The organism is Pseudomonas sp. PDM24, assembly GCF_019218905.1.
Classification (GTDB): Bacteria; Pseudomonadota; Gammaproteobacteria; order Pseudomonadales; family Pseudomonadaceae; genus Aquipseudomonas.
On record NZ_JAHUWR010000005.1, the window covers coordinates 1 to 57,671 of the forward strand.

48 protein-coding genes (1 of these 48 running past the window's edge) are annotated in these 57,671 nt (G+C 60.0%); 31 read left to right on the forward strand and 17 right to left on the reverse strand.

The genetic code is table 11. From position 1 onward, the window contains the following. On the forward strand, positions 1-192 hold a 192-nt coding region (locus KW837_RS17060), incomplete at its 5' end, for a hypothetical protein (protein WP_218397413.1). Here the strand turns inward: KW837_RS17060 and KW837_RS17065 are convergent. Then, positions 189-368, reverse strand: coding sequence for a hypothetical protein (locus KW837_RS17065; RefSeq protein ID WP_218397415.1), 180 nt, complete (start codon positions 366-368; stop codon positions 189-191). The genes KW837_RS17060 and KW837_RS17065 overlap by 4 nt on opposite strands. A 198-nt stretch (positions 369-566) precedes the next feature. Between KW837_RS17065 and rhtA the strand changes: the two genes are divergently transcribed. The 4 genes from rhtA to KW837_RS17085 all read left to right on the forward strand — a co-directional run bounded on the left by rhtA (position 567) and on the right by KW837_RS17085 (position 3,376). After that, entirely contained in the window at positions 567-1,454 is an 888-nt protein-coding gene (gene rhtA, locus KW837_RS17070; RefSeq protein WP_218397417.1) for a threonine/homoserine exporter RhtA, read from the forward strand. Between the two features lie 168 nt (positions 1,455-1,622). Beyond that, positions 1,623-1,904, forward strand: coding sequence for a hypothetical protein (locus KW837_RS17075; protein ID WP_192344142.1), 282 nt, complete (start codon positions 1,623-1,625; stop codon positions 1,902-1,904). Between the two features lie 98 nt (positions 1,905-2,002). Continuing rightward, entirely contained in the window at positions 2,003-2,743 is a 741-nt protein-coding gene (locus KW837_RS17080) for an SDR family oxidoreductase (RefSeq protein WP_123497452.1), read from the forward strand. A 36-nt stretch (positions 2,744-2,779) separates the two neighbouring features. Continuing rightward, positions 2,780-3,376, forward strand: a complete 597-nt coding sequence (locus KW837_RS17085; protein ID WP_218397419.1) for a 2-hydroxychromene-2-carboxylate isomerase — start codon at positions 2,780-2,782, stop codon at positions 3,374-3,376. Between the two features lie 58 nt (positions 3,377-3,434). Here the strand turns inward: KW837_RS17085 and KW837_RS17090 are convergent, their stop codons facing one another. The 4 genes from KW837_RS17090 to KW837_RS17105 form a co-directional block, all read right to left on the reverse strand. Continuing rightward, positions 3,435-5,243 (reverse strand): aminopeptidase P family protein, encoded by a 1,809-nt coding sequence (locus tag KW837_RS17090; RefSeq protein WP_218397420.1) that lies wholly within the window; start codon positions 5,241-5,243, stop codon positions 3,435-3,437. A gap of 55 nt (positions 5,244-5,298) precedes the next feature. Further along, positions 5,299-6,465, reverse strand: a complete 1,167-nt coding sequence (locus tag KW837_RS17095) for a cysteine desulfurase family protein (protein WP_218397422.1) — start codon at positions 6,463-6,465, stop codon at positions 5,299-5,301. Between the two features lie 205 nt (positions 6,466-6,670). Beyond that, complete coding sequence (locus tag KW837_RS17100) at positions 6,671-7,285, reverse strand: LysE family translocator (protein WP_218397424.1); 615 nt, start codon at positions 7,283-7,285, stop codon at positions 6,671-6,673. Positions 7,286-7,382: 97 nt separating this feature from the next. Continuing rightward, positions 7,383-7,652: a hypothetical protein gene (locus KW837_RS17105; RefSeq protein ID WP_008075566.1), complete on the reverse strand. Its 270-nt coding sequence runs from the start codon at positions 7,650-7,652 to the stop codon at positions 7,383-7,385. Positions 7,653-7,875: 223 nt separating this feature from the next. On the opposite strand from KW837_RS17105, the gene KW837_RS17110 reads away from it, so the two are divergent. From KW837_RS17110 to KW837_RS17150, 9 genes are all read left to right on the forward strand, one after another. Beyond that, complete coding sequence (locus KW837_RS17110) at positions 7,876-8,334, forward strand: VOC family protein (RefSeq protein WP_192344136.1); 459 nt, start codon at positions 7,876-7,878, stop codon at positions 8,332-8,334. A gap of 359 nt (positions 8,335-8,693) precedes the next feature. Further along, positions 8,694-9,899: a PepSY domain-containing protein gene (locus KW837_RS17115; protein WP_192344135.1), complete on the forward strand. Its 1,206-nt coding sequence runs from the start codon at positions 8,694-8,696 to the stop codon at positions 9,897-9,899. After that, a complete protein-coding gene (locus KW837_RS17120; protein WP_218397426.1) occupies positions 9,896-10,438 on the forward strand; it encodes a thiamine pyrophosphate-binding protein in 543 nt (180 codons plus the stop codon). The genes KW837_RS17115 and KW837_RS17120 overlap by 4 nt, the downstream gene beginning before the upstream one ends. Continuing rightward, positions 10,435-10,764: a hypothetical protein gene (locus KW837_RS17125; RefSeq protein WP_218397428.1), complete on the forward strand. Its 330-nt coding sequence runs from the start codon at positions 10,435-10,437 to the stop codon at positions 10,762-10,764. Before KW837_RS17120 ends, KW837_RS17125 begins: the two co-directional genes overlap by 4 nt. Next, entirely contained in the window at positions 10,761-11,336 is a 576-nt protein-coding gene (locus tag KW837_RS17130; RefSeq protein ID WP_218397429.1) for a DUF6162 family protein, read from the forward strand. The genes KW837_RS17125 and KW837_RS17130 overlap by 4 nt, the downstream gene beginning before the upstream one ends. Before the next feature lie 35 nt (positions 11,337-11,371). Next, entirely contained in the window at positions 11,372-12,301 is a 930-nt protein-coding gene (locus tag KW837_RS17135) for a metal ABC transporter substrate-binding protein (RefSeq protein ID WP_218397432.1), read from the forward strand. Between the two features lie 74 nt (positions 12,302-12,375). Then, on the forward strand, positions 12,376-13,134 hold the full coding sequence (locus KW837_RS17140) for a metal ABC transporter ATP-binding protein (RefSeq protein ID WP_218398027.1): 759 nt from the start codon (positions 12,376-12,378) through the stop codon (positions 13,132-13,134). After that, entirely contained in the window at positions 13,134-14,033 is a 900-nt protein-coding gene (locus KW837_RS17145) for a metal ABC transporter permease (RefSeq protein ID WP_218397434.1), read from the forward strand. Before KW837_RS17140 ends, KW837_RS17145 begins: the two co-directional genes overlap by 1 nt. After that, positions 14,034-15,005, forward strand: a complete 972-nt coding sequence (locus KW837_RS17150) for a metal ABC transporter solute-binding protein, Zn/Mn family (protein WP_218397436.1) — start codon at positions 14,034-14,036, stop codon at positions 15,003-15,005. Positions 15,006-15,209: 204 nt separating this feature from the next. On the opposite strand, the gene KW837_RS17155 is transcribed toward KW837_RS17150, so the two are convergent. The 5 genes from KW837_RS17155 to KW837_RS17175 form a co-directional block, all read right to left on the reverse strand. After that, positions 15,210-15,437 (reverse strand): MbtH family protein, encoded by a 228-nt coding sequence (locus KW837_RS17155; protein ID WP_007934245.1) that lies wholly within the window; start codon positions 15,435-15,437, stop codon positions 15,210-15,212. An 81-nt stretch (positions 15,438-15,518) separates the two neighbouring features. Further along, positions 15,519-16,931: an aspartate aminotransferase family protein gene (locus tag KW837_RS17160; RefSeq protein ID WP_218397438.1), complete on the reverse strand. Its 1,413-nt coding sequence runs from the start codon at positions 16,929-16,931 to the stop codon at positions 15,519-15,521. Between the two features lie 143 nt (positions 16,932-17,074). Next, positions 17,075-17,560, reverse strand: a complete 486-nt coding sequence (locus KW837_RS17165) for a GNAT family N-acetyltransferase (protein ID WP_218397440.1) — start codon at positions 17,558-17,560, stop codon at positions 17,075-17,077. 263 nt (positions 17,561-17,823) lie between these two features. Then, on the reverse strand, positions 17,824-19,149 hold the full coding sequence (locus KW837_RS17170) for an ATP-binding protein (RefSeq protein ID WP_218397442.1): 1,326 nt from the start codon (positions 19,147-19,149) through the stop codon (positions 17,824-17,826). After that, a complete protein-coding gene (locus tag KW837_RS17175; RefSeq protein ID WP_063341057.1) occupies positions 19,146-19,826 on the reverse strand; it encodes a response regulator in 681 nt (226 codons plus the stop codon). Before KW837_RS17175 ends, KW837_RS17170 begins: the two co-directional genes overlap by 4 nt. Before the next feature lie 336 nt (positions 19,827-20,162). On the opposite strand from KW837_RS17175, the gene KW837_RS17180 reads away from it, so the two are divergent. The 5 genes from KW837_RS17180 to dsbG all read left to right on the forward strand — a co-directional run bounded on the left by KW837_RS17180 (position 20,163) and on the right by dsbG (position 25,495). Further along, positions 20,163-20,858, forward strand: a complete 696-nt coding sequence (locus tag KW837_RS17180) for a hypothetical protein (RefSeq protein ID WP_218397444.1) — start codon at positions 20,163-20,165, stop codon at positions 20,856-20,858. 176 nt (positions 20,859-21,034) lie between these two features. After that, the gene (locus KW837_RS17185; protein WP_218397446.1) at positions 21,035-22,003 is read left to right on the forward strand and encodes a tetratricopeptide repeat protein; all 969 of its coding nucleotides are present in this window, start codon (positions 21,035-21,037) and stop codon (positions 22,001-22,003) included. A gap of 140 nt (positions 22,004-22,143) precedes the next feature. Beyond that, positions 22,144-23,886, forward strand: a complete 1,743-nt coding sequence (dsbD, locus tag KW837_RS17190) for a protein-disulfide reductase DsbD (RefSeq protein ID WP_218397448.1) — start codon at positions 22,144-22,146, stop codon at positions 23,884-23,886. Then, the gene (locus KW837_RS17195; protein ID WP_218397450.1) at positions 23,886-24,752 is read left to right on the forward strand and encodes a TlpA disulfide reductase family protein; all 867 of its coding nucleotides are present in this window, start codon (positions 23,886-23,888) and stop codon (positions 24,750-24,752) included. Before dsbD ends, KW837_RS17195 begins: the two co-directional genes overlap by 1 nt. Continuing rightward, the gene (dsbG, locus tag KW837_RS17200) at positions 24,728-25,495 is read left to right on the forward strand and encodes a thiol:disulfide interchange protein DsbG (protein ID WP_218397452.1); all 768 of its coding nucleotides are present in this window, start codon (positions 24,728-24,730) and stop codon (positions 25,493-25,495) included. Before KW837_RS17195 ends, dsbG begins: the two co-directional genes overlap by 25 nt. Before the next feature lie 120 nt (positions 25,496-25,615). Here the strand turns inward: dsbG and KW837_RS17205 are convergent, their stop codons facing one another. Together KW837_RS17205 and KW837_RS17210 are read right to left on the reverse strand one after the other, a co-directional pair. Beyond that, positions 25,616-26,428 (reverse strand): alpha/beta fold hydrolase, encoded by an 813-nt coding sequence (locus KW837_RS17205; RefSeq protein WP_218397455.1) that lies wholly within the window; start codon positions 26,426-26,428, stop codon positions 25,616-25,618. A 194-nt stretch (positions 26,429-26,622) separates the two neighbouring features. Next, positions 26,623-39,606, reverse strand: a complete 12,984-nt coding sequence (locus KW837_RS17210; protein ID WP_218397457.1) for a non-ribosomal peptide synthetase — start codon at positions 39,604-39,606, stop codon at positions 26,623-26,625. Positions 39,607-39,987: 381 nt separating this feature from the next. Between KW837_RS17210 and KW837_RS17215 the strand changes: the two genes are divergently transcribed. Then, positions 39,988-40,536, forward strand: coding sequence for an RNA polymerase factor sigma-70 (locus tag KW837_RS17215; protein WP_007894994.1), 549 nt, complete (start codon positions 39,988-39,990; stop codon positions 40,534-40,536). A 132-nt stretch (positions 40,537-40,668) separates the two neighbouring features. On the opposite strand, the gene KW837_RS17220 is transcribed toward KW837_RS17215, so the two are convergent. From KW837_RS17220 to KW837_RS17230, 3 genes are all read right to left on the reverse strand, one after another. Continuing rightward, entirely contained in the window at positions 40,669-41,682 is a 1,014-nt protein-coding gene (locus KW837_RS17220) for a GNAT family N-acetyltransferase (protein WP_218397459.1), read from the reverse strand. Positions 41,683-41,794: 112 nt separating this feature from the next. Then, entirely contained in the window at positions 41,795-42,589 is a 795-nt protein-coding gene (locus KW837_RS17225) for an ABC transporter substrate-binding protein (protein ID WP_218397462.1), read from the reverse strand. A 93-nt stretch (positions 42,590-42,682) separates the two neighbouring features. Beyond that, complete coding sequence (locus KW837_RS17230) at positions 42,683-43,309, reverse strand: TetR/AcrR family transcriptional regulator (protein ID WP_008015249.1); 627 nt, start codon at positions 43,307-43,309, stop codon at positions 42,683-42,685. Positions 43,310-43,487: 178 nt separating this feature from the next. On the opposite strand from KW837_RS17230, the gene KW837_RS17235 reads away from it, so the two are divergent. From KW837_RS17235 to KW837_RS17270, 8 genes are all read left to right on the forward strand, one after another. Beyond that, the gene (locus KW837_RS17235; RefSeq protein ID WP_218397464.1) at positions 43,488-45,290 is read left to right on the forward strand and encodes an acyclic terpene utilization AtuA family protein; all 1,803 of its coding nucleotides are present in this window, start codon (positions 43,488-43,490) and stop codon (positions 45,288-45,290) included. Between the two features lie 13 nt (positions 45,291-45,303). Further along, positions 45,304-46,233, forward strand: coding sequence for an SDR family oxidoreductase (locus KW837_RS17240; protein WP_218397466.1), 930 nt, complete (start codon positions 45,304-45,306; stop codon positions 46,231-46,233). 2 nt (positions 46,234-46,235) lie between these two features. Next, positions 46,236-47,852, forward strand: a complete 1,617-nt coding sequence (gene atuC / locus KW837_RS17245; protein WP_218397467.1) for a geranyl-CoA carboxylase subunit beta — start codon at positions 46,236-46,238, stop codon at positions 47,850-47,852. A gap of 68 nt (positions 47,853-47,920) precedes the next feature. Then, positions 47,921-49,078 carry a citronellyl-CoA dehydrogenase gene (atuD, locus tag KW837_RS17250; protein WP_008075606.1) on the forward strand — a complete coding sequence of 386 codons (1,158 nt, stop codon included), beginning with the start codon at positions 47,921-47,923 and terminating at the stop codon, positions 49,076-49,078. Beyond that, a complete protein-coding gene (locus KW837_RS17255; protein WP_218397469.1) occupies positions 49,075-49,872 on the forward strand; it encodes an enoyl-CoA hydratase/isomerase family protein in 798 nt (265 codons plus the stop codon). The genes atuD and KW837_RS17255 overlap by 4 nt, the downstream gene beginning before the upstream one ends. 110 nt (positions 49,873-49,982) lie before the next feature. Continuing rightward, entirely contained in the window at positions 49,983-51,944 is a 1,962-nt protein-coding gene (locus KW837_RS17260) for an acetyl/propionyl/methylcrotonyl-CoA carboxylase subunit alpha (protein ID WP_218397471.1), read from the forward strand. A gap of 71 nt (positions 51,945-52,015) precedes the next feature. After that, a complete protein-coding gene (locus KW837_RS17265) occupies positions 52,016-52,564 on the forward strand; it encodes an exonuclease domain-containing protein (protein WP_192344109.1) in 549 nt (182 codons plus the stop codon). A 74-nt stretch (positions 52,565-52,638) separates the two neighbouring features. Further along, positions 52,639-52,923, forward strand: a complete 285-nt coding sequence (locus KW837_RS17270) for a pyrimidine/purine nucleoside phosphorylase (RefSeq protein WP_007895072.1) — start codon at positions 52,639-52,641, stop codon at positions 52,921-52,923. Positions 52,924-52,996: 73 nt separating this feature from the next. Here KW837_RS17270 and KW837_RS17275 read toward each other — a convergent pair whose 3' ends face one another. Both KW837_RS17275 and KW837_RS17280 read right to left on the reverse strand, forming a co-directional pair. Next, entirely contained in the window at positions 52,997-53,800 is an 804-nt protein-coding gene (locus tag KW837_RS17275) for an MOSC domain-containing protein (protein WP_218397473.1), read from the reverse strand. Positions 53,801-53,961: 161 nt separating this feature from the next. Further along, complete coding sequence (locus KW837_RS17280; RefSeq protein ID WP_063341073.1) at positions 53,962-54,897, reverse strand: chemotaxis protein CheV; 936 nt, start codon at positions 54,895-54,897, stop codon at positions 53,962-53,964. Positions 54,898-55,360: 463 nt separating this feature from the next. Between KW837_RS17280 and KW837_RS17285 the strand changes: the two genes are divergently transcribed. The 3 genes from KW837_RS17285 to KW837_RS17295 form a co-directional block, all read left to right on the forward strand. Continuing rightward, a complete protein-coding gene (locus tag KW837_RS17285; RefSeq protein WP_123497547.1) occupies positions 55,361-55,831 on the forward strand; it encodes a hypothetical protein in 471 nt (156 codons plus the stop codon). A gap of 467 nt (positions 55,832-56,298) precedes the next feature. Beyond that, positions 56,299-57,192, forward strand: a complete 894-nt coding sequence (locus KW837_RS17290; protein ID WP_218398029.1) for a sensor histidine kinase — start codon at positions 56,299-56,301, stop codon at positions 57,190-57,192. Next, positions 57,189-57,671, forward strand: partial view of a response regulator transcription factor gene (locus tag KW837_RS17295; RefSeq protein ID WP_123497551.1) — the 5' portion only. It continues 177 nt past the right edge of the window; the window shows 483 of its 660 coding nt (coding positions 1-483); its start codon is at positions 57,189-57,191; the stop codon falls past the right edge of the window. Before KW837_RS17290 ends, KW837_RS17295 begins: the two co-directional genes overlap by 4 nt.

The window sequence follows — 57,671 nt, forward strand, 5'->3', positions numbered from 1 at the left end:
CTCCACAAGCACCCACACGAATTGCTTGATTCAGTTGTTAAAGAGCGGTTGGTTAAGATCTTTCGTCTCAACCGAGGCGCGCATTCTACAGCAGCCTCTGTTACTGTCAAGCGGTTATTTTCAGAAGCTTTCAAAGTTTCGCTTGGGAATCTTCAACAACTTCAACCACTTGCGCTTCCGATCTCTCGTTAGCGGGAGGCGAATTCTACAGCGTTACTCGCTGCTGTCAACACCTCTTTTTCTCCACTTTCGACCGAGATGATCGAACCGCCAAAAGAGCCAAACAACACCGCTCTTTCAACTCCTTCTGGCTTCGATGAACTGAAGCGCAACCGCTGCCGAAAACTGCGTAACTCTTTGTTTGCCAAGGAGTTTTCCGTTTCGACTGCGCCGGAAGTGGGGCGAATTATAGACCTCCAGAATCTGCCGTCAAGCCCTGATTTGGTTTTTCTATCAGGATGTTCAAAAACCCTGCTTATATATAGACGCGCCCGCAACGAATGCGCAGTATATTGCCCAACACATACAACAATACTCTCGCTTGCCACTTCGGACGATGCCACGCAATGAATGACCACCCCCGCAGCCTTGCCTCGACCCTGTTCTCGGTTGGCCTGCTCTTGATAGCCATGGCATCAATCCAGTCCGGAGCCTCCCTGGCCAAAAGCATGTTCCCGGTTATCGGTGCTCAAGGAACGACCACCCTGCGACTGATCTTTGCCAGTGTGATCATGCTGCTGATATTGCGCCCATGGCGAGCGAAGCTCACTGCGAAATCCCTGCGCACCGTTATCGTCTACGGGATGGCGTTGGGCGGCATGAACTTCCTCTTCTATATGTCCTTGCGCACTGTCCCCCTGGGTATCGCCGTAGCCCTGGAGTTCACCGGCCCATTGGCAGTCGCTATTTACGCCTCACGTCGAGCGATCGACTTTTTATGGATCGCTCTGGCAGCCCTGGGTTTACTGTTATTGATTCCGACAGGCGCCACGAGCGCGGGCATCGATCTGGTCGGCGCAGGTTATGCCCTCGGTGCTGGTGTCTGCTGGGCGCTGTACATTCTGTTCGGCCAGAAGGCTGGCGCTGATAATGGGGTGCAGACCGCTGCGTTGGGCGTGATGATTGCCGCCCTGTTCGTAGCGCCCATCGGCATTGTCCACGCTGGCGCTGCGCTACTGACACCCTCGTTGATTCCCGTGGCCATCGGGGTCGCCATTTTGTCCACCGCCCTGCCCTACACCCTGGAGATGGTCGCCCTCACACGGATACCAGCCCGGACCTTCGGTACATTGATGAGCATCGAACCCGCGATCGGTGCGCTGTCCGGCCTGTTGTTTCTCCAGGAATACCTTTCCCTGTCACAGTGGTTGGCTATCCTGTGCATCATTCTGGCTTCCGTCGGCGCGACCATGACCATGGGGAGTAGCGCCAAGCCTGTGGTCGCAGCAGATTGAAACAAGATTGACGAAGGTCTGGTATTTGCCGCTCAATTAGGCCATGTTTGGGCTACGTAACTCAGTGTCAGACATGGATTTTTTCAGATAGGGACATCAGAACGCTTCAAGCAAAAGCGAATGCAGGCAGACCCAGGCACAGATCCGGGGCCGCTATTAAGGACAGCAATGAAACGAATTTTGATACTGATCGCCGTACTTGCAATTGCGGGCTGCGCAGCGACCTCGAAACCCCAGACGAAACACGGCAAGAAAGGACTGCATATCAATTGTTCGGGGCTCTCGTCCTCGTGGGACAAGTGCTACACCAGCGCCGCCAATTCGTGCGCGCCCAAGGGTTACAAGGTCATCGCCAAGTCAGGGGATGCGGTGGAAGAACCCGGTGACTATCCCTTTGGCCTCAATCCTGCCGGCTATACCAGCCGCAGCATGATCGTCATCTGCAAGTAACCCTCCCCGCCTATCGGGCTTGCATAGCCCGATAGGCGCTTCGCTCCGATGCTGCTAACGTTTGTCAGTCAATGACCGTTCAGCAAAGGGCGATATCCATGACCACCGCTATCAATAACAAGAAGATCGTACTGGTCGTCGGCGCGGGCGATGCCACCGGCGGCGCCATCGCCAAACGTTTTGCCCGTGAAGGGTATATCGCCTGCGTCACACGTCGCAGCGCAGACAAACTCCAGCCATTGGTAGAGTCCATCACCGCCAGTGGCGGCGAGGCCCACGGTTTTGCCTGTGATGCGCGTAATGAAGAAGACGTGATAGCGCTCATCGAGCAGATCGAAACCGAGCTCGGCCCCATCGAAGCGTTCGTCTTCAATATCGGCGCCAATGTGCCGTGCAGCATCCTCGAAGAAACCGCCCGCAAGTATTTCAAGATTTGGGAAATGGCCTGTTTCTCAGGGTTTCTCAACGCCCGTGAAGTGGCCAAGCGCATGGTCACCCGCCAACGGGGCACGATCCTGTTCACCGGCGCCACTGCTGGCTTGCGCGGCGCCGCGGGTTTCGCCGCCTTCGCCGGGGCGAAGCACGGGATTCGCGCCTTGGCGCAAAGCATGGCCCGCGAACTGGGACCGATGAACATCCACGTCGCCCACGTCGTAGTGGATGGCGCCATCGATACCGATTTTATCCGCGATAACTTTCCGGAAAAATACGCGACCAAGGATCAGGACGGCATCCTCAATCCCGAGCACATCGCCGACAACTATTGGTACCTGCACAGCCAGCCACGGGACGCCTGGACCTTCGAGCTGGATCTGCGCCCCTGGAACGAACGCTGGTAAGCCCTCCCCTACAACAATAAGAAGAGCACATCGACCATGAGCAAAACCGTGGAGTTCTTTTTCGACCTCGGCAGCCCCGCCACTTACCTGGCCCATACCCAACTGCCAAAGATCTGCAAACAGACCGATAGTCAGCTGATCTACAGACCGATGCTGCTGGGTGGCGTCTTCAAAGCTACTGGCAATGCTTCCCCCATCAACGTACCGGCCAAGGGTCGCTACATGTTTCAGGACCTGGACCGCTATGCCAAACGTTATGGCGTACAGCTGAAGTTCAACCCGAACTTCCCGATCAATACCCTGATGCTGATGCGCGCTGTCACAGGTATGCAACTACGCCACCCCGAACGCTTTCAGGCATTTATCGATTGCCTGTTTCACGCCCTTTGGGTTGAGGGATGCAGCCTCGATGATCCTGCGACTGTTGCCGCCGTGCTGACGCAAAACGGTTTCGATCCAAACGAGGTGCTGGCAATGACCGCCGATGAAACCGTCAAAGCCGCCCTCAAGGAAAACACTGAGGAAGCGGTGCAACGCGGTGTATTCGGTGCACCGAGCATGTTTATAGGTGATCAGTTGTTCTTCGGCCAGGATCGGCTGGACTTCGTCCTTGAAGCCCTACTTAAGCAATAACAAGCGCCTGCCTATGACCTGAGCCAGGCGCTGGAAACAGCGCCTGGACTCAAACCGCTCAAATAGCCGCGGTTCGGGTGTTCAACCATTCGAGGGCCGCACCGTTGAGCAACGGGCTCAGGCGTTCACGCACCTCGGCGTGATAACCGTTGAACCACTGCTTTTCGTCTTCAGTCAGCAGCGACGGTTCCAGGCAACGGGTGTCGATCGGGCACAGAGTCAGGGTTTCGAATTTCAGGAACTCCCCGAATTCGCTCTTGCCTGCTTCACGATTCAATACCAGGTTCTCGATCCGCACACCCCAGCGGCCCGGACGGTAAGTGCCCGGTTCGATGGAGGTGATCATGCCTGGCTGCATCGCTGTTTGCGGTGCCGCCGCGGCCTGATAGGCGATGACTTGCGGACCTTCGTGAACATTGAGGAAATAGCCGACGCCGTGACCGGTGCCGTGGCCGTAGTCGACGCTTTCCGCCCAGATCGGCGCGCGGGCAATAGCGTCCAGCAACGGCGACAGAATACCTCGTGGAAACTGTGCACGGGAGAGCGCAATCACGCCTTTGAGTACGCGGGTGCAATCGCGCTTCTGCTCGTCAGTCGGCGTACCCACCGGCACCATTCGGGTGATGTCGGTGGTACCGCCCAGGTATTGGCCGCCGGAGTCGATCAGCAACAGGCCGTCACCCTCGATCACCGCGTGTTCTTCTTCGGTGGCGTGGTAGTGCGGCATCGCTCCGTTGGCGTTAAACGCGGCAATGGTGTTGAAGCTCAGCGAGACATAATCCGGACGTCGGGTACGCGCCGCGGTCAGGTGTTCGTCGATGGTCAGTTCGGTGATGCGCTCACGCCCCCAAGCCGCTTCCAGCCAGGCGAAGAATTCGCACAGCGCCGCGCCATCCTGCTCCATGGCTCGACGAATGTGTTCGGCATCGGCCAGGCTTTTCTGCGACTTGGCCAGAGTGGTCGGGTTCAGGCCTTCGAGCAGTTTCACGCCGCTGTTCAGGTTATCCAGCAGACCGGCCGTGACCCGCGCCGGATCGACTTGCAGGCTCTCGCCGCTCGGCACGGCGCGCAAGGCGTCGGTTACTTCGCTGTAATCGCGCAGGGTCACGCCGTCCTGTTCGAGAATGGCGCGCAGCTCGGCGCTCACTTTGCTCAGGGCGACGAACAAGGTGGCCTGCCGCTGGCTGATCAGGGCGAAGGACACGAACACCGGATTGAACGACACGTCGCCGCCGCGCAGGTTGAACAACCAGGCGATGTCATCGAGGGTGGCGATGAAGTGCCAGTCGGCACCGCGCTCTTTCAGCACCTCACGCAGTTTGGCGAGTTTTTCGCCACGGCTGACCGTTGCCTGAGGCGGCAAGTGTTGATAGATCGGCTCATTCGGCAGACTTGGACGATCACTCCAGACTTCATTCAGCAGATCGATGTCGGTGCGCAGACGTGCGCCGCGTTCTTCGAGTTTGCTGCTCAAAGTACGCGCGGAGGCCATGGCCATCACCGCGCCATCGACTGCAACGACACCGCCTTCAGGGGTTTGCTCGGCCAGCCAATCGAGCGGGCCGGGTTGACCCGGTTGCAGCTTGACCAGCTCGATGCCGCTGCCCTTGAGCTCCTTGCTCGCTTGTTCCCAATAGCGGCTGTCGGCCCAGACGCCGGCAAAATCCGGCGTAACGATCAGCGTGCCCACCGAGCCATGAAAACCCGACAACCACTGCCGTCCCTGCCAATAGCCCGGCAGGTATTCCGACAGGTGCGGGTCGGCTGACGGCACCAGCAGCGCATGAATACCCTCCCGGCTCATCAACTCACGGGTTTGCGCCAGGCGCTGGGGTACCAATCCATTGGTCAAAGGCTGTGTACTCATCGTGTCTCCTGCTAACCACTCATCATTATTATTCGGTGCCGATCGGAGCCGGCGCTTAAGGACCTGTCGCCCAGAATGCCGGAGCACTGGCGCAAATTGCTTTAATCAGGTGTACCGCTTGATCGATATCCTGCTCGGTGGTGAAACGCCCCAGGCTCAAGCGAATGGTGCGACTGGCCGAGCGTGCGTCATGCCCCAGGGCCAGAAGCACATGGGACGGCGCATTGCTGGCAGAATTACAGGCCGAGGTCGCGGAAAACGCGATCGAGGTGCTCAACGCCGCGGAACTGAACTCGCCTTCGTTGAAAGTCAGGCTCAAGGTATGGGGAATGCGCTGGGTCGAACTGCCATTGAGACGCACGCCGGGGATGCTCAGCAGCGGTTCAAGCAAGCGTTCACGCAGATGCGCGATGGTGGCTTTCTCTTCATCGAACAATTGCGCCGCCAACGCGAAGGCTGCACCCATTGCGGCAATCTGGTGCGTCGCCAGCGTGCCGGAGCGCAACCCGCCCTCATGACCGCCGCCGTGGATCTGCGCCTGCAGACGCAGCTGCGCACGAGGGCCGACATACAGCGCGCCGATGCCTTTTGGACCGTAGACCTTGTGCGCCGAGAACGACATCAAATCCACCGGCCACCGGGCCAGATCGATCGCCACTTTGCCCGCGCCCTGAGCCGCATCAACGTGGAATAACGCATCGCGATCACGCACCACCTGGCCGATGGCCGGGATGTCATTGACGGTGCCCAGTTCGTTATTGACCAGCATCAACGACACCAGAAAGGTGTCCTCACGCATTGCTTCGCTGACCGCTTGTGGAGTAATCAGGCCATCGGCATCGGGCACCAGATATGTCACCGCAACGCCTGCGTCCTGCAACTGTTTTGCAGTGTCGAGAATCGCTTTGTGTTCGATCTGGCTGGTGATGATGTGGCCGCCGGAAACACCGCGGGCCTGGGCCACGCCCTTGAGGGCAAGGTTGTTGGATTCGGTGGCGCCGGAGGTCCAGACGATCTGTTCCGCCTGGGCGCCCACCAATTCGGCCACCTGGCGCCGTGCTTGCTCGACCGATTGCCGGGCCTGTTGGCCGAAGGCGTGGGAACTGGACGCAGGATTGCCGAAGTTACCGGTGAAACCCAGACACTCGACCATGACCTTGATGACCCGCTCATCCACCGGCGTGGTGGCGGCGTAGTCGAAATACAACGGACGTTTATTCATAAAAGACTCGCAGAGCGTGTTCCGGGATCAGGAAGCTCGTCACTGGAAATGTCAAAGCGCCGCCTCATGAGCGACGCCGAATTTTCAGAACGACAGCAATACCTGATCGGAGGCCATTAAAGAAGAACAACTTCATTTAAAAGTGCGTAGGAACGCTCCTGAAGTCGAGCTTAACAGGCATCGGGCCACCGGATGAAGCAATGCGTCAGCTAAAACTGTCGAGCAATAAAGGATACAGCGAAGCCACCAACAGTAAGGCCATACCCCAGTTGAACAGCCGCAACCAGCGGCGATCGCGCAGCACATTGCGCAGCAGCGTGCCGCAACCGGCCCACACCCCAACGCTTGGCAGGTTGATCAAGGCGAAGACCGCGGCAATCACAATCACATTGGTGAAATAGCCCTGCATCGGCGTGTAGGTGCTGATGGCACCGATGGCCATGATCCAAGCCTTGGGGTTGACCCATTGAAACGCTGCCGCCCCCAAATAACTGATCGGCCTGCCCTCACCCTGTTCACCCTCGGCTACCGGCCCGGAATGAGCAATCTTCCACGCCAGGTACAGCAAATACGCCGCGCCGACATAGCGCAACACGGTGTAAAGCATTGGATAGGTTTGAAACACCGTGCCCAGGCCGAAACCGACAGCGACCACCAGGACGAAGAAGCCACAAGTGATGCCCAGCATGTGGGGAATGGTGCGCTGAAAGCCGAAATTCACGCCAGAGGCCAGCAACATGGTGTTGTTCGGACCGGGGGTGATCGAGGTGACAAGGGCAAACAGGGCAAAGCCCAGCAGCAGGTCGAGCGAGAGTGTCATGGGTGGCAGTCCATCAGGGTCAGGTATTGACCCTATCGCACGCCTTGAGGGAAACCCATGGACAGTTGCGTGAAAGTTCGAGCAGTACAGTTGTCACTCAGCTTTGGCGGCCGTGCAGCTGTACTGCGCGTTCGGCGTTCATCTCGCCTTGTTTGTCGAAACTGAACGATTTTGCCGGCTGGCCGAGCAATTCGGCTTTCTTCGCATGGTACTCGTCGAAGGACAAGCCACGACGATTCAGCGCCTCCAGCGCCAGTTCCCGGGTTTCTTCAGCGGTGTAGGGCCTCAATTCCGGTGAAACATGGCTGGCACATCCGGCGAGAACGGAGATGGCGAGCAGCAAGAAAGTGGCGAGCAGAGATTTCATTTCGGGCGTCCGCAGATCTGTGTTTTGGTCAATGAACACAGGCTACCCGTGCCGCTCGAAGGGTAGAAATCAACGCTCTCGATAGTGGGTATCGGATCAAAAGATCGCAGCCTTCGGCAACTGCTCGTCGGGCACTCGGTTGCGGGAAAAGGGCTGACCTATAGTTATTCGACCGGAAATCGGCGAAGGAACACCTTAACCCCACAACAAAAGGAGAACCGTCATGAGCGTAAAACCTATTCCAGAGGGTTATCACAGCATCACCCCTTATCTAGGCATTCAGAAAGCTGCCGAAGCCATCGACTTCTACAAGAAGGCCTTTGGCGCCACCGAAGTCATGCGCCTGGCCATGCCCGATGGCGGCATCGGGCACGCTGAGCTGCGTATTGGTGACTGCCCGATCATGCTTGGCACACCCTGCGACCAGGGCCCATTGAGCAACCCGGACAAGTCGCCGTCCGTGGGGCTGCATCTGTATGTGAACGATGTGGACAAGTCCTTTAAACAGGCCATCGATGCCGGTGCCACGCAGGTGTCCGAGGTCAAGGATCAGTTTTATGGCGACCGTTCGGGGACTTTGAAAGATCCCTACGGGCATCTATGGTTTCTGGCCACGCGCAAGGAGGATCTGACTCAGGAGCAGATCGAACAGCGGGCGAAGGAGATGTTTAAGCAGGGTTGAGTTTTCCAGTGAATGTTCGGGCCTCTTCGCGAGCAAGCCCGCTCCCACAGTTGATCGGCTGCGTACACATAATGTGTGTTCGACACCAATCCAATGTGGGAGCGGGCTTGCTCGCGAAGAGGCCATCACCTTCAACATCCAATTTGACTGTCAGACCTTTTCGCAAATAAACCCGCCCCCCGTCCAGCCAGCAACACGAAACATTTACTTTCATATCCCCTTTCGGGATTTCCGATGCTCATACGTCTTATTTAGATGCAGTCGGTCGCGTAGGCAAAAGCCACGGCCGGACTTTTCATGGACCGCACCGCTGGGAAGCCCACAGCAGTAGTCCTCTCATCGAAACAAGACCTTTAATCATGTCGAAGAAATCCCGCTCAAAACTCTGGTTTCTGGTCCATAGCTGGCTGGCGCTGCCCATCTGGTTTTTTGTATTGATCGTCTGTGTGACCGGCACGCTGGCGGTGGTCAGTCAGGAAATCGTCTGGCTGGCCAACCCGCAAATGCGCGCCAGCGCGCCTTCAGACGACGCGCCGCTGCTCAACTATGACCAGATTGTCGCCGCCATCAAACAGGCCGAACCCCAGACGCTGGTCCAGGGCATCAGTCGCCCCGACGAGTCGCATTTCGCCCTCGACGTGGACGTCAGTTACCCGGACGGCCGCTCGGTGACGGTCTATGTGAACCCCTATAGCGGGGTGATTCAGGGCACCGCTCCACAATTCAATTTCAAGGCATTCACCCGCGCACTGCATGGCTGGTGGCTGGTGCCGTTCACCAACGGCTACAGCTGGGGCTGGTATCTGGTGTCGTTCCTCGGGCTGCCGATGCTGGCGTCGCTGGTGACCGGGTTGGTGGTCTACAAACGGTTCTGGAAAGGCTTCTTTCGACCGACCCTGCGCATTCGCCATGGCGCGCGGATTTTCTGGGGCGACTTTCATCGGCTCAGCGGCATCTGGTCGATCTGGTTCATTGCGGTGATCTCGATCACCGGTGTCTGGTTCCTGATCAAGGCGATTCTGTTCGACAACCAGATTTCGATTACCACGGAACCGGTGGTGTCGGTCGTCTCGCGTGAAAGCGTGCCGTTGACCACCACCGGCAAGCCGGCCCCGATGATCAGCCTGGAACAGGCGATCAAGGTCGCTCAGGAGCAAATCCCTGGACTTGACGCCAGTTTCGTCACCCTGCCGAGCAACGCTTACAGCCATCTGTCCGTGGGCGGTCGTAGCTGGTATCCCCTGATGTACCAGACGGCCGAGGTCAACCCGTACAACGGCGATATTGCCAGCACACGGCTGCTGTCCGATCGCTCCAGCCTGGAATTCGTGACCGAGTCGATGCGTCCGTTGCACACCGGTGACTTTGGCGGGATCTGGATCAAGCTGATCTGGTTCTTCTTCGGTTTGCTGCTGAGCATGATGGTGCTCAGCGGCTTGCTGATCTGGACCAAACGCACCGCCCTGGCCACCGCCAATGCGTTCAAGCGCAGCAACAAGGCGCCGCGCCCGGTGTCGAGACCGCAAACGGTCATGAACCGCCAGACTCCGGAGGGCAACCTGTGAGCAAGACGATCACTGCACCGCAGCCTTCGCGTGCGAGCCTTCTTTGGCGCAAATGGCGCTTCCACATCAACATTTTCTTGCTGCTGATCCCTTTGGGCTTCATGCCCAAATACTTTGCCGACGCCTCGCTGTTTCGCGGTGACAGCGGACTGGGGGAGCGGGAAATCGGCGAAATCCAGGTCGGCCCCTGGAGCCTGCAACTGGCCGAACTGCGCAACGAAGCGCCCCTGTTGACCGGCCCCGCCGGCTACATGAAAGGCTTCAACGCAGCGCTGTGCGAACGCTGTCGCGATCAGGTCAAGGCGACTTACCTGCGCATCGGCAAACCCCGCAGCCTGCGCGCGGCCGGTGCGATTTTCTTCGGTACGCCGTACCGCATGGGCGCAATGCTGCCGGTACCCGAAAAGACCAAAACCGACGCCGAGCTGTGGATCACCATGGAAGGCTGGGACGGCGCCATGCATCAAGCGTCCATCCCCCTGAGCCAGGCATCCCCGGCCACCCTCGCCTGGCTGAACAAACAAGGAGGCAAACCATGATCAACGCTTTTCGCCCTCTGCACGCCGTTTTACTGGTGCTCTGCGCCGCCTTCAGCACCAGCGCCCAGGCTCACAACCCGATGTGCGAATGCAAGGCCATCGATGCAGAACAGATCCAGTGCACCGGCGGTTTCTCCGACGGCAGCGGCGCGCCGGGCGTGACCCTGGACGTGATCGGCTACGACGAAACCATTCTGGTGCCGGGCAAACTCGGCGCCGATTCGACCCTGACGTTCAAGAAGCCCGGCGCTGAATTCTATGTGCTGTTCGACGCCGGTCCCGGCCATGTCGTCGAGATCGACCAAGCGGACATCCAGGCCCCATGACGACACCAACCACACACATCGTCCGCCCGGCCGGCGCCGGCCATGAAACCCTCTATGTGTTGCTGCTGTGCCTGATGATCCTGGCGGTTGCCGGCTCCGTGGTCGCCTGGCGCGGCGAGGCTCAGGAAGTGAGCAGCGTTGGCAGCCATCAACTGGATGCCCGTCGTGATCTGAGCGCCTCCGAGCAAGGTATTTACGCCGACCTGCGGGTCACGCTGGATGAAATTCATCTGTTGCGTCAGGAACAGCAAACATTGCCCACACCTTCCACCCTCGCCGATGAAGGTTTTGCGCCGTTTGCCCAGGACGCCAGTTCCGTCAGCCGCGGTGGCCATGCCTGGCAGTTGCTGGACACCAAGGCCTACTTCGGCCAGAGCCAGGTCCCAACCGTGGCCGGTTCGTTTCTGATGCGCTTGACCGCTGAAGACGACACCGCGCCGGACATCTGGCTCAACCGCGGCAGCGCCCTCCCCGTTCCGAACGATCTCACCGATGCTGCGCTCAACGGCGCCGGCTGGCAGCAGATCGTCGCGCAATTCGATGCCGGCGTCACCCGCCAGCATCGGCATTGAACCCTAGCCTTCACCCGAGAGAAGACCGCTTTCCCATGCCTAGTTCATCTCAACGTCAGTCCTTTTTTCGTCTGCTGATGGTCGGCCTGTTTGCCTGTTTGCTGACACCTCTGGCCATTGCCGACGAAGCCAAGCGCCTGCGCATCGGTATCACCCTGCACCCTTATTACAGTTACGTGGCCAACATCGTCGGCGACAAGGCCGAAGTGGTGCCGTTGATCCAGGCCGGTTTCAACCCCCATGCCTACGAGCCGCGGGCCGAAGACATCAAACGCATCAGCGGGCTGGACGTGATCGTGCTCAACGGCGTGGGCCATGACGACTTCGCCGACCGCATGATCGCCGCCAGCGAAACCCCGAACATCAAGGTGATCGAAGCCAACGAAAACGTGCCTCTGCTGGCCGCCACCGGCGTTGCTGCCCGGGGTGCCGGCAAGGTGGTCAACCCGCACACATTCCTGTCGATCAGCGCTTCCATTGCCCAGGTCAACAACATCGCCCGGGAACTGGGCAAGCTCGACCCGGCCAATGCCAAAACCTATACACAAAACGCTCGCGCCTACGGCAAACGCCTGCGGCAGATGCGCGCCGACGCCCTGGCAAAACTGACCCAGGCGCCGAACGCCGAGTTGCGCGTGGCCACCGTCCATGCTGCCTACGACTATCTGCTGCGCGAGTTTGGCCTGGAAGTGACCGCCGTGGTCGAGCCGGCCCACGGTATCGAACCGAGCCCCAGCCAGCTGAAAAAGACCATCGATCAGCTGCGGGAGCTGGACGTGAAAGTGATCTTCTCGGAGATGGATTTTCCGTCCACCTACGTCGAGACCATTCAGCGTGAGTCCGGGGTGAAGCTGTATCCGCTGTCGCACATTTCCTATGGCGAATACACCGCCGACAAGTACGAAAAAGAAATGACCGGCAACCTCAATACCGTGGTCCGCGCGATTCAGGAGTCCGGCGCATGACGGCTCAAGAAACCATCACTGAATCCCCTGTGGGAGCGGGCTTGCTCGCGAAGAGGGAGTATCCGTCGACATCAATGTTGACTGACCCAGCGCTTTCGCGAGCAAGCCCGCTCCCACAGGTTTCGGGGCCGACCCTGGATTTCGCCGAGGTCAGCCTCACGCTGGGTCGCACGACGATCCTCGACAAGGTGACCTTTCAAGTCCGGCCCGGCAGCGTGCACGCACTGGTCGGCCCCAACGGTGGCGGCAAGAGCTCGCTGATCAAGACCCTGCTCGGGCAGATGCCGCATCAGGGTCGCTTGAGCCTGCAATGGCCTGGCGAACCGGGGACCATCGGCTACGTGCCCCAGGCGCTGGAATTCGATCGCGGTTTACCGATGACCGTCGATGACTTCATGGCCGCGATGTGCCAGCGGCGCCCGGCGTTTCTCGGGTTGAGTAAACACTACGCAGCGGCCATCGGCGAAGCACTGGAACGGGTCGGCATGCAGGACAAACGCAAGCGGCGCATGGGCGCATTGTCCGGCGGTGAGCGCCAGCGCGTTTTGTTGGCCCAAGGGCTGATTCCGGCGCCGCAATTGCTGGTACTCGATGAGCCAATGTCGGCCCTCGATGAGGCCGGCATTCAGGTGTTCGAACGGTTGCTGGGCGACTGGCGCCAAAGCGGCATCACCGTGCTGTGGATCGAGCATGATCTGGAAGCGGTCGGGCGACTGGCGGACCGGGTCACCGGGCTCAATCGCCGGGTGCTGTTCGATGCCACGCCGAAACAGGCACTGACTCCGGAGCGACTGCTGACCTTGTTCTCGACCCATCCCCGGAGCACTGCCTGATGAGTTACGAAGCCTTTCGTTTGATGGTCCAGGGCTGGGCCTCGTCGGGTTACCTGCCGGAAGCGCTGGCCTATGGATTTGTGGTCAACGCGCTGCTCGCCGGGCTGTTGATCGGCCCGGTGTTGGGTGGCTTGGGTACGCTGGTGGTGGTCAAGCGTTTCGCGTTTTTCTCCGAAGCGGTGGGCCATGCGGCGCTGACCGGTGTGGCCATCGGCATTCTGCTCGGCGAGCCCTACACCGGGCCTTATGGCAGCCTGTTCGGTTACTGCCTGCTGTTCGGCATTTTGCTCAACTATTTACGCAACCGTACGGGGCTGGCGCCGGATACTTTGATCGGTGTGTTCCTTTCTGTGTCGTTGGCGTTGGGCGCCAGCCTGTTATTGATTCTGGCGGGCAAGATCAATGTGCACATCCTGGAAAACGTGCTGTTCGGTTCAGTGCTGACAGTCAACGGCAATGACCTGCTGGTGTTGGCCATTGTTGGTTCGCTGGTGATGGCGCTGGCCCTGCCGTTGTACAACCGCATCATGCTCGCCAGTTTCAATCCGCAACTGGCGGCGGTACGCGGTGTGGCGGTGAAGACTCTGGATTATCTGTTCGTGATTCTGGTGACCCTGATCACGGTGGCGGCGGTGAAAGTCATCGGGGCGATTCTGGTCGGCGCACTGTTGGTGATTCCTGCGGCGGCCGCGCGATTGCTCAGTCAGTCGTTGAAGGGTTTTTTCTGGTGTTCGGTGCTGATCGCCACGGTCAGCACGTTGTGCGGAATTCTCGCGCCGATTGTCTTTGACCTGCCTGTCCCGTCCGGTGCCGCGATCATTCTGGTGGCCGGTATCGCCTTCGCCCTGGCCGCGATTGCTCGTGGCATCGTTCCAAGTCTGAAAGGGAACCTCGGATAAATGTCTTTTTCTCTGCGTCAATTGACCCTGGCGCTGACCTTGTGTGGGCCAGCCTCGTTCAACGCATCCGCCACCGATACCTTCGAACCGATGCGTCTGCTGGCCAATCACGGTGTCGGTAACACCGCGCTCTTCGCCTCGACTTCAACGCACAAAGTGCTGGTGCTGGCGGCGTTGCCTGTGACCTACGGTCTGGGTGCCCTGCTGCTGGAGGGCACCGATGTCAGCCTTGAGCGCGCCGCGCCGGCCAACCTGCCCGGCAGTCGGCAGGCCGCTTATTTCACCGGCCGTGGCGCTCAAGCGCTCAATAAGCTGGCGATCGACGCCGATGCGGTCATCGGCCTGCGTTCGCTATGGCCGGATGATCCGCTGTACCCGAACGCCCGTCGCAGCAATATCCGCATCATTGAAATCGACGCCGCCCGCCCGGTGGATGGCGCCCTGCCCGGCATCGCCGTACAGCCTGGCAGCAAGATCGACGGCTTGAACAGTCAGCCTTGGTTGGCCAGCAACAACATGGGCCGGATGGCGGATGTCATGGCGGCAGACCTGGTGCGCCTGGCGCCAGCGGCCAAACCGAAGATAGACGCCAACCTGGCAGCACTCAAACAGCGCCTGCTCAAGCTCAGCGCTGACAGCGAATCACGCTTGGCCAATGCCGACAACTTGAGTGTGATGAGCCTGAGCGATCATTTCGGCTACCTGATCGGCGGCCTTAACCTGGAGCTGATCGGCCTGGATGCACGGCCGGATGCCGAGTGGACGCCGGAGGCGCTCAAACAACTGGGTGCGACGCTCAAAGACAATGACGTGGCGGTGGTATTGCATCATCGCCAGCCGCCGGACGCGGTGAAAGCGTTGATTGCCGAGACGGGTAGTCGGTTGGTGGTGTTGAGTGTCGATGCGGCGGATCCGGTGGCCGAATTGGAAGGGAATGTGGGTTTGGTGATTAAAGGGTTGGACGGCGCGTAACGTCAGTTGCACCGTGTAATCGTTCTTCGCGAGCAAGCCCGCTCCCACATTTGATCGGTGGTGATCGTAAATTCTGTGATCGACACAAATCCACTGTGGGAGCGGGCTTGCTCGCGAAGGCGGCCTGACAGGCAACACGGAATCCAGACCAAGAAAAAGCCCGCTGAACCGGTAAGATCAGCGGGCTTCTTTTTGCGCGGTGACTCAGTGAGCCACAGCCGCCTGTTCTTCCATTTTCTGGCGCAAGCTCAGTGGACGCATGTCGGTCCAGACCTCTTCGATGTAGGCCAGGCATTCCTTTTTCAGGCCGCTCTTGCCCACGGTGCGCCAGCCTTGTGGCACGGCTTTGTAGTCGGGCCAGATCGAGTATTGCTCTTCGTGGTTGACCACGACCTGAAAGAGGATGTCCTCGCGGTCGAATACTGACGTCATGCTGTCTCTCCATCGCTGTAGGGTGGGCTGCACGCCGTGCGCAGCCGTTATGTAGAAGGAACGTTCAAGGCACCAAAAAATTTAGAGGCTGGCAGTGGCTGCGGCCATGGCCCTGCCGAAAATGTCGGCCACCCGATCGATTTCTGCTGCTGTGATCACCAACGGTGGCAGGAAACGCACGACACCGCCGTGACGCCCGCCCAGCTCGAGGATCAATCCGCGTTTGAGGCATTCGCGCTGCACCAACGGCGCCAGACGAGCGAATATCGGTGGATGGCCTTGAGCGTCCGGCGCGCCGGTCGGGTCGACCAGCTCAACGCCCAGCATCAAGCCCCGTCCACGGATATCGCCCAGTTGCGGGAAGTCCCGTTGCAGGATGTGCAGGTGTTCACTCAAGCGTTCGCCCATGGCAGAGGCGTGCTCGCAAACCTTGTGCTCTGTCAGGTAGCGCATCACCGCAGAGCCTGCGGCCATTGCCATCTGATTACCGCGGAAGGTCCCGGCATGGGCGCCCGGCAGCCAGGTGTCGAGCCAGTCGCGATAGACCACCACCGCCAGCGGCAGGCTGCCGCCGATGGCCTTGGACATCACCACCACGTCCGGAATAATCCCGGCGTGCTCGAAGGCGAACATCTTGCCGGTGCGGGCAAAACCGCTCTGGATCTCATCGACGATCAGCGCTACGCCGGCCTTCTCGGTGATGCGTCGCACGCCGCGCAGCCAGTCGAGATCGGCCGGAATCACCCCGCCCTCGCCCTGTACCGCTTCGACGATCACCGCAGCGGGCAATTGCACGCCGGCCTCTGGATCATTCAGCAGGTTTTCCAGGTAACTCAGGTTGACCTGCACCCCCTGCGCACCGCCGAGCCCGAACGGGCAACGGTAATCGTAGGGATACGGCATGAACTGCACGCCACTGCTGAGCAACGCACCCAACGGCTTTTTCGGCCCCAGACTGCCCATCAGGCTCAGCGCGCCCTGGCTCATGCCGTGGTAACCGCCCTGGAACGACAAAACCGTGCTGCGCCCGGTGGCGGTGCGCACCAATTTCAGCGCGGCTTCTACCGCATCGGTACCGGTGGGGCCGCAGAACTGAATCTTCGCTTCAGCGGCCAATGCCGGCGGCAACAGACCGAACAGGTCCTGAACAAACTGATCCTTCACCGGCGTGGTCAGGTCGAGTGTGTGCAGCGGCAGTTCATCGGTCAGCACTTGCTGGATCGCTTCGATCACCACCGGGTGGTTGTGTCCCAAAGCCAGAGTCCCCGCACCGGCCAGGCAATCAATGAAACTGCGGCCTTCGACATCCTCGACATAAATGCCCTTGGCTCGCTTGAGTGCCAGGGGAATGCGCCGCGGATAGCTGCGAGCGTTCGACTCCTGCTGGCTTTGACGAGCCAGCAATGGCGATTCGTTGAACTGATAAAGCGTCTCGGCAGGCGTCGGAACGATCCGGGCAGGCTGATCTTCGATAAGGCTGATAGCGACTGACATCTCTCGATCCCTCAATACGCTGTTGATAGTGACCAAAACTGCACACCGGGCAGGTGCGCGTTCCGGTCACGGGGCGCACTTGCAGGTTTTCCTGTTCTGGAAACGCATCAGGACCTCAAGGATTTAGACCCTCGATCAGCTTTCTATGAAGGTGGTGACAGCGCCTTGTGCATGGGAATGGCGTGGAGTCCCGCCACGGTGAAGGTTTCAGCGCAAGCCCGGTAACCCAGACGGTGGTAAAACGCCTCACCGGTACGGGTGCTGTTGAGCCGCGCGTGAGGCAAACCCTGAGCGATCAACCAGGTTTCGAGATCCTGCACCAATGCTTGTCCGGCGCCTCGTCGAAACCATTCCGGCTGTACATAGCAGAACGCGATCTTGCCGCTGATCGCCGCCATGGCGACGCCGATCGGTTTGTCCTGCAACAGGGCGATGTTCAGGTACAAGCGCGAGTCGACCAGCCAGGGTTGCACGTGTTCGATGGTTTTGTTGTGAGTCCAGGCGGCGACGGTTCGCGGATCGTTGCGATGATCCAGCGCGCAGCCGACGCGAATGGAGCGCTCGACGATGCGGCTGATGATCCCGGCGTCGGCAGGCGTTGCCTTGCAGATGTGTATCGATGCATCCATGGCGCTGTTACCTCAATCCATTGAGTCAAAGCTGCCAGGGACGATAACGTTGTGGGCGCCGGGTGGCTAATGGAGAGACGTTACATTTGGTGTGCGACACAGACCAGCTATCTGATTCAGGATAGTCACAGGTCCTGTGATCACACAGATCCACTGTGGGAGCGGGCTTGCTCGCGAAAGCGATTTCACATTCAACAATGATGTTGGCTGATACTCCGCCTTCGCGAGCAAGCCCGCTCCCACATTTGCTCTGCGATGGCTTGTCAGACCGGTTGCAAAGGCATGGTCAGCTCGACCCGCAAGCCATCCGGGCGGCTGTCGAAATGCAGGGTGCAGCCGCAACGCTGGACGATGGCCTGGACAATCGCCAGGCCGAGGCCGCAACCGGTGCTCTGGCCGTTGCGCCAGAAGCGTTGGGTCAGGTGTTGCAGGTCATCTTCGGCAATCCCCGGGCCGTGGTCGCGGACCAAAAAGCGCACGCGATTGTTGGTGGTTTCCAGGCTCAGCTCCACGGCCCCATTTCCTGGGGTATGGCGCAGGGCGTTGTCGAGCAGGTTGCGCAATGCGGCAATCGACAGCACTGCCGGCATTTGCAGCGGCGCATCGGAGAATGTGGCCGGCAACTGAAACTGGATCCGCTGACGATCACCGCTGGCCGCATCCTGAATCGCCAGTTTCGCCACCTGTTCGGCGCTGCATTGCACGCCATCATCGAACGACAGACTGCCCTCGACGCGCGCCAGCAGCAGCAATTGTTCAAGCGTGCGATGCAGTCGGTCAGCGCCCTCTTCAGCCCGCGCCAGGGACTGATCCCGGGCGCTGCCTTCAGTCATGCGCGCCACTTGCAGATGGGTTTTGATCGCGGTCAGCGGGCTGCGCAATTCATGCGCGGCATCACCGGTCAGGCGCCGCTCGCGCTCGATGGTCTTGCCAATACGCAGGAACAACTGATTCTGGGTTTCCAGCAGCGGTTGCAGCTCGCTGGGCAACGGCTGGATTTGCAACGGTTCCAGGGAATCGGCACTGCGTCGCATCAGCGCATCGCGCATACGATTGAGCGGTGCCAGCCCCTGACCGATGCCGAGCCACAACAGACACAGGCAGCCAAGCAGCGCCACGCCGACCGGTACCGAGGCCGCCAGCAGAATGGACATGTTCAGCGCTTCGCGCTCGATTTGCCGGTCGGCGGTGGTAATGCGCACATCACCGCGCGCCAGGGTGAAGCTGCGCCAGGGTGCGCCGTCGATCATTTGATCATGGAAGCCCATTTTTTCGGCTTCCAGGGTTTGTTCGGGGCTACTGTGGCTGCGGGCCAGAATTTCGCCGCGCAACGAGCTGACCTGACAGGCCATGCCGCCAGGGATGCTCAGCTGTTCAGCGCTGAAATGGGTCCCCTCGCCCTTGCTCGGCAACGCCGGCAGTTGCTCCAGCAACCCGGCCACCATCCGCGCCGACGCCACCAGCCGCTGGTCCAGGGAAAACATCATCTGGTTGCGCAGATCACTGAGCATCCAGGCGGCGGCCAGGGCCCAGATCAGCGCAAACGCGGCGCCGAGGGTCAGGCTCAGGCGCAAACGCAGACTCATCACTTCGATTGCTCTCCGCCATCGGCCGGCCCCAGGCGATAGCCCAGGCCACGCACGGTCTCGACGATGCCGTTGCCGAGTTTGCGCCGCAGGTGATGGATATGGACGTTAAGGGCGTTGCTTTCCAGTTCGTCATTGAAACCGTAGACACTGTCCTTGAGTTGCTCGGTGGACAACACCCGGCCACGGTTATGCAGCAGGGCTTGCAACAGCGATTGTTCACGGCGCGACAAATCGACGGGTTGGCCGCCGAGCAGGGTTTCTCGGCTGCTCGGGTCGTAGGTCAAACGGCCATGTTCAATCAGGTTGACGCTGCGACCCGCCACCCGTCGCAACAGCGTATGCAGACGGGCGGCGAGTTCGCGCAGGTCAAACGGTTTGAGCAAGTAGTCATCGGCACCGGCTTGCAGGCCGTCGACCCGGTCGGTGACCGAATCCCGCGCAGTGAGGATCAGCACCGGGATTTCGAGGCCATGGTGACGCAACTGCTGCAACAACTTGAGGCCATCTTCGTCCGGCAGGCCGAGATCGAGCACCATGACGTCGAACTCGGCCACCTTGAGCATCGCCCGGGCGGCGGAAGCGGTGGCCACGTGTTCCACCGTCAGGCCCTGGGCCGTGAGGCCGGCAACAATGCCGCTGGCAATCAGCTCATCGTCTTCGCAAACCAGTACGTGCATGGGAGCTCCATGAGCAAAAACGCGAGTCAAACAGATGTGGATTAAGCCGCAATTATGGCAAGCCCTACGGCCGACGAGAAGCAGGCCTTTCGTTCACTGGTCGTCCGGCGTACCAGATGGGTATTTGATGATCGCCTTAATCATTTTGACACCCCCCTCTTAGTTGACATTAAACATATCAGTCTCAAACCGAAACAATCAACCCACAAAAAGCCATATCAAAGATCAATATCTAACGATAGTCTGACTCCGACATTAACACCCTACACTACCAGGTTCGAAGAGATTCCATTTATTTACTAAAACACTCTTCAGCCAACTGAAAGGAATCAGATCATGCCGACACTCAAGAATTTTGTTGCCGTCGATTGGCGCGCAGGAAAAGATAAAATTTACTTCTTCTTCAAAGACAGCAATACATACTCCAGATTTGATCTTGGCGAGAACAAGGTTGACGAGGGATATCCTGCCGAGATAACAGCCGATAACTGGGGAAGCTTTCACGCTCACGTCAAAGATCTGCGTTTCGGCTTTACAGTCACTGGGGTTGGGGGCCACCCGAACGGAGGTGATGACATTTTATGGCTGTTCTATTATGCCAATGGCACTCCGATGGTCTGTAAGTACGACCAGGATTACGACAAAGTAACCGGAACCTATCGTCTTGAAGATTCGTTGTGGCACTCGCTACTTCCTTATTTCGACCGCATCGTAGCCGGCACATGGTGGGAAATATTCGGCTTCAAATATCTATTCAAGTTTTTGACGAATGATGGACACTACATCAACTTCAATTACAGAACACAAAAAACATCAATAAAGCCCATCACACCTGACTCCTGGCCCGGATTGGGACCTTACAAAAACCGAATCATAACAGCCGTGCAAAACGACGCCCCGCTTTTCGACAGTTATTTCTATATCTTTCTGACCAACAACAGATACATCAGATACAACATAAAGGACAACAGGGCAGAGACAGGACCGACAATAATAGATGACGAATCCTGGCCAGGGTTGATACAAGACTGAGACGGCATCGGATTCCGCTGCCTGGGAGGATCATGCCTTGGGCCGGGGGACCGCTGTCTTTTCTCCAGACAGGTGCTTCCCCGCGCGTCATATATATATGTAACGCACGTCCTCCTTCTCACCTGAATAACCTGTGTGCGTACCACCCCAATTGTCCACTCACACAGGTATTGACTATGTATACACACTCATCCGCTTTGACGACGCTGTTCAGCTTGCTCAACACATTGAGCTCGCTGATTGCCCGGTTGACCAATGAGCAAGAAACCGCCAGAAAAAAGGGGCTGGAGCTCTACAACCTGGGGGAATACCGGAATTCGGAGGCTTATCTGACCATTGCCGCCACCGCTGGAGATCGTGAATCGCAGTACGCACTCGCAGAAGTCATCAGGCGCCGGGAAAACAAACTAAAGGAGGAGGATAAAACCCACGCCGACAGAGATTGGTACGCCCTTGCAGCAGCTCAGGGCGACGTCTACGCCCTGCTGCGATTGGCCGATGACGCGTCCCTTGAGCAAGCCAAAACACTTGCGCAAGGGCGTGCCGACAGCGGCGATGGCGAAGCCATGCTTCAACTTTATGAAATAACCAAGGATATCGCCTGGCTGAAAAAATCGGCTGAAGCAGGTTTTCTGGAAGGGCAATACATACTCGCCATTGTGTATGACAAGGACCACACCCTCATTCCGGATGCGATTGAACGCAGGTCCACTATCGACCGCTGGCTCAAACGTGCGGCCGAGGCGGGGTTCTCCCGGGCGATGCACTGGTACAGCAATCGCCCACCCGTTAGCCATGATCTTCCCACCAGGAGAGAGTGGCTGATCAAAAGGGCGCAATTGAACGATGTAAACGCGGTGCTCGAGTACGGCTATGGGTTGGGTGGCGTCTATGAGGATGAGAATGGCATCGATACCGAATATGGCTTCGAGAAGAACCTGATCAAAAGTTACGGCCTCATTTGGCTGGTGCTCGATACCTCTCGGGAATCCCCACGCTACAACACCGCGTTTAACAATCTTTCAATCATTGCGCAGGACATGTCCAAAGAAGACATAGAAGCCGGCAAGGCATTTGCGCAAGAGTGGAAGCGTACGCATCCCCCACTGTCGGAATTCAGATTGACCTACAGCGATCTTCAGTAAGCCATTAAGGATGATTCGCGCTGTGAATTCTGGATTCCAGCGCGATTCAGCCTGACTAATAACCATGTCCTGCTCGTTAACACCGGGTTAATCGGCAGCCATCATCGTGCTCGGCAATTGCAATGTTTAAGGCTTTGTCGATGCGCGGTTTTCTTGTTTTTCTTCTCTGGCTGTTTGCCAGCCTTGCTCAGGCGCAGCCGGGGAACAATCCATTCGACAGAAAACCCGACTTTCTACCCATCGAAAAAGCGTTCATCTTCACCTCCGAGCGCCTGGCGTCCGGTGAAACGCAATTGTTCTGGCAGATTGCCGACGGTTACTACCTGTACCAAAAACGCCTGAAGTTCGACGATTTGCCGGCGCAGTACAAACCGGTGTTGCCTGAAGGTGAAGCTCACAGCGATGAGTTTTTCGGTGAACAGCAGGTTTATCGCCAAGGCCTGGAACTGAAGATCCCGGCGGGTGCCAGCGGCCAGATCAAGGTGGGTTTCCAGGGCTGTGCCGATGCCGGGTTGTGTTATCCGCCCCACACTCAAGTGGTGTATTTAGGCAACACCACAATGCCGAGCCTTTTAAATGAGGCACCGGATCAAGCCTTGGCAAGCGACCTGCAACAACGGGCGCTGGGCTGGAGCTTGCTGGTGTTCTTCGGCTTGGGCTTGCTGCTGGCGTTCACGCCGTGCTCGTTGCCGATGTTGCCGATTCTGGCGGGGTTGATCGTTGGCAGTGGCGCCACACCCAAGCGCGGTTTTGCACTGGCCGGCAGCTACGTGATCAGCATGGCACTGGTGTATGCGGCGATGGGCGTGCTGGCTGCGCTGCTCGGGGCGAACCTTCAGGCACTGCTGCAGAATCCATGGCTGCTGGGCAGCTTTGCGGCGGTGTTCGTGCTGCTGGCCTTGCCGATGTTCGGTTTCTTCGAGCTGCAATTACCGGTAGCGGTGCGTGATCGACTGGAACATGTTTCGCGCAATCAGCGCGGTGGCAACCTGATCGGTGCCGGTTTGCTGGGGGCCTTGTCCGGCCTGCTGGTGGGTCCGTGTATGACCGCCCCATTGGCCGGCGCCCTACTCTATATCGCCCAGAGCGGCAATGCGCTGCACGGCGGGCTGATTCTGTTCGCCATGGGCATCGGCATCGGTATACCGCTGCTGTTGCTGGTGACCGTCGGCAATCGTTTCCTGCCCAAACCCGGCGCCTGGATGAATCTGCTTAAAGGCGTGTTCGGTTTCCTGTTCCTCGCTACTGCGCTGCTGATGCTGCGCCCGGTACTGGATGAATCGCTGTGGCTCGGCTTGTGCGGAGCCTTGCTGCTGATCGCCGCCTACAGCGCCTGGAAGCAGTCGCAGGGGTTTGGCCGCGTCGCCCATCTGTTCGGTGCCAGTTCATTGCTGTTGGGGCTGTGGGGCAGTCTGCTGGTGGTGGGTGCCGCCGGTGGCAGTGACGACCCGTACCAGCCGCTGCAGGTCTATAGCATCAGCCGTGACGGCACCGGCGCAAGCCCTGTCAGTCACGACGCCTTTACCACGATCAAGGAGCCAGCCGCACTGCAACGGGAGCTGGATGCCGCTCGGGCTCAAGGCCAATGGGTGCTGCTGGATTACTACGCCGACTGGTGTGTGGCGTGCAAAGTCATGGAAAAACAGGTCTTCGGCAAAGCGCAGGTCCTGCAAGCACTCAGCGATGTGCGCTTGCTACGGCTGGACGTCACCGCCGACAATGCCGCCAGCCGCAAACTGCTCGGCCGTTATAAAGTGCCGGGGCCGCCAAGCCTGTTGTGGATCGGCCCCGACGGCGAAGAGCGCCGCAGCCGGCGCATCACCGGTGAGGTCGATGCCGGCACCTTCCTGCAACGCTGGACCACCACCCGAGACGCTCGTTAATGCTGACCTTTACCCTCGGCACCTTTGCCATTGCGCTTAATCACTTGCTGCTGATCAGTGCCCTGGCGCTGGCGACTTTTGTCGGCTGGCGGGTGGCCAAGCGTGGTGGCGAGAACCCGGAGTCGGTGCTGTTCAGCTTGTTCCTGCTGGGCCTGCTGGCGTCCCGGGTCGGTTTCGTGATTGCCTACTGGGCGCAGTATCGCAACGATCCATGGCAGATCATCGACCTGCGCGACGGTGGTTTTCTCGCCTGGCCCGGGGTGGTCGTGCTGTTACTCGCCGCTGTGTATCGAGGCTGGCGTCGCCCGGGCCTGCGCCGGCCGTTGGGCTTTGGCGTGGTCAGTGGTCTGTCATTCTGGCTGCTGGCAACCTTCTCTCTGAATATTTATGAACAAGGCACGCGCTTGCCGCAGATCACCCTGCGCAATGCCGCCGGCCAAACGGTGCAACTCAGCGATTACCAGGGTGGCCCGCTGGTGATCAATCTTTGGGCCACCTGGTGCCCGCCGTGCCGCCGGGAAATGCCAGTGCTGGAAAACGCCCAGCAACAGCGTCCGGACCTGACCTTTCTGTTCGTCAACCAGGCCGAAAGCATGCAAAGCGTCAGCACCTTCCTTGAAACCCAGGGCCTGAGCCTGACTAACGTGCTGTTCGATGGCCGCGGTCGCTTGGGTCAGGCCGTGGGTTCCATGGCATTGCCGACTACGCTGTTCTATAGCCCCGACGGGCACCTGCTGGGCAGCCATCTGGGCGAGCTCTCTGAAGCCAGCCTGGCCCGCGCCCTGGAAAACTTCGACACCCCGAACCCGGCCACCCCGGCCACGCCTTCAAGGAAATTGCCATGCTCCGCCTCCGCCACCTGCTGACGTTAACCCTGGGTGCCGCCCTGCTGCACTTGCCGTCGGTACAGGCCGAAGAATTGCCTGAAGCGATCAAGAAGATCGAAGCCAAGGGCGCCAAAATTGTCGGCACCTTCGACGCGCCCGACGGCCTGCGCGGTTATGCAGCGCAGTACCAGAACCGCGGCATGGCGCTGTACCTGACCCCGGACGGCAAACATGTACTGTTGGGCAACTTGTACGACGCCGAAGGCAATGACCTGAGCAGCGCGCCGTTGCAGAAACTGGTCTACGCGCCAATGGCCAAGGAAATCTGGGGCAAGATGGAAGCGAGCAACTGGATCGGTGACGGCAACAAGGATGCACCGCGAATCGTCTATCTGTTCAGTGACCCGAATTGCCCGTACTGCAACATGTTCTGGGAACAGGCGCGGCCCTGGGTCAAGGCCGGCAAGGTGCAGTTGCGGCACATCATGGTCGGCATCATTCGCGAAGACAGCCCGGGCAAATCCGCCGCGCTGCTGGCTGCCAAAGACCCGCAGAAAGCGTTGGCAGACCATGAGAAATCCGGCAAGGACAGCTCGCTCAAAGCCCTGAAAGATGTGCCGCCGGTGATTCAGGCAAAACTCGCGGCGAACATGCAGTTGATGGAAGACCTGGAACTGGCCGCCACCCCGGCGATTTTCTACATGGATGACAAGGGCCAGCTGCAACAGCAGCAAGGCGCGCCGACGCCGGAGAAATTGGTGAAGATTCTGGGGCCTAAATAACCGCACCGGCCTCTTCGCGGGCAAGCCTCGCTCCTACAGGATTTACGTGTTCTCGATTATTGCGAACGACTCAAATCCTGTAGGAGCGAGGCTTGCCCGCGAAGGCGTCCGCCTGATCGACTAAGTTCTCTCAGCCAAAAACTCCAACAGCACATCTGTAACAAACTGCGGATTCTCCAGATTGGAGATATGCCCCGCCTCCGGCACCAGCACAAACGGGCAACCAATCAACTCGGCCATTTCTCTGGTTTCCGACGGCGGTCGCGGTTTGTCCTGATCGCCGCACATCAACAGCGTGGTTTCAGGGTTCAGTTCACCCAGGCGCGGCAACAGATCGTCACGACCAAAGGTAATCCGCCCCATCGGCACGATGCTTTCACGCAAGCGGTCGGCCGGCAGCGCAGCCAGTTTGGCGCGGAAATCCTGATACAGCGCCGACTGCGGATCGATGCCCGGACGGAAGAAGATCGGCACCACTATATCGAGCAGTTGCGGCGAGATCACTCCGCTGTCTTCGATCTGCTGGAACAGCGAGAAATAGTATTGGCGAGTCGGTTCCGGCTCGACGCCGACGTAGGTGTCCATCAGCACCAGACCGTTGAGCCGCTGCGGTGCTGACAGCGCCAGTCGAACGCCCCACATGGCACCGACCGAAAGACCGACCAGCGTGACCTTATGGATGTCCAGATGATCGAGCAATGCCAGGGCCTGGCGTGCTACATCATCCAGCGACTTTGTGCATTTGGGCATCTGCCCGGATTCACCATGGCCCCACAGGTCCAGGGCGATGACCCGATAGTGCTGCGACAGCGCCGCAATCTGCGGCGCCCACATAGCCTGATCCCACAGGTAACTGCCGGCCAGCAGTACCGCAGGGCCTGTGCCTTGATCAATGTAGTGAAGCGCTTGTCCATCAACCGTTACGAAAGGCATCGACTGTCTCCCTGGTGAAATCGGATCCATTAAAAAAGCACAGGAAGACTGAGCCGCATGAGGCCCGGCAGTCAACCCGGAGCTTTGTGGTGTCTGTGATGACGCCTTCGCGGGCAAGCCTCGCTCCTACGGTATTACGCGGACCTGTAGGAGCGAGGCTTGCCCGCGAAGAGGCCCTCACCAACGCTAAAGAACTACAGCCCCTCCAACGCCGCCATCAGGTCATTCAACCGATCCACCTTATCTTCGGTAATGTCGCTCGCCGCCAACCCGTCGATATACTCGGCCAGCTCCGCCACCGTGCTGCACTCGAACATCGCCCGTAGCGGCACGTTGCGTTGCAGGGCTTTTTGCACCCGCGAGGCGATCTGTGTGGCCAGCAACGAATGCCCACCGAGCTCGAAGAAGTTGTCACGCACGCCGACCTTCTCGACCTTCAGCACCTCGGCCCAAATATCGGCCAGGGTCTGTTCCAGCTCATTGCGCGGCGCCTGATAGTCCTGGCTCTGCAACTGGCCAATCTCCAGCGCCGGCAAGGCCTTGCGATCAAGTTTGCCGTTGGCGTTGAGCGGCATCTTGTCGAGCCACAACCAGTGCAGCGGCACCATGTATTCCGGCAATTCAGCGCGCAGGCGTTGCTTGATGCGCTCAAGTCGTTCGTTCGGATTCAGCGCCGACTCCGCTGCGACCAGATAGCCGACCAAATGCTTGCCGTTGACGCCTTCCTGCACACTCACCGCCGCGTCGCGAACTTCCGGCTGCTCGTGCAGACGGGCCTCGATTTCACCCAGTTCGATGCGGTAACCGCGGATCTTCACTTGATGATCGATACGCCCAACGTATTCCAGCACGCCGTCACTGCGACGTCGGGCCAGGTCGCCGGTGCGATACAGGCGATCCCCCGGTGCGCCGAACGGGTTCGGCACAAACACCTGCGCGGTACGCAACGGATCGCTCACATAGCCACGACCCACGCCGATGCCGGCCACGCACAACTCACCCACCGCCCCCAACGGCACCAGTTCCAGCGCGCCATCGAGCAGGTACAAACGATTGTTGTCGGTCGGCGTGCCTATCGGCAGATAACTGCCGCGCGTCGAGGCCAGATCGACGCGGAAGAACGCCACATCGTCCGAGCATTCCGCTGGTCCGTAAGCATTCACCAAACCAATCTGCGGATAACGCAGCAACCACTGATGCGCCAGTTCCGGCGGCATCGCTTCGCCGGTCGGCAGCATCCAGCGCAGGCCATCGAGGCTCATGCGGTCCTGGGCGAGCATGCCCTGAATCAGCGACGGCACGCTTTCCAGCACGGTGATGCCCTGGCTCTGAACGTGAGCCAACAAACCTTGCGGATCGTGGGCGATGCTGTTCGGTACGATGTCCACCCGAGCGCCGAACAGCGGTGCGGCGAGGAACTGCCAGACTGAAATATCGAAGCTTTGCGAAGCGGTCTGGGCGATCACATCGGCCTCGCTCAATTTCAGGTACGGCACCTTGCTCAACTGGTTATTGAGCATGCCGCGCTGCTCCACCATCACGCCCTTCGGCAGGCCGGTGGAACCCGAGGTGTAAATCACGTAAGCGAGGTTGTCCGGGCCGCTGTAAATGCCCGGATTGGCCACCGAAGCATCGCTCGCCTGCACGTCTTCCCAGACCAGCAATCGAGGTCGGTTGGCACAACCGAACTCTTCCAGCAGCGCGATGGCTTGTTCACGACACGCCTGAGTGCAGACCAGCAACGGCGTGCGGCTCAGGTCAATGATCCGGCTCAAGCGCTGACTCGGCAGGCCCGGGTCCAGCGGCAGGTAACCGGCACCGGCCTTGAAGCTGCCGATGATCATGCCCAGCAGATCAAGGTTACGTTCGGCGAGCAGCGCCACCGGTTGATCCAGGCCAACGCCGGCCGCAATCAGCGCATGGCCGAGACGATTGCTGCACTGGTTCAGCTCAACATAGCTGTGCTGCTGATCCAGGCAACTGGCGGCAACTCGCTGCGGATGCTTGGCGACCTGCGCTTCGAACAACGAGACATAGCTGTGCTCCAGCGGATAGTCGTGTTCGCTCTGGTTGCAGCCATGGATCAGGAAGTCCTGTTCCTCGGTGCCTAGCAGCGGCAGATCGGCCATGTCGCCATGGAAGCCTTCGACCAGCGCCAGCAGCAGGCGCTTGAATTCGCCGAGCATGCGCTCGACCGTGGATTCATCGAAATAACGCTGGTCGTAGGAAAGGTGCAAGCCAAGGTCATCGCCCGGATAACACACCGCCGTCAACGGGAAGTTGGTGTGTGTGCGGCCCGAATCCGAGGTGGCGTTGAGGCTTTGCGCACGATCCAGTACCGAGACTTCCACCGGGGCGTTTTCGAACACGAACAGGCTGTCGAACAGCGGCTGGCCTTTAGGCAGTTCGCTGTTTTCCTGGATGCTCACCAGCGGCAGGTATTCGTACTCGCGCAGCTGCATGTTGCTGTCGAGCAAGCCAGTGAGCCACTGCCGAACGCTGCATCGCTGATCGTCTTCGGGCATTTTCACCCGCAGGGCGATGCTGTTGATGAACAGCCCGACGGTGCGCTGCATCTGCGGCATTTCCACCGGACGCCCGGCCACCGTGACGCCGAACAGCACGTCGCGATCGCCGCTCAAGCGACGCAGCACCAGCGCCCACGCCGCTTGGGCGAAGGTGTTGATGGTCAACTGATGGGCCTGGGCCAGTTCGCGCAGTTGCGCACCATCGCGGGCATCGAGTCGGGTATAGCGGTCGCCGACGATCATGCCGCCGCTGTCGCCGGCATGTTCACGCAGGAACGGCCGGTCGCTCGGAATCGGCGTGGTGCGCTCGAAACCTCGCAGGTTCTGCTGCCACCACTGCCGCGCTTCGGCCAGGCTCTGGCGTTGCAGCCAGCCGATGTAATCGCGATAACGCGGCGGCACGGCCAGCTGCGCTTCGCGACCTTCGCTGAGGGCGGTGTAGATCTCGAAGAAATCATTCATCAGCAGCGAACGGCACCAGGCATCGATGAGGATGTGGTGGTTGCTCATCATGAACCAGTAACGCGCCGCGCCCACGCGGATCAAGCGCAAGTGGAACGGTGCCTGGTTGAGCAAATCGAACCCGGCCTCGCGCTCGCTTTTCAGCAGCGCCTGCAACTTCGGCTCTTGCTCGGTTTCGGCAACCGAGCTCCAGTCCAGATATTCGATCGGCGTGCTGCCCGGTTTGTGGATCACTTGCAGCATGTCTTCGCCGACGTTCCAGCAGAACGAGGCGCGCAAGGCTTCGTGTCGGGCGATCACCGCTTGCCAGGCCTGAGCGAAACGTTGCGGGTCGAGCTCACTGTTGATGCGATAGCGATCCTGCATGTAGTAGAGGCCGGTGCCCGGTTCGAGCAAGGTGTGCAGCAGCATGCCTTCCTGCATCGGGGTCAGCGGGTAGACGTCTTCAATCATCGCCGCCGGGACGGGCAATGCGTCGAGTTGCGGCTGAGTCAGTCTGGCCAGCGGGAAGTCCGACGGCGTCAAGCCGCCCGCGTTGTCGCTCAGGCAATGCTGGATCAGGCTGTGCAATTCGCCCAGATACGCTTCTGCCAGTTCGGTGATGGTTTGCACATCGTGACGTTCGGCGCTGAAGGTCCAGCGCAGTACCAACTCACCGCCGTAGACCTGACTGTCGACGCTCAGCTCATTAGGCAGCGGCGCCTGTGGATCGTGGGCCGCGCCCACTGGTTCATCCAGCGGACGGAACAGCGCATCACTGCCGAAGCTCTGGTCGAACTGACCCAGGTAGTTGAAGGTGATCGGCGCCACCGGCAACGCAGCCATGGTCTGACGGCACAGGCCATCGGCCAGATAACGCAGCACGCCATAACCCAAACCTTTGTGAGGCACGGCGCGCAGTTGCTCCTTGATCGCTTTGATCGAGGCACCCTGTTCACTCACGGGTGTGAGGCGCAGCGGATAGGCGCTGGTGAACCAGCCAACAGTGCGGGTCAGGTCGATCTCGTCGAACAGGGTTTCGCGACCATGGCCTTCGAGTTGAATCAACGCCGATTCGTGACCGCTCCAGCGACACAACACACGGGCCAATGCGGTCAGCAGCAGGTCGTTGACCTGAGTGCGATAGGCCGTCGGCGCCTGTTGCAGCAGTTGGCGGGTGCGCTCGCTGTCGAGGCGCACGCTGACGGTTTGCGCGTGACGATTCTGTTGACCGCCCTGAGGCCGATCACAGGGCAATTCAGCGCCTGGGCCAGCCAGTTGCGTCTGCCACCAGCTCAATTCTTCACGCAGGGATTCGCTGCCGGCATAAGCCTGCAACCGTGCGGCCCAGTCCTTGAAGCCGCTGGTTTTCGCCGGCAGTTTTACTGACTGTCGGGACTCGAGTTGACGATAAACCGTTTGCAGATCGTCCAGCAGCACCCGCCACGACACCCCGTCCACCACCAGGTGGTGAATGGCAATGAACAGCCGTTGTTGCCCCTCGGAATCGTCGACCAGCAGCGCCCGCATCAGCGGCCCTTGCTCAAGGTCGAGGCTGCGTTGGGCATCGGCGAACAACGCCGCGCAGTTGTCCATGCTCGGCACGTGTACCTGCCACAGCACGGCAGCGTCGGAAACCGCCTGGTGCTCGGCCTGCCAATGGCCGTCAACCTCGGTGAAACGCAGGCGCAAGGCGTCGTGCTGTTCGATCACCGCCAGCAGCGCTTGCTCCAGACGATGAGGCTCGAGCGCCACGGTCGGCTCCAGCAGCAACGCCTGGTTCCAGTGTTGACGCTGTGGAATGTCGGTATCGAAGAACCAATGCTGAATCGGCGTCAGACGCGATTCACCGCTCAGCAGGCCTTGCTCGGCGGTGATCTGCTCGGTGCGGGTCGCGACGGCGGCCAGCGTCTGCACAGTCTGGTGCTGGAACAGGTCACGCGGGCTGAAGTGGATGCCCTGCTGCCGCGCACGGCTGACCACCTGGATCGATAAAATCGAATCGCCGCCCAGTTCGAAGAAGTTGTCGTTGAGGCCGACCTGCTGGACGTTCAGCACTTCGCGCCAGATGCCGGCCAGGGTCAGCTCAAGTTCATTGCTCGGCGCCACGTACTGCTGACGATTCAACTCCGGGTCCGGCGCCGGCAGTGCGCGACGATCGAGTTTGCCGTTGGCGGTCAGCGGCATGCTGGCCAGCAGGATCAAGTGCGTCGGCACCATGTAATCCGGCAACTGAGATTTGAGGTGCGCCTTCAACGCTTCGCGCAATGCAGTTTGTTGCGCTTCATCCTGTTCGGCGACGTCGGTGACCAGGTAGCCGACCAATTGCTTGCCGCTCGGCGTATCGAGTGCCAGAACAACCGCTTCACGCACGGACTCGTGTTCCAGCAAACGGGTTTCGATCTCGCCCAGTTCGATGCGGAAACCACGAATCTTCACTTGATGGTCAATGCGTCCCAGGTACTCCACCAAGCCATCGGCACGCTGACGGACAAGGTCGCCGGTGCGATACAAACGCCCGCCGTTCGCTGCAAAGGGGTCGGCGACAAACCGTTCGGCAGTCATGCCCGGACGCTGGTGATACCCCTGCGCCAGGCCGGCACCGCCGACGTACAACTCGCCCGTCGCGCCTTGTGGCACCAGCGCCAGATCGGCATCAAGGATGTACGCCACCCGCGCGCCAATCACGCTGCCGATCGGCACGCTGCCCAAGCCTTCTTCCAGCTGCGCCGGCGCGAGGCTGGCGAGCGGCATGACCACGGTTTCAGTCGGGCCATAAGCGTTGAAAAACAGGCTCGGCTTGAACGCCGCGCGAATTCGTTGCAGGTGTTCGCCGGTCAGGGCCTCGCCGCCGGTGATGCACATGCGCACCGGCAGGGTTTCGCCCTGGGTCGCCAGCCATTGCGCCAACTGGCTGCCGTAGCTCGGGGTGAAACCAAGAATGTTGATGTTGTGGCGACGAATCAGCCCGCAGATTTCTTGCGCATCCCATTGGCCTTGCGCACGCAGGACAACTTGCGCGCCACTCAACAGCGGCACCAGCAGACGCTCGGTCGCGGCATCGAAGTTGATTGAATAGAAGTGCAATTCGCAGTCATCGGGGCGCATGCCAAAGCGCTCGATCACCGCGCAGCAGTGCATGGCGATTTCACCGTGGGACACCACCACGCCTTTCGGTTTGCCGGTGGAGCCCGAGGTGTAAATCAGGTACGCCTGATGTTGCGGCAGGCTGATAAACGGCAGCTCAGTGGCCGGGTAATTGGCCAGTTCGACGGCGTCTTCTTCCAGGCACCAGCGGCCAACGCTGGCCGGCAGTTCACCGAGGGCCGCGAACATCGCCGCATCGCTGAGCAGCAAACCGATGCCGCTGTCTTCAATCATGTAGTGCAAGCGGTCCAGCGGGTACTCCGGGTCCAGCGGCACATAGGCGCCGCCCGCCTTGAGGATCGCCAGCAGGCCGACGACCATCTCCAGCGAACGCTCCAGCGCCAGACCGACCCGCACCTGTGGCCCGACTCCGCGCTCGCGCAGCATCCAGGCCAGACGATTGGCGCGACTGTCGAGCTCGGCGTAGCTCAGGGTTTGCCCGGCGAACGTCAGGGCCGGTGCGTCTTTGCGTGCCAACGCCTGTTCGCTGAACAGGTGATGGATGCACTGATCGAGGCGATGTTCACCCGGCTCAATGCCGAGGCTGTCGAGCAGGTTTTGCTGTTCAGTGGCTTCCAGCAACGGCAGTTCGCTGAGGCGTTGTTGTGGATCGGCGAGCAACGCTTCCAGCAGATTGCGCCAGTGCCCGGCCATGCGCGCAATGCGCGGCTCATCGAACAAATCGGTGCTGTAGGTCAGGCAGCAACCGAGGCGATGGTCGAGGTCAGTGACTTCCAGATTGAGGTCGAACTTGGTCGCTCGCGCATCGTTGGCCAGGTACTCGACCGTCATCCCGGCCAGGGTTCGGCTCTGCTGGAATTCCCAGCGCTGCACATTGCACATCACCTGGAACAGCGGGTTGTAAGCCGCACTGCGGGGCGGCTGCAAGGCTTCCACCAAATGATCGAACGGCAGATCCTGATGGGACTGGCCTTCGATCACCGTGTGACGAACCTGCTCGAACAACTCGCCGACAGACATCTGCCCGTCGAGCTGGCAACGCAGCACTTGGGTGTTGAGGAACGCGCCGATCAGCCCTTCGCTTTCCGGGCGAATGCGGTTGGCCACCGGCGCACCTATGCGCAGATCGGTCTGGCCACTGTAGCGATAAAGCAGCACGGCCAGGGCGGCAGTCATGGTCATGAACAGGGTCAGACCGTTGTCTGCGTTGAAGGCACGGACCCGCGCCGCAAGATCATCGCTCAGGTCGAAACGGAACAGTTCGCCCTGATGGCTTTGCACCGGCGGACGCGGACGATCAGCCGGCAATTCCAGCAGTGGATGCTCGCGGCCCAGTTGCGCGGTCCAGTAATCGAGTTGGCGCTGACGTTCGCCGGATTCCAGCCACTGACGCTGCCACACGCTGTAATCCAGGTACTGCACCGGCAGCGGTTGCAGCGGCGAATCGCGATCATCGACGAAGGCTTCGTAGAGCGCGCTCAATTCCCGGGCAAAAATGTCCATCGCCCAGCCTTCGGTGACGATGTGGTGCAGGGTCAGGACGAAGTAATGCTCCTGCTCGGCAGTCTTGACCAGGCAAGCTCGCAGCAGCGGTCCGGTTTCCAGATCGAAAGGCTTATGGGCTTCGTCATCGGCCAGTTGCTGGACCTGCCATTCGCGGCCATCGACATCCAGCGTGGTGAAATCCTTCCAGTCCATGCACAGGCGGGTGTCTGGATGAACCTGTTGCCGGGCCACGCCGTCGACGCTCGGGAAGGTCGTACGCAGGGTTTCGTGACGCATGATCAGCGCTTGCAATGCTGCTTCGAAACGCCCGACATCCAGCACGCCGCGCAACCGCGCCATGCCGCCGACGTTGTAGGCCGGGCTGTCCGGTTCCATCTGCCAGAGGAACCACATCCGTTGCTGGGAATAGGACAGTGGCACCGGTTGGCTGCGATCGACCTTCTCGATCGGTGGCTGTTTGTTGGTTTTGCCGCTGGCCTGGATCAAGCGAACCTGTTCGGCAAACGCGCCCAGCTCACTGGCTTCGAACAGCGCACGCAATGGCAACTCGACGTCGCAGACCTGGCGGGTACGGGAGATGATTTGCGTGGCCAGCAAAGAATGGCCGCCGAGGGCGAAGAAGTCGTCGCGCAGGCCGATCTGCGTTTGGCCCAGCACCTCGCGCCAGATACCGGCGATTTGTTGTTCAAGGGCAGTGACCGGTTCGACATGTTCGCGGATTTGCCACTGAGGTTCCGGCAAGGCGCGACGGTCGAGTTTGCCGCTTGGGCTCAGGGGCATTTCATCCAGACGCATGAGTTGCGCCGGAACCATGTATTCCGGCAGCTCAGCCGCCAGCGCGGTTTTCAGGCGCGTGGTTTGAGCATCGATGGTTTCGCTGGTTTCAGTGGCGGTGTAGTAACCGATCAACTGTCCGCCCGCCGCCGTTTCGCGCACCAGCACCACCGCTTGGGCGACGCCAGCCTGCGCCAACAGACGCGCTTCGATTTCTTCCGGCTCGACACGAAAACCACGCAGTTTGACTTGCTGATCGAGACGTCCGAGGTATTCGATCACGCCGTCGGCGGTCCAGCGCGCACGGTCACCGGTGCGGTACAGACGTGCGCCCTGCTCGCCCAGCGGATCGACCACAAAGCGTTCGGCGGTCAGCGCCGGACGGTCGAGATAGCCTCGGGCCAAACCGATACCGCTGATGCACAGCTCACCCGGCACACCGGCCGGTACCGGATTGAGGTCACTGTCGAGCACGCGGCACAGCACGTTGCCCAATGGCCGGCCAATCGGCGAGCGCTCGCCATCGGCGGTTGTGCAGTGCCAGTGAGTGACGTTGATCGCGGTTTCGGTCGGGCCGTAGCGGTTGTGCAGTTGCACCGCTGGCAGGTGTTCCAGCACCCGGTTGCGCAGTTCCGTGGGCAAGGCTTCGCCGCCGGAGAACAGTCGGCGCAGGCTGGTGCATTCGGCACTGAGTGGTTCGTCGATGAACAACGAAAGCAGCGGTGGTACGAAGTGCAGTGTGGTCACGCCGAATTGCTGGACCAGTTGGGCGATGCGGTGCGGATCGCGGTGTTCGCCAGGGCCGGCGATCAGCAGGCGGCACCCGGTGATCAGCGGCCAGAAGCACTCCCACACCGACACGTCGAAACTGATTGGCGCTTTTTGCATCAGCACATCGGTCTGGTCCAGACGGTAGGCGGCTTGCATCCATTGCAGGCGTTCAGCGAGGGCCGCGTGAGTATTGCCAACGCCCTTCGGCTGACCGGTGGAACCGGAGGTGTAAATCACGTAGGCCAGGTTGTCGCCGTGCAGGTGCAGACCGGGCGCATGGCTTGGCCAGTTCTCCAGATGCAGGGCGTCCATAGCAATCACGCTGACGCCGTCGGTGGCCGGCAGGCGGTCGAGCAACCCGGTTTGGGTCAGCAGCAACTCGACGCCACTGTCGCTGAGCATGTAGGCCAGGCGCTCGGCCGGGTAATCCGGGTCCAGCGGCACATAAGCGCCGCCGGCCTTGATGATCGCCAGCAAGCCAATCAACAACTGCGGCGAACGCTCGGCGGCGATGGCCACGCACACGTCCGGGCCGACGCCTTTGTCGCGCAGGTAATGCGCCAAGCGGTTGGCCTGGGCGTGCAGTTCGGCAAAATTCAGGCTGCCGCCGTCCCACAGCAGCGCGGTGCGCTCCGGGGTCTGGCGCGCTTGTTCGTTGAGCAACTCCGGCAGCCATTGACTGGCCGGGGTGCAGGGTGCGGCGCTCCAGGCGGATTGCTGATCGTGCTCACTCGGGGTTAGCAGTTGCAGGTCGCCGATGGCGGTTTTCGGTTGCTCACAAATGGCTCGCAGCAGGTTGCTGAAATGCTCGGCCAGGCGCTCGATGGTCGCGGCGGCGAACAGCTCGCTGGCGTAGTCGAACGACAAGCTCAGGCGACCATTGCGGTCTTCTTCGCTGTGCAGTTGCAGATCGAACTTGGCTTCGCGACTGTGCCACGGCAGCTCTTCGACGAGCAGTCCCGGCAAGCGACGCAGTGCAGTGAGATCCCGTTGCTGATGGTTGAACATCACCTGGAACAAGCCCTGCTCGCGGGCCTGGGGGAAGGCTTCGAGCAATTGTTCGAACGGCAGGTCCTGATGCGCTTGCGCGCCCAATGCGGCTTTACGGGTTTGCGCCAGCAACTCAACGAACGGCAGTCGCGAATCCACCTCGGCGCGCAGCACCTGGGTGTTGATGAAAAAGCCAATCAGCCCTTGGGTTTCCAGACGCGGACGGTTGGCATTCGGCACGCCGATGCGGATGTCGCGTTGACCGCTGTAGCGATGCAGCAGGCTCTGGAATGCCGCGAGCAGCAGCATGAACGGCGTCGATTCATGGGCCTGGGCGGTCTGGCGAATGGCATCGCTCAGACGCTTGTCCAAACGCCGCGTGTGACGGGCTGCGCTGTAAGTGTGTTGCGTCGAGCGCGGATGATCGGTGGCCAGGCTCAGGGTCGGATGATCAACGCCCAACTGCGCTTTCCAGTAAGCGAGTTGACGCTCGCCCTCCCCTTGCGCCAACCACTGACGCTGCCAGCTGCCGTAGTCGGCGTATTGAGTTAGCAACGCTGGAAGGCTGGCGGTCTGGCCTTGAGAGGCTGCCGCATACAGGCGCGAGAATTCGTCGATCAGCACGTTCATCGACCAGCCGTCGGCGATGATGTGGTGCATCGTCACCAGCAGTTGATGGTCTTCATCGCCGAGGCGCACCAGGGTCACCGACAGCAGCGGGCCTTTTTCCAGATCGAACCGGGTGCGGGCTTCATCCTCGCGGATTTGCTGCGCGCGGGCTTCACGCTCGGCGTCTGGCAGGTCGCTGATATCGATTACTTGCAGGTTGAATTCGCCGGCAGCAATGACCTGTTGCAGGGCTACGCCATCACGCTCGAAAAACCGCGTGCGCAGGGATTCGTGACGCTCGATCAGTTGCTGGAAACTGGTGCGCAAGGCGTCTTCGTCCAGTTCGCCGCGCAGGCGCAAGGCACCGGGAATGTTATAGGCGCTGCTCTGCGGGTCGAGTTGCCAGGTGATCCACAGACGGTTTTGTGCCAGGGATTGCGGCATGGCGTCGCTGCGCGACAGCGTGGTGATCGCACCTTGAGCCTGGCCGCCATCCTGTTGTTGCCGGGCGATCGCCGCAGCGAATGCGCAAAGGGTTGGTGCTTCGAACAACAGGCGCAGGTTCAGCTCCAGCCCCAGCTCTTCACGCAGGCGCGCGACCACTTGAGTGGCGGCGATGGAGTTGCCGCCGAGCAGGAAGAAGTGATCATCGGCGTTGACCTGTTTGACGCTTAGCTGCTGGCACCAGATATTGCCAATCAAGGTTTGCAGCTCAGAGCCCGATTCGCTTTCAGATGAGTTTGCGATGTCTGCCGACGGGAACAGCGCATAGCTGTCGAGGCTGCCATCGGCCAGGCGATTGCGGCACGCCGAGCGTTGCAACTTGCCGCTGGACGTCTTCGGCAGCGCCCCCGGATTGAGCAATACCACCACGCTCGGTGCTTGCTGATACGCCTCGGCCACCGCTTGACGGATGGCTTTGATCAGCGCCTCGGGCGGCAGGATTTTCTGCACGCTGCGGCTGATTTCCGCGGCGATGCCGATGCCTTCCTGCCCTTCGAGGTTGACCGCGAACGCGGCCACGCGACCTTTGCGCACCATCTCCACTTCACGCTCGATGGTCTGCTCGATGTCCTGCGGATAAAGGTTATGACCACGAACGATCAGCATGTCTTTCAGGCGCCCGGTGATGAACAGCTCACCATCACGCATAAAGCCCAGGTCGCCAGTGCGCAGCCAGGTGCGACCGGCGTGCTGGACGAACGTTTGGGCCGTGGCTTCGGGGTTGCGCCAGTAGCCATGGGCGATGCTCGGCCCGCTGGCCCAGACTTCACCGATCGCGTTATCGGCGAGTTCTTCGAGCGATACGGAATCGACAATCCGCACCGCGTGATCCGGCTGGCTGATGCCGCAGCTCATGATCGGACTGCCATCGCCCGGTTCGGCTCGGTTCTGCGCGAGCGCCTGATCATCCACGCGCAACGATGGAATGCCCTGGCCGCGCGGGCTGCCGGCAACGAACAACGTGGCTTCCGCCAGGCCGTAAGAGGCCATGAAGCTGTCCGAGGTAAAGCCACACGCAGCGAATTTCTCGGCGAAGCGTTCCAGGGTGTCGAGGCGAATCGGTTCGGAACCGGAATACGCCACGCGCCAGCCACTCAGGTCGAGGCGTTCCAGCGCCGATTCGCTGACCCGTTCGCTGCACAGTCGATAGGCGAAGTCCGGCCCGCCGCTGATGGTGCCGCCGTATTCGCTGATCGCCTCTAGCCAGCGCACTGGCCGACCGAGGAAGTACGCCGGCGACATCAACACGCACGGCACGCCGCTGAAAATCGGCTGCAACAGGCCGCCGATCAAGCCCATGTCGTGGTACAGCGGCAGCCAGCTGACGATCACGTCATCAGGGTTCAGATCGATGCCGAATCCGTGGCGAATCAGCAGTTCGTTGGCCACCAGGTTGCCGTGACTGACTTGCACGCCTTTAGGCAACGCAGTGGAACCGGAGGTGTATTGCAGGAAGGCGATGTGGTCGCCGTGCAAGTCCGGCGCGACCCAGCGTTCGGCCAAGGCGCTGTCGAGGGTGTCGACACACAGCAGCGGCGGCGCCTCGTCGATTTGCAGTAACGCGTCGCGCAGGTCGGCGCTGGTCAGCAGCAAGCGCGGCTCGGCATCGCTAATGATCGACAGCAGACGTTCCTGGTGATGACGACGGGTCGATTCAGGCGGATAGGCTGGCACCGCGATCACGCCGGCGTACAGACAGCCAAAAAACGCCGCGACGTAATCCGGGCCGCTGGGAAACAGCAACACCGCGCGATCGCCAAACGCAGCCTCGGCCTGCAACGCGCCGGCAATGGTCCGCGCCCGTTGGTCGAGCTCACGATAACTGAGCACCACAGCCTGATCCTGGGTTTCGGCGAGAAAACGCAAGGCCACCCGGTCCGGCGTCAGGGCCGCACGGCGCTGAAGGGCTTGGACCAGTGTGCTAGGGAGTTCGAACGCGTCGGTCATGAGGTTTCCTGCCTGAATTCGGCTTGCAAGTGGAATCGGTTTTCGTACGTCACGCCCGTTCATGGGCATGCAGGACGCGGTCTTCGCCGACCGCGCAAGGCTTGGGAATGCTGGTTTGGCCGGGGCTTGTGCCCGCAGCCATTCACCAATGAGAACGGATGAAGTCTTGAAATAATTAGTCGCCAGGCTTGAGCGCCGGCAGGCTTGCAGTCAGGTAGGTGAGTCAGCGTGTCGCCGTTCTCACTGTGCTTTTTTGTGACGCATTAATTCTCTTTCTCAATTGACAATCATTATCATTCATCCTAATTTGTCGCTCGATGTGTAGGACGACTCCGACCCACTTGTCGTCCCACGACCCTATTTGCAGCAAGGTGATTTCCAATGACGGAACAAGTATCCACAAGCAGGTGCGATTCACCGCTACTTCAGGCTTTCGTCGACAACCGACTGATTCTGGTCAAGATTGCCGCCCGCATCACCGGTTGCCGATCACGCGCCGAAGACGTGGTGCAGGATGCGTTCTTCCGGCTGCAATCGGCGCCGCAGATCACGTCGTCAATCAAGGCGCAGCTCAGCTATCTGTTCCAGATCGTGCGCAACCTGGCGATCGACCATTACCGCAAGCAGGCGCTGGAGCAGAAGTATTCGGGCCCGGAAGAGGAAGGTCTGAACGTGGTGATTCAGGGCGCTTCGCCGGAAACCTCGCACATGAACTTCTCGACCCTGGAAAACATTGCCGATGCGCTGACGGAGTTGCCCAGCCGCACCCGTTACGCCTTCGAGATGTACCGCCTGCACGGCGTACCGCAAAAAGACATCGCCAAGGAACTCGGCGTCTCGCCAACCTTGGTGAACTTCATGATTCGTGATGCGCTGGTGCATTGCCGCAAAGTGTCGGGCAATCGTGCGGATACCTTCGCGCGCCGTTAAAAGCTTCGCGGGCAAGCCTCGCTCCTACAGTGTTGTGTCGCTTACATTATTTGTGAACGACACAACACTGTAGGAGCGAGGCTTGCCCGCGAAGACTGACTCAAGCCCGCAACAGACCTTGAGCCTTACGCATCAAGCCAACGAACACCGATCAAAAAACCGCTCACGCCCCAACACCATCAGCGCCGCGCGCTTGTGCGGGAAGTCGAACTCTTTTTCGCAGTGGAAACACTGATTGTGCATATGCCCGATCATCTTCGCGTTATCGGCGCGAGGCTCGGCGACCACTCGTTGAGTGCGTGGATCATCGAGAAACAGGTAATGCACCAGCGCCGATAGCCAGCTCGCCACCTTGTGCGGCCCGCGGTGATGTTCTTCGCCCACCAGCATGTGAATGCCACGGTCGTAATCACCGGCATCGTAGAACGGCGCAATGCGATCTTCCTTGGCCCAGTAGGCTTCGAAATAGGCAAACGGCTGATCATCGAAGCAGCCGATCAGCGTCAAGGTATGCGGGTCGGCTTCGAGCTTGCTCAGGTATTCGCGATGCTTCTCGAGACTGCCCTCCTCCTGCCAGAAACTCGCCACCCGCGGGCTGTTCTGCCAGCGGTTGAAACGCGCCAGGTCATGCTCGATTTCTACCGTGCGCAGGGAAACCCACGCACCGAGCCGTGCGTCGAAGCGTCGATACACCTCGCCACGGGGTTTCACCGCCCGCAATGGATGGCGCTTGCCGCTACTGATGACCATTTGCTGCGGATAGCTGCCGGTGCGCGACTCACCCAGCCAAGGCTGAGGCAATTGCCAGAACAGCGTGCGTTCGCAGCGATACTGGCCGGTGACTTCGGTCGCGATCAGCAATCCGCTGAGCAAGGCTTCGGTGGGCACGTCATCGAGTTGCCAGGTCAGACGCTGACACGCCGCGTCACGGGCAAACAGCCAATAGCAAGCCGCCCAGAATGCCTGGCCGTCAGTACGGCCGAAACGCTCCTCCAGCCGCAGATGCAATTGCGGCTCGCGGGTCAGCCGCAGCTCGATCAACGGTTGCCCTTGCAGGCTGAGGCTCAGGCGGCTGGCGGTTTCATCGGCTACAAGACAGTTGCCTGACGGCAAGGCCAGGGTGGTCAGGTCATTCAGATTGGACATGGGTGGGGCTCACGGTAATCGTCGACAGTTCAACGATGTGACGTGAGCCGGGGCTGGAAATTTAAGCGCAGTCGCCAAATGCTCGTCTCATGGCACTAATCAGGGGCACGATTCAGAGCTTGCGCACCGGCACCAGGGCAATTTTGTAGGGATCGAAAATCTTCAGCATCTGCCCATTGTCTCGCAGGCCTTGCAGCAACTTGCCGAATGCTTCGCCAGTAATCGGCGCCTGCGGGCGAATCAGCGCGTAATGGTGATAGACCTGATCGATCCGTTGCGACACCAGCAATTGCTCGCCGACTTTCTCGTTACGCAGCAGGTAATCGCTCAGGTACGAACGTGTCACCAAGGCAATGTCCGCCCGCCCGCGCAGCACCATCAGCAAGTTGCTGTCATGGGAATAGGTCAGCGTGGCCTTGTAGGCGTCGGCCAGATACTTGGGATCGGCATTGAAATTGGCAAACTCGTAGTGATAGCCGCTGTACAGCGCCAGACGCTTGCCCGTCAGGTCCTTGAAGTAATTCTCATCGCGACCGGGTTGCTTCTGCGCGACAAAGATTTCTGCATCTTCCAGCCCCATGTCGACGAGGGTGTGCGGGATCTCCTTCCAGCCCCAGTCCGGGTTTTCGAAAATAGCCATATCGACCCGGCCTTCCTTGAAGTCGTTGAAACGCCGGGGAATCGAGGTCGGTACCAGTACAAACTGATAATCGGTTTGCAACTGATTCAAGGCTTCCACCAGTTGCGGCAGCAGACCGGTGTCGGCACCGTTCTCCGGGCGCACGGTGTAGGGTGGAAAATGCGCGGCACCGACCCGCACCTGTTGCGCAGCCTGAGATGGCAACACGCAGCACACTGCAAGCGCCGCCAGCAAAAGCCGAGACACTGTTCGAATTGGTGAAGACATCAAAACAGCCTACTCCCCGAAAAAAATATCCATCAATGTATTCAAGCTAGGCGGTTTCGCCGACTTAGCCAGTTTCTTGCCGAGATAGACGGCTTACTGCCGTTCTTCAAGCACCAGAATCAACGCCTCATCGGCCAATTGATCGAGACTCATGCTGCCATCGGCACGAAACCAGGTGGTGGTCCAGGATAACGCGCCCGTCAGGAAACGGCGGGTGATGAACACGTCGCCACGGATAAAACCGGCGTCCTTGGCTTCGCCCAGCACCTGCAACCAGATGTCTTCATAAATATCACGCAGCGCCAAAACTTGCGCCTGACCTTCCGCTGACAGCGAACGCCACTCATATACCAGCACCGCCATGGCCTCGCCGCTGCCGCCCATGATCGACTGCAATTCGCAGCGAATCAGCGCCAAAACCCGCTCGCGCACACTGCCGGCCTCGGCCAGGGCTGCACGCATCAACGCGGTGTTGTAGCGAATGGTCTCCTCCATCACTGCCCGCAAGATCTCATCCTTGCTTTTGAAGTGATGAAAAATACTGCCTGACTGAATACCCACCGCACTGGCCAGGTCACGCACGGTGGTACGTTCATAACCTTTATTACGAAACAGGTGAGCGGCCACTTGCAGCAGTTTGCCGCGGGCGCTGTCCGGGTCGGTCAATTGGCCGCTGTCGACCAATTCGCGCATCACCCTCAGGGCTTTTTGCTCGTCCACCCGTTCTCTCCTACAGTCGATCAATCAATTGCGCCGCTGGCCGCTAAAACAGCAGGGTTGCGCGGGCAATTTAAGCTGGCGGGGGCGACCAAGCAAGCGCTTGGGCAGAAGATATTTCAGCCGTTTACAAACCAAGCGCTTGCTTGGTAGTCTCAAAGCACTTCTGTCGGAGGTGGTTATGGAATTGACTGCGCCTAAAACAATCCGCATCGGGTGCGCCAGCGCATTCTGGGGCGACACCTCGACCGCCGCCGAGCAACTGGTGGAAGGCGGGCGGCTGGACTACCTGGTGTTCGATTATCTGGCCGAGATCACGATGTCGATCATGGCCGGGGCGAGGATGAAAGATCCGGCGGCCGGCTACGCCAGCGACTTCATCGAAGTCCTCAGTCCCCTCCTCAACCAGCTCGCGGAGCAGAAGATCCGCGTCATCAGCAATGCCGGCGGCGTCAATCCACAAGCTTGCGCCGCTGCCCTGCAAGCGGCTTGCGACAAGGCCGGGGTGACGCTGAAGATTGCCGTGCTGTCGGGTGACGATCTGCAGCCGCAGTTCAAACACCTGAGCAGCCTTGGCCTGCATGAGATGTTCAGTGGTACGCCCCTGCCGCCGATGTGCGTATCGACCAACGCCTACCTCGGCGCGCCGGGCATCGTCGAAGCCCTGCGCCTGGGCGCCGACATTGTGATTACCGGGCGCGTGGTCGACAGCGCCGTGGTCAGCGCCGCGCTGGTGCATGAGTTCGACTGGTCGTGGCACGACTACGACAAACTCGCCCAGGCTGCATTGGCCGGGCACCTCATTGAATGTGGCGCCCAGTGCACCGGCGGCAATTTCACCGATTGGCACGACGTGCCCGATTACGAACACATCGGTTTTCCGATCGTCGAAGTCGGCGCCGACGGCCAGTTTATCGTCAGCAAACCCGATGGTTCCGGCGGCCTGGTTACGCCCCTGACCGTTGGCGAGCAGATGCTGTATGAAATCGGCGACCCGCAGGCCTATTTGCTGCCCGACGTGGTGTGCGATTTCAGTCAGGTCAAACTCGTGCAGCAAGGCAAAAACGCGGTACAGGTGCATGGCGCAAAAGGCTTGCCGCCGACCGATCACTATAAAGTCAGCGCCACGTATCCGGACGGTTTCCGCTGCACCGCCAGTTGCCTGATCGCCGGGATCGATGCCGTGGCCAAGGCCCGACGGGTCAGCCAGGCGATCATCAACAAAACCTCGGAAATGTTCAGCCAGCGCGGCTGGGCGCCCTACAGCGAAGTGAACATTGAGTTGCTGGGCAGCGAAGCGACTTATGGCCCCCACGGCCAGCGCCAGGACAGCCGCGAAGTGGTGATCAAACTCGCCGTGCGCCACCCAAGCAAACAGGCCTTGGTTCTGTTTTCCCGGGAAATCGCCCAAGCCGCCACCGGCATGGCGCCGGGGTTGACCGGGATCGTCGGCGGGCGGCCGACGGTGTACCCGCTGATTCGGCTGTTTTCATTCCTGATCGACAAAACGGCCTGCACCCTGCAAGTCGACCTCGCCGGTGAGCGCCACCCGTGCGCCCTGCCCGCCCTCGATGTACTCGACCCGGATGACTTGCCGCTACCGTTCGATCCACCCCAACCCACCGAGCGCGCCGACGCCAGCGTAGCCCTGATCAAACTCGCCGTGGCGCGCTCAGGCGACAAGGGCAATCACAGCAACATCGGCGTCATGGCCCGCCATCCCGACTACCTGCCATGGATCGCCGAGGCGCTGACACCTGAGGTGATGGTCGACTGGATGAGCCATGTCCTCGACCCGATCCACGGACGTGTCGAACGCTGGTATTTACCCGGCACTCAGAGCTTTAATTTTCTTCTGGAGAACGCGCTCGGCGGCGGTGGCGTGGCCAGCCTGCGGATCGATCCGCAAGGCAAGGCGTTCGCCCAACAACTGCTGGAGATCCAGATTCCGGTGCCGCAGCACATTGCTGATCAGGTCAACTAGAGGACCGTCGCCCATGGCTTATGACTCGATTTTCAAACCCGACCTGTTCGCTGGCCAGAACATCATCGTCACCGGTGGCGGCAGCGGCATTGGCCGTTGCACCGCCCATGAGCTCGCAGCCCTCGGCGCGCAGGTGCTGCTGGTGGGGCGTAATGCCGAGAAACTGAAAAAGGTCGCCACCGAAATCACTGAAGACGGGGGGAAAGCCAGCTGGCAGGTCTGCGATATCCGCGATGAAGACGCCGTCACGCAATTGGTCAGCGAACTGATCCGCAAACACGGGCCGATTCATGGGCTGGTCAACAATGCCGGCGGGCAGTACCCCTCGCCCCTGGCGTCGATCAATCAGAAAGGGTTCGAAACCATACTGCGCACCAACCTGGTGGGCGGTTTTCTGATGGCCCGTGAGGTGTTCAATCAGTCCATGAGCAAGCACGGCGGCGCCATCGTCAACATGCTCGCCGACATGTGGGGCGGCATGCCCGGCATGGGTCACTCGGGCGCGGCGCGCTCGGGCATGGACAACTTCACCAAGACCGCCGCGTTTGAATGGGGCTATGCCGGCGTGCGGGTCAACGCCGTCGCGCCGGGCTGGGTCGCTTCCAGCGGCATGGACACCTACGAAGGTGCGTTCCGGGCCGTAATCCCGACCCTGTGCGAACACGTACCGCTCAAGCGCATCGGCACCGAATCGGAAATCAGCGCGGCGATTGTTTTCCTGCTCAGCCCGGCAGCCGCTTTTGTCAGCGGCAGCACGTTGCGCATCGACGGCGCCGCCAGCCTCGGCGGGCGGGCCTGGCCAATGCACAAGGCGCAGAACAGTCATTCCTACAACGGTTTTCACCGCGCCTATTTACCCGAAGTACTCAGACCCGACGCGTCCAAACCTGACGCCTCCAAACCAGACGTCTCCAAACCAGATGAATCCAAGGACAAGGAATAACCATGCCGGTCATCCAGTCCCAGGTAGACCCGTTCAGCGAATCGTTCGCCCGTCACCGTGCGGCCATGCTGGCCGGCATCGAGCAGGTCCGCCAGCTCGAACAGAACCTGCTGAGCAAAGCCGCCGAAGCCAAGCCCAGGTTCGACAAGCGCGGGCAACTGCTGCCCCGGGAGCGGCTTAACCTGCTGCTTGACCCCGGCGCGCCGTTCCTCGAACTGGCGAGCCTGGCCGGCTACAAGCTGCACGACGACAAGGACGGCAGCTCGGCCGGCGGCGGTTTGATCGCCGGGATCGGTTACGTGTCCGGCGCGCGGGTTTTGGTGGTGGCGAACAACAGCGCGATCAAGGGCGGAACCATTTCCCCCAGCGGTTTGAAAAAATCCCTGCGCCTGCAACAGATCGCCATGGAAAACAAATTGCCGGTAATCACCCTCGCGGAAAGCGGAGGCGCCAACCTCAATTACGCGGCGGAGATTTTCGTCGAAGGCGCGCGCAGCTTTGCCAATCAGGCGCGGATGTCGGCCATGGGCTTGCCACAAATTACCGTGGTCCATGGCTCGGCCACCGCGGGCGGCGCGTATCAACCGGGGTTGTCGGATTACGTGGTGGTGGTGCGCGGCAAAGCCAAGCTGTTTCTTGCCGGGCCGCCGCTGCTCAAGGCCGCCACCGGTGAAGTCGCTACCGATGAAGAACTGGGCGGCGCCCAGATGCACGCGCAAACCGCCGGCACCGCCGAATACCTGGCCGAGAACGATGCCGATGGCGTGCGCCAGGTGCGCGAGATCATGAGCCTGTTGCCGTGGAACGATCAGTTGCCATGGTTACCCGAACGTCGGTGGGAAGAACCGCTCTACCCCATCGACGAACTGCTGGGGCTGATCCCAGATGACCCGAAAAAGCCCTACGACGTGCGCGAAATCATCGCCCGGATTGCCGACGCGTCGAACTTCCTCGAATTCAAGGGCGAGTTCGACCAGCAAACGATCTGCGGGCATTTGCAGATTCAGGGTCGAGCCTGCGGCTTCATCGGCAACAACGGCCCGATTACGCCCAAAGGTGCGAGCAAGGCTGCACAGTTCATTCAGCTCTGCGACCAGAGCCAGACGCCCCTGCTGTTTTTCCACAACACCACCGGTTTCATGGTCGGCACCGAGTCGGAACAACAAGGGGTGATCAAGCACGGCGCGAAAATGATTCAAGCGGTGGCCAATGCCCGAGTGCCCAAACTGACGATCGTCGTCGGCGGTTCCTACGGCGCTGGCAACTACGCAATGTGCGGTCGTGGCCTCGACCCGCGCTTCATCTTCGCCTGGCCCAACAGCCGCACCGCGGTGATGGGCGGCGCTCAGGCCGGCAAAGTGCTGCGGATCGTCACCGAAGCCAAACAGCTCAAGGACGGGTTGGTGCCCGACCCGAAAATGCTCGACATGCTGGAACAAGTCACCGCGCAGAAGCTCGACAGCCAGTCCACCGCGTTGTATGGCAGCGCCAATCTATGGGACGACGGGCTGATCGATCCGCGGGACACCCGCACGTTGCTCGGGTACTTGCTGGACATCTGCCATGAGGCCGAAGTTCGTTCGCTGCAATCCAACAGTTTCGGCGTAGCCCGTTTTTGATGACGCGGAGCGTCTAAGGCTGCATTCCCACGCAGAGCGTGGGAACGATCACAGGAGAACAATAAAAAATGATCTTCACCCAGGAACACGAAGCACTGCGCCGCACCGTCCGCCAATTCGTCGATCACGAGATCAATCCTCATGTCGAGGAATGGGAAAAGGCTGGGCGCTTTCCGATCCATGAGATCTTCCGCAAGGCGGGCGACCTCGGTCTGCTGGGGATTTCCAAACCGGAAAAATTCGGCGGCATGGGGCTCGACTACAGCTATTCGATTGTGGCCGCCGAAGAGTTCGGCACCATTCATTGCGGCGGTATTCCGATGTCCATCGGCGTGCAGACCGACATGTGCACCCCGGCCCTGGCGCGTTTCGGCTCCGATGAACTGCGCGAAGAATTCCTCCGCCCCGCGATCACCGGCGAGCAGGTTGGCTGCATTGGCGTCTCCGAAGTCGGTGCCGGCTCCGACGTAGCAGGTTTGAAAACCACCGCCCGCAAGGACGGCGACGACTACGTGATCAACGGCAGCAAGATGTGGATCACCAACTCGCCGAGCGCCGATTTCATTTGCCTGCTGGCCAACACCTCGGATGACAAGCCGCACATCAACAAGTCGCTGATCATGGTGCCGATGAACAGCCCCGGCATCAGCCTCAGCTCGCACCTGGACAAGCTCGGCATGCGCAGCTCGGAAACCGCCCAGGTGTTTTTCGACAACGTGCGCGTGCCGCAACGCAACCGCATTGGCCACGAAGGCGCGGGGTTCATGATGCAGATGCTGCAGTTCCAGGAAGAACGATTGTTCGGCGCGGCGAACATGATCAAAGGCCTGGAGTATTGCGTCGACAGCACCATCGAGTATTGCAAGGAGCGCAAGACCTTCGGCAATGCGCTGATCGATAATCAAGTCATCCATTTCCGCCTGGCCGAACTGCAAACCGAAATCGAATGCCTGCGGGCGCTGGTCTATCAGGCCACCGAGCAATACATCAAAGGCCAGGACGTCACCCGTCTGGCGTCCATGGCCAAACTCAAGGCCGGGCGACTGGGCCGGGAAGTCAGCGACAGTTGCCTGCAATATTGGGGCGGCATGGGCTTCATGTGGGACAACCCGGTGGCGCGGGCTTACCGCGACGTGCGGCTGGTGTCGATCGGCGGCGGCGCCGACGAAATCATGCTGGGGATCATCTGCAAACTCATGGGCATCCTGCCGGGGAAAAAGAAATGAACACCCTTCCCGTTTGCCAGACCCTGTTGCTCGAACGGCATAGCGGCGTCCTGCACATCACCCTCAATCGCCCCGACAGTCGCAACGCCATGAGCTTGCAAATGGTCGCCGAGCTGCGTGCGGTGCTGGCGGCGGTGCGCGATGACCGGCAGGTTCGCGCGTTGGTGATCGGCGGTGCCGGCGGGCATTTTTGTGCCGGTGCCGACATCAAGGACATGGCCAATGCCCGCGCTCAGGGTCAGACGGCCTACCGCGAATTGAACCGTGCGTTCGGCGCCTTGCTGGAAGAAACCCAGCACGCGCCGCAAGTGGTCATCACGGTGCTGCAAGGCGCGGTACTTGGCGGCGGCTTCGGTCTGGCCTGCGTCAGCGATATCGCGATGGCCGATCATCAGGCGCAATTCGGCCTGCCGGAAACCAGCCTCGGCCTGTTGCCGGCGCAGATCGCACCGTTCGTGGTGCAGCGCATCGGCCTGACCCAGGCCCGCCGACTGGCCCTGACCGCCGCACGGTTCGATGGCACCCAGGCCCGGCGCATGGGATTGGTGCATTTTGTCGAGCATGACCCGCAAGCCTTGGCCGAGCGCCTCGATGAGGTGCTGGCCCATGTGTTGTGTTGCGCCCCGGGGGCGAATGCGGCGACCAAAAAACTCTTGCTGGCGAGTGCGGCGCAACTCTCGGATGGCCTGCTGGATCAGGCGGCCGAGTGGTTCAGTGACGCAGTGACCGGGGATGAAGGGATCGAGGGGACGATGGCCTTTGTGCAAAAGCGAAAACCGGGTTGGGCGATTTAAGAGCTTCGCGGGCAAGCCTCGCTCCTACAGGGGTATCACGCAGTCCGTAGGAGCGAGGCTTGCCCGCGAAGAGGCCCTCACATTCACCGCAAAAACCAAGGGAATAACCCATGCCCGCCTTCAGCAAAATCCTGATCGCCAACCGCGGTGAAATCGCCTGCCGCATCCAGCGCACCGCGCAAGCGCTGGGCTACCTCACCGTCGCCGTGTTCAGCGACGCCGACGCCGATGCCTTGCATGTGCAGATGGCCGACGAAGCCGTGAATATCGGCCCGGCCCCGGTGCAGCAGTCTTACCTGAACATCCCGGCAATCATCGACGCCGCCCGGCGCACCGGTACCGATGCGATCCACCCCGGTTACGGCTTCCTCTCGGAAAACGCAGAATTCGCCCGCGCCTGCCAACAGGCCGGCATCATCTTCATCGGCCCGAGCCCCGAGGCCATTGAACTGATGGGCAGCAAACGTCTGTCGAAACTCGCCATGATCAAAGCGGGCGTGCCCTGCATCAAAGGCTATCAGGGCAGCGAACAGGACGACGCGACCTTCGGCCGTGAAGCCGAACGCATCGGCTATCCGCTGATGATCAAGGCCAGTGCCGGCGGCGGCGGTCGTGGCATGCGCCTGGTGCACAGCGCTGAAGAGTTGCTGGAGCAGATTCGCACCGCACGCTCCGAGGCGCGGCATGGGTTTGGCAGCGACGAACTGATCCTCGAGCAAGCCTTGATCGACCCGCGTCACGTCGAGGTTCAGGTGTTCGGCGATCAGCACGGCAACCTGATCTACCTTGGTGAGCGCGATTGTTCGATCCAGCGTCGCCACCAGAAAATCATCGAAGAAGCGCCCTGCCCGGTAATGACCGCCGAGTTGCGCCAGGCCATGGGCGAAGCGGCGCTCAAGGCGGGGCGCGCGGTGAATTATGTCGGCGCCGGCACTGTGGAGTTCCTGCTGGATGCTCGCGGGCAGTTTTACTTTCTGGAGATGAACACCCGGCTGCAAGTGGAACACCCGGTGACAGAGCTGATCACCGGCCTCGATCTGGTGGCCTGGCAGTTTCACGTGGCCGAAGGACTGCCACTGCCGTTGCAACAGGAGCAGGTTCAGCTCAACGGCCATGCCATGGAAGTGCGTCTGTATGCCGAAGACCCAGCCCAAGGATTTCTGCCGCAAACCGGGCGAATCGCAGCCTGGGAACCTGCGTTGCCGGGCGGTGTGCGGATCGACCATGGCTTGATCGAGGGCCAGTCTGTCAGTCCGTTTTATGACCCGATGCTGGGCAAGCTCATCGCCCACGGCGCCACCCGCGAAGAAGCCCGGCGCAAGTTGCTGCGGGCGGTACAGGACAGCGTGCTGCTGGGCGTGCAAAGCAACCAGCGCTTGCTCGCCTGTCTGCTGGAACATCCACAGTTCATCAGTGGCGAGTTCAGCACCGGGTTCATCCCCACGCACTTCGCCGATCATCCCTGCCTGCATCCCCATGTGCCGAGCGCCGAAGAACTGGCCATCGGCGCGGCGCTGTTTTATCAGGCTTCAGCGCAGGCTCACCGCGCCCCGCTGGCCGGTTGGCGCAACAACGCCAGCGTGCCCTTGCACTACCGAATCGGCCTTGGGGATCAGGATTGGCCGGTGCAATTGAACGCTGAATCTGGCGAACCTTGCCGCATTCAGGTCGGCGCTCGCACCCTTGAATTGAAGGTTATCCAGTGCGACGACCACTGGGCCACGCTGGAAATCGACGGCATCCGCCAACGCCATGCCTATCGCCTCGAGGCCGGGCAACTGTGGTTGTTCACGCGCCCCGGCTGCCTGCGACTGGTCGATCGCACCCTGGCGCTGGTCAGCGGACAGGCCAGTGTCAGTTCCGGCACGCTCAAAGCGCCGATGGACGGGGCGATCGTCGATGTACTGGTCAGTGAGGGCAGCCCGGTCAGCAAAGGTCAGCTATTGGTGGTGCTCGAAGCAATGAAAATGGAGCATCCGCTCAAATCGGGGATTGACGGAGTGCTTAAACGCTTGCAGGTCAGGGTCGGCGATCAGGTTAAAAATCGTCAGATTTTGTTAGAGGTCGAATAAGCCGCTAGGCGGATCCGCCGGGTTTGGCTACGCTCAAGCCCTATCAGGACGCGGATACCAGGAACCCTGCGATGCCTCACTGGTTGGTCATTGATCTGGAAGCCACCACCGATGAGGGCGGCTGGCCAGTCACGGAAATGGAAATCATCGAAATCGGTGCCACCCTCGTGGACCGCAAGGGCCAGGAACTGGATCACTTCCAGTGCTTCGTGCGCCCGTTGCGCCGGCCCTTGCTGACGCCGTTTTGCCGGGAACTGACCCACATCACCCAGGCCAATATCGATGCCTCACAGCCGCTCACCGACATCTGGCCGTTGTTCGAGCGCTGGCTCGCCCAACATCACGCGAGCCTGGAAGGCTGGGCCAGTTGGGGCGATTACGACCGCAAACAACTGCTTCAGGACTGGCAGCGCCTGCAACTCGACAGCGCCCTGAGCCGAGTGCCGCACATGAACCTCAAGCAACGCTTCGCCAAGGCTTGTCGGCTGGAGCGCCCGCTGGGGCTCAACGGGGCCCTGCAACTGGCGGGCCTGCAGTTCAACGGTCAGCAGCATCGAGCACTGGAAGACGCGCGCAATACGGCGCGTTTGTTACCGCTGATTTTCCCCGCTAATCCTTGAGTGCAGGAGGTGACGCCTATCGACACCTTGTGCATACTGGCCGGCCCTTTTTAGCCCTTTTCGAGGAACCGCCCATGTTTAAAGTCAACGAGTACTTCGACGGCACCGTCAAGTCGATCGCCTTTGGCACCGCTGAAGGTCCAGCGACCATCGGCGTCATGGCACCGGGCGAATACGAATTCGGCACCAGCCAGCGTGAAATCATGCACGTGGTGTCCGGCGCCCTGACCGTCAAACTGCCTGACAGCGACACCTGGGAAACCTTCGCCGCCGGCAGCCAGTTCAACGTACCCGCCAACAGCAAATTCCAGCTGAAAGTGGCCGTCGACACCGCTTACCTGTGCGAATACCGCGGCTAAACCCCCGGGTTTTCACAGCGACAAAAAAATGCCCGTGTCCTTGGACGCGGGCATTTTTTATTTTGAAGGGCTTTTATTCGAGAATCGTCACGGGCATGCCGACTTCAAGCCGGCCATTGCCGTCGTTGACCAGATTCTGCCCGAACATCGCGCCGTCGGCCTCGGTGCGGTATTTCTGCAATGTGGCCAGCGGTTCACGATCTTCGCTGCGTTCGCCGGTCTGCGGGTCGATGGTGGTCAGAATGCAGCGTGAGCAGGACTTGACCACGCGGAACTCGACATCGCCAATGCGGATGCGCTTCCAGCTATCTTCGGCATACGCTTCACTGCCCTCGATCACCAGATTGGGCCGGAAACGCAACATCTCCAGCGGCCGCCCGACTTTGCTCGACAAGTCTTCCAGCGACGCCTGACCAATCAGCAACAACGGGAAACCGTCGGCAAACGCCACCTGATCATCGTCCTTGCCATAGCCGGCCTGGGTGGTCCGCGCGCGATCAAGCGGCACTTGCACCAGACGCGTTGGCTTGCCGATGAACTCACTGACCCAGGCACCCGCCGCATCGCCGGCATCGGGGACGCGCAAGGTGTCGCGCCAGATGGTCACCCCGCGCAGATCGGCCTCGCCGTCAGGCAACGCAATATCGATCGGTGAATGACCCGGGGCACTGAGGGTCAAGCCGCCGCCGGCATTCCACAACGCCGACAGCTGACTCATTTTGGCGACCGCGCGCTGGGTCAGAAAGCGCCCACTGGCTTCGTCCACCAGCATCCAGCGTCGATCACCGTCCAGTCCCAGCTTGTCCAGGCTGACCTGATTGAGGGGCTCGCCCTTGCCGGATTTCAATGGAAAACGATAAAGCGCGCTCAGACGCATGGCCAACTCCCTGGTGGGTAAAAACGCCACCCTATACGAGCTTGATGGCCGAATCAAAGCCCTATTGAGAGCGCTTGCCCGCTTTTCGTAGGAGCCAGGCTTGCCGGCGAAAGCACTCTTAAGGACGCCTTCGCCGGCAAGCCTGGCTCCTACGTTCCGATTCAGGCAGGTATTGCGTCGAGCATAAGGCGCTGGCGCACCACGTCGACGAGTTTGTCGGGCTGGAATTTGGAGAGGAAGTTGTCGCAGCCGACCTTCTTCACCATCGAGTCGTTGAAGCTGCCCGACAGCGAGGTGTGCAAGACCACATAAAGCCCGCGCAAACGGGGGTCGTTACGGATTTCGGTGGTCAGGCGATAGCCGTCCATCTCCGGCATTTCCGCATCGGTGAAGATCATCAGCAGCTTGTCGGTCATGACTTCGCCCGTATCGGCCCAGGCCTTGAGCATGTTCAGCGCCTTCAAACCATCGCTGGCAATGTGCATCTTCACGCCCAATTGGCCCAAGGTGTCGCGCAACTGCGACAAGGCCACGTTAGAGTCATCCACCAGCAGCACTTCACGGCCACGGGCACGCTCCAGCACCGGATCGTCGAGTTTGTCGCGCGATACCTTGGCGTTGTACGGAACGATCTCGGCCAGGACTTTCTCGACGTCGATGATTTCCACCAACTGATCATCGACCTTGCTGATGGCGGTCAGGTAATGCTGGCGACCGGCACTGGCCGGCGGCGGCAAAATGGCTTCCCAGTTCATGTTGACGATGCGGTCCACGCCACCGACCAGGAACGCCTGCACCGAGCGGTTGTACTCGGTGACAATAATGGTACTGGTGGGACTTGGCACCAACGGGCGCATGCCGATGGCCTGGGACAGGTCGATCACCGGCAGCGTCTGGCCACGCAGGTTGACCACGCCGCACACAAAGGGATGGCGTTGCGGCATCAGGGTCAGCTTCGGCAGCTGAAGCACTTCCTGAACTTTGAAGACATTGATCGCAAACAATTGCCGTCCGGCCAGCCGAAACATGAGAATTTCCAGGCGATTCTCACCCACTAGTTGCGTGCGTTGGTCTACCGTGTCGAGAATGCCGGCCATTAATGACTCCTGGGCTTGTTCTGATGAATTCACTAAAGGGAGTTATCGGCTGTTTTTGCCGGACCTTGACCCCCAGACAAAATGCCAGGCTCAGGCATTGATGTCACATTAACATCATGCTTTACTGGCTCCGTGATTTTCATCTGCTTCCTTCCCTGCGGCGCGACCTCGGTTTGCACGTTAGGTTCCCCTGCGTAAGGGATTCCCCTAGTAACAATCAGGCCCAACCTGATATTCGCAATATCCAATAGCCATTAATGTGACGCCATTCTCATTGCATGAATGGAGTCAGGCTTTTGTGTGCGATTGCAGGTCAGTGGCCATCCACCCTCTCGAGTTCCCCTGCCGGCGCTCAAACCTGCCGGAGCGCGATATCACGAAGGCTTGGCAGCGCGGGGACACATATGGTTCTCGTCGGCACACACGACATTCCCTCATCTGACACGACGTTGTGGAGATAAGCATGCCGAACGACACCAAAGAGTGGGCTCAGCGATTTCCGGAATTTCTCGTTGAGGCTGAAACACTCTTGGCCAAATCCGAGGAATGCCTGAGTCATTTGCAACTGATCAGCAATGACAAGGACGCCATCGATTGCATGCTCAGCACCCTTCTCAAGCTGTCCAGCAAGGCCGATGCCTTGGCACTGGCGGCGGTCTCGGAGTTCTCGCTGCATATTCATGGATTACTGAGCTGCGCGCAGAACCACATGGACCTGCACGATCAAGCCCTGGACGCGCTCAAGGACTGCTTCACATTATTGGCCTGGCAACTCGAACTTATCGATCAGACTACCGGCCAACTCGGTCTCGATGACACTGAACAGACCTCACTGATAGAAGCGTTTGCGTTTCAAGTGGGACAAAGTCAGTTTCAGCCGCCCAGCCATGCCAGACCCTTCAGGTTGGTTTCGTTCTCGGAACGGCAAGCTTAAAAACATCAGCCCTGGCCGTGTTGCGCTTTTCTATTGCCATGACGCCGCCCTATAACTTGATGTGCTCATGCCGCAATTGAATGGGTCATTGCGTCGAAGACAGTTCGAGATAGTTATCCCTGTCTCGACTTCAGATAGTGGGCAGTAAAAAACAAAATGCCTGGCAATCGATATCTTCCGACGACAACAATCGAAAGTTTTTCCGTTATGGAACCATCGTCCAAAAACTATATTTTGACTATATAGAGCTATATACCAAACGCGACCAACGGTATGTTAAGTGGTAGTATGCCGACCATTAGTTGACGCCAATTAATGGCAAAGTGATCCAGCCAAGCCCCCTGAAGGCTGCATTTCCGGCACTGCACCACAGCCGAAGGCGACTTCACACAACGATTTCCACACACAGACCCGTCAGCCCTTGTGGCCGGTCTGCCCGCAGCGAACATCTATTGGCTCCATCCGCTATGTACGCCAGCCTCAAGTCAATTACCCTGTGGCCACCCTCCCGAAAAAACGCGCGCCGGTTCACGCTTTTTCTGTGTATCTGTTCGACGCTTGGCAGCCTGCTGGTCTACAGCTTGTCCATGTCTGTGCCGTTGAGTCTGCTGGTGCTCAATAGTGCAGCGCTGACCTGTGTCTGGGTGGGACATTGCCTTTCGCGCAAATCGATAAAGTTTCAACCTCAAGAACTGGCTGACCGTCTGCTGCAAGTGCAGGAAAACGAACGCCATCGGCTCAGTCGGGAGCTGCATGATGACATCGGTCAATTGCTGACCGCCGCGAAACTTCAAAGTGAATGGCTCAAACGTCGAATGCCCGAAGAACTGCAGGGTCAGTGTTCGGTACTGTGCGATACGCTGGACGAAACACTCACCAAGGTGCGAGACGTGTCGGCCATCCTGAATCCGCGGCAACTGGCCAGTCTCGGGCTGGAAGCCAGCCTGCGTGCACATTTACTCAGGACCCTGGCCAATACCTCCGTGCATTGGAGCCTGGAATGCCATCAACGCCTGACGGGCATACCGGAGGAAATGGCGGTGGCAGCTTTTCGCATCACCCAAGAAGCGGTTACCAATATACTGCGTCACGCCGAGGCCAGTAATTTGTTGGTCCGCCTGCAACGCCTGCCCCAAGGCCTGACGTTGTTGATCAGCGACGACGGCCTGGGTTTCGCGCCAGCGGCAGATCCCGCTCGCGAGGGGCAACGCGGAATGGCCGGGATGTCGGAACGGATCGATCAGTTAGGTGGCACACTGACCGTGACCAGCGAGCCGGGCAAAGGCACTCAAATCGAAGCACTCTTCCCTTGGGCGCCCCGTGCGCTAGAACGGGCCAGTACGAATAAGGTTATGCATTGACTTGTAACTTACTTCTGGTGGATGACCACTCGCTTATCAGGGCTGGCGTGCGCGCCCTGGTGCTGGATATTCCCGGCTATGCGGTAATCGGGGAGGCCAATGACGGCTCACTGTTAGTCGAGATGGTCGAGCAGCTGTCCCCGGACATCATTCTGCTGGATATTTCCATGAAGGAAACCGGTGGTCTTGAAGCCTTGCAGCGACTCAAGCGCGTACGCCCGCAGTGCAAAGTGCTCATCCTGTCGATGCACACCGACCCGGCGCTTATCATGCAGGCCCTGGAATCAGGGGCTCATGGCTACCTGCTCAAGGACACCACGGCCACCGAACTCGAACATGCGCTGGATGCCTTGCGCAATAACGAACGCTATCTGAGCCCGGCCATTGCCCATACAGTCATCAACCAGGCGCTGACTCGAGCGCAGAAAAATCAGGCGCAAACCCAGGACTCGCACAACCTGACGGCACGTCAGCTGGAA

Bases quoted from the DNA above. Each gene is read 5' to 3' on its own strand.
- KW837_RS17140 (WP_218398027.1), top strand. From the start codon at position 12,376: ATGTTGACTGACCCAGCGCTTTCGCGAGCAAGCCCGCTCCCACAGGTT.
- KW837_RS17255 (WP_218397469.1), top strand. From the start codon at position 49,075: ATGAACACCCTTCCCGTTTGCCAGACCCTGTTGCTCGAACGGCATAGC.
- KW837_RS17210 (WP_218397457.1), bottom strand. From the start codon at position 39,606: ATGACCGACGCGTTCGAACTCCCTAGCACACTGGTCCAAGCCCTTCAG.
- KW837_RS17280 (WP_063341073.1), bottom strand. From the start codon at position 54,897: ATGGCCGGCATTCTCGACACGGTAGACCAACGCACGCAACTAGTGGGT.
- KW837_RS17240 (WP_218397466.1), top strand. From the start codon at position 45,304: ATGGCTTATGACTCGATTTTCAAACCCGACCTGTTCGCTGGCCAGAAC.
- KW837_RS17260 (WP_218397471.1), top strand. From the start codon at position 49,983: ATGCCCGCCTTCAGCAAAATCCTGATCGCCAACCGCGGTGAAATCGCC.
- KW837_RS17180 (WP_218397444.1), top strand. From the start codon at position 20,163: ATGCCGACACTCAAGAATTTTGTTGCCGTCGATTGGCGCGCAGGAAAA.
- KW837_RS17115 (WP_192344135.1), top strand. From the start codon at position 8,694: ATGTCGAAGAAATCCCGCTCAAAACTCTGGTTTCTGGTCCATAGCTGG.
- dsbD (WP_218397448.1), top strand. From the start codon at position 22,144: ATGCGCGGTTTTCTTGTTTTTCTTCTCTGGCTGTTTGCCAGCCTTGCT.
- KW837_RS17215 (WP_007894994.1), top strand. From the start codon at position 39,988: ATGACGGAACAAGTATCCACAAGCAGGTGCGATTCACCGCTACTTCAG.
- KW837_RS17235 (WP_218397464.1), top strand. From the start codon at position 43,488: ATGGAATTGACTGCGCCTAAAACAATCCGCATCGGGTGCGCCAGCGCA.
- KW837_RS17220 (WP_218397459.1), bottom strand. From the start codon at position 41,682: ATGTCCAATCTGAATGACCTGACCACCCTGGCCTTGCCGTCAGGCAAC.
- atuC (WP_218397467.1), top strand. From the start codon at position 46,236: ATGCCGGTCATCCAGTCCCAGGTAGACCCGTTCAGCGAATCGTTCGCC.
- KW837_RS17150 (WP_218397436.1), top strand. From the start codon at position 14,034: ATGTCTTTTTCTCTGCGTCAATTGACCCTGGCGCTGACCTTGTGTGGG.
- KW837_RS17090 (WP_218397420.1), bottom strand. From the start codon at position 5,243: ATGAGTACACAGCCTTTGACCAATGGATTGGTACCCCAGCGCCTGGCG.
- KW837_RS17225 (WP_218397462.1), bottom strand. From the start codon at position 42,589: ATGTCTTCACCAATTCGAACAGTGTCTCGGCTTTTGCTGGCGGCGCTT.
- KW837_RS17085 (WP_218397419.1), top strand. From the start codon at position 2,780: ATGAGCAAAACCGTGGAGTTCTTTTTCGACCTCGGCAGCCCCGCCACT.
- KW837_RS17145 (WP_218397434.1), top strand. From the start codon at position 13,134: ATGAGTTACGAAGCCTTTCGTTTGATGGTCCAGGGCTGGGCCTCGTCG.
- KW837_RS17100 (WP_218397424.1), bottom strand. From the start codon at position 7,285: ATGACACTCTCGCTCGACCTGCTGCTGGGCTTTGCCCTGTTTGCCCTT.
- dsbG (WP_218397452.1), top strand. From the start codon at position 24,728: ATGCTCCGCCTCCGCCACCTGCTGACGTTAACCCTGGGTGCCGCCCTG.
- KW837_RS17175 (WP_063341057.1), bottom strand. From the start codon at position 19,826: ATGCACGTACTGGTTTGCGAAGACGATGAGCTGATTGCCAGCGGCATT.
- KW837_RS17205 (WP_218397455.1), bottom strand. From the start codon at position 26,428: ATGCCTTTCGTAACGGTTGATGGACAAGCGCTTCACTACATTGATCAA.
- KW837_RS17185 (WP_218397446.1), top strand. From the start codon at position 21,035: ATGTATACACACTCATCCGCTTTGACGACGCTGTTCAGCTTGCTCAAC.
- KW837_RS17080 (WP_123497452.1), top strand. From the start codon at position 2,003: ATGACCACCGCTATCAATAACAAGAAGATCGTACTGGTCGTCGGCGCG.
- rhtA (WP_218397417.1), top strand. From the start codon at position 567: ATGAATGACCACCCCCGCAGCCTTGCCTCGACCCTGTTCTCGGTTGGC.
- KW837_RS17110 (WP_192344136.1), top strand. From the start codon at position 7,876: ATGAGCGTAAAACCTATTCCAGAGGGTTATCACAGCATCACCCCTTAT.
- KW837_RS17105 (WP_008075566.1), bottom strand. From the start codon at position 7,652: ATGAAATCTCTGCTCGCCACTTTCTTGCTGCTCGCCATCTCCGTTCTC.
- KW837_RS17095 (WP_218397422.1), bottom strand. From the start codon at position 6,465: ATGAATAAACGTCCGTTGTATTTCGACTACGCCGCCACCACGCCGGTG.
- KW837_RS17195 (WP_218397450.1), top strand. From the start codon at position 23,886: ATGCTGACCTTTACCCTCGGCACCTTTGCCATTGCGCTTAATCACTTG.
- KW837_RS17290 (WP_218398029.1), top strand. From the start codon at position 56,299: ATGTACGCCAGCCTCAAGTCAATTACCCTGTGGCCACCCTCCCGAAAA.
- KW837_RS17155 (WP_007934245.1), bottom strand. From the start codon at position 15,437: ATGACGTCAGTATTCGACCGCGAGGACATCCTCTTTCAGGTCGTGGTC.
- atuD (WP_008075606.1), top strand. From the start codon at position 47,921: ATGATCTTCACCCAGGAACACGAAGCACTGCGCCGCACCGTCCGCCAA.
- KW837_RS17075 (WP_192344142.1), top strand. From the start codon at position 1,623: ATGAAACGAATTTTGATACTGATCGCCGTACTTGCAATTGCGGGCTGC.
- KW837_RS17125 (WP_218397428.1), top strand. From the start codon at position 10,435: ATGATCAACGCTTTTCGCCCTCTGCACGCCGTTTTACTGGTGCTCTGC.
- KW837_RS17270 (WP_007895072.1), top strand. From the start codon at position 52,639: ATGTTTAAAGTCAACGAGTACTTCGACGGCACCGTCAAGTCGATCGCC.
- KW837_RS17285 (WP_123497547.1), top strand. From the start codon at position 55,361: ATGCCGAACGACACCAAAGAGTGGGCTCAGCGATTTCCGGAATTTCTC.
- KW837_RS17160 (WP_218397438.1), bottom strand. From the start codon at position 16,931: ATGTCAGTCGCTATCAGCCTTATCGAAGATCAGCCTGCCCGGATCGTT.
- KW837_RS17165 (WP_218397440.1), bottom strand. From the start codon at position 17,560: ATGGATGCATCGATACACATCTGCAAGGCAACGCCTGCCGACGCCGGG.
- KW837_RS17130 (WP_218397429.1), top strand. From the start codon at position 10,761: ATGACGACACCAACCACACACATCGTCCGCCCGGCCGGCGCCGGCCAT.
- KW837_RS17265 (WP_192344109.1), top strand. From the start codon at position 52,016: ATGCCTCACTGGTTGGTCATTGATCTGGAAGCCACCACCGATGAGGGC.
- KW837_RS17275 (WP_218397473.1), bottom strand. From the start codon at position 53,800: ATGCGTCTGAGCGCGCTTTATCGTTTTCCATTGAAATCCGGCAAGGGC.
- KW837_RS17135 (WP_218397432.1), top strand. From the start codon at position 11,372: ATGCCTAGTTCATCTCAACGTCAGTCCTTTTTTCGTCTGCTGATGGTC.